Source organism: Streptomyces sp. NPDC088252 (assembly GCF_044740965.1).
Lineage (GTDB): Bacteria > Actinomycetota > Actinomycetes > Streptomycetales > Streptomycetaceae > Streptomyces.
Genome location: NZ_JBIURS010000015.1, coordinates 1 through 57,671, shown reverse-complemented (window position 1 = coordinate 57,671; position 57,671 = coordinate 1). Strand labels below are relative to the sequence as shown.

The window sequence follows — 57,671 nt, the reverse complement described above, 5'->3', positions numbered from 1 at the left end:
GACTTGTCCACCAAGATCCACCGGCCGGGACCGAACACGCCAGAGTCGGTCCCGGAGGTGGTGCCGATATGAACGCACGGGGGGCACTCGGGCGGTACGGCGAGGATCTGGCGGCGCGGCTGCTGACCGACGCGGGCCTGTCCGTCCTGGAACGGAACTGGCGCTGTCGCGCCGGTGAGATCGACATCGTCGCGATGGACGGCGACACACTCGTGGTCTGCGAGGTGAAGACCCGGAGGGCGGGCGCCTTCGAGCATCCGATGGCGGCCGTCACACCGGTCAAGGCGGAGCGGCTGCGCAGGCTGGCCGGGATCTGGCTCCACGGGCACGGCGGCCCGCCACCCGGCGGGGTGCGGATCGATCTGGTCGGCGTGCTGCTGCCCAGGCGAGGAGCGCCCGTCGCCGAGCATGCGCGCGGGGTGGCCTGATGGGGTTCGCGCGGGCGTGTTCGGTGGCGCTCGTCGGCGTCGAGGGCGTGGTGGTGGAGGTCCAGGCGGACCTGGAGGCGGGCGTGGCCGCGTTCACCCTGGTGGGGCTGCCGGACAAGAGCCTGGTGGAGAGCCGGGACCGGGTCAGGGCCGCGGTCGTGAACTCCGGGGCCGAGTGGCCGCAGAAGAAGCTCACGGTGGGGCTGTCGCCCGCCTCCGTACCGAAGAGCGGTTCCGGTTTCGATCTCGCGGTCGCCTGCGCGGTGCTGGGTGCCGCCGAGCGGATCGATCCGGCGGCCATCGCCGATGTGGTGATGATCGGTGAGCTCGGGCTCGACGGCCGGGTGCGGCCGGTGCGCGGCGTGCTGCCCGCTGTGCTGGCCGCGGCGGAGGCCGGGTACCGCCAGGTCGTCGTGGCCGAGCAGACCGCGGAGGAGGCGGCGCTGGTGCCCGGGGTCTCGGTGCTCGGGGTGCGGAGCCTGCGGCAACTGATCGCGGTCCTGTGCGACGAGCCGGTGCCGGACGAGCGGGTGTCCTGCGACGAGGGGCGGCCCGACGCCATGCTGGCCGGGCTCATGGTGCCCGGTGCGGGTATGGGCACCGGGCTCGCCCGGGGGGCCGGCCCCGGTGCCGGCAGCCCACCGGACCTGGCGGACGTGGCGGGGCAGGAAGGGCCGCGCAAGGCACTGGAGGTCGCCGCGGCGGGCGGTCACCACCTGCTGCTCTCCGGACCGCCCGGCGCCGGCAAGACCATGCTGGCCGAGCGGTTGTCGGCGATCCTGCCGGCGCTGACCAGGAAGGAGTCGCTGGAGGTCACCGCGGTGCACTCGGTGGCGGGCATCCTGCCGCCCGGGGAACCATTGGTCACCCGGGCGCCGTACTGCGCACCGCACCACTCGGCGACGATGCAGTCCCTGGTCGGCGGGGGCAACGGGCTGCCGCGACCCGGTGCGGTCTCCCTGGCGCACCGGGGGATTCTCTTTCTGGACGAGGCGCCGGAGTTCTCCGTGCGGGCGCTCGACGCGCTGCGCCAGCCGTTGGAGTCGGGGCACGTGGTGGTGGCCCGCAGCGCCGGGGTGGTGCGGCTGCCCGCCAGGTTCCTGATGGTCCTCGCCGCCAATCCCTGCCCGTGCGGACGGCACACCCGCAGCGGCGCCGGTTGCGATTGCCCGCCCTCGACGGTCAGGCGTTACCAGGCGAGGCTCTCCGGGCCGTTGCTCGACCGGGTGGATCTCCGGGTGGGCGTCGATCCGGTCGGGCGTCGTGACCTGATGGGGCAGGGCGGCAGGGGAGAGTCGACGGCCACGGTGGCGGCCCGGGTCCGGGAGGCCAGGGCGCGGGCCGCGGACCGGCTGGCCGGCACCGCGTGGACGACCAACAGCGAGGTGCCCGGCCATGAGCTGCGCACCAGGCTGGCCGCGGCACCGGGCGCGCTCATGGAGGCCGAGCGGGACATGGAGCGGGGCCTGCTCACCGCGCGCGGCCTGGACCGGGTGCTCAGGGTCGCGTGGACGGTCGCCGATCTGCGCGGCGCCGACCGTCCGGAAGCCTCCGACATCGCGGTGGCACTGGAACTGCGGACCGGGATTCCACGGGGCGCAGCGGAGAAGGCCGGGGTGTCATGACGCCCCGCCCCGACAGCGGCCGGGAGCAGGAACCGGGAGACCTTCCTGGGCGGCCCTCGGAGCATGGCACGGTGCCGGGACCCCCGAGCCGGCCGGGAGCGGCGGTGAGCGATCGGGAACGGGTGGCACGGGCCGCACTGACCCGCGTCATGGAACCGGGGGACGAGCGGGGCGGACGCTGGCTGCGCGAGTGCGGCGCCGTCGAACTGATGCGGCGGATCACCACCAGGGACGGGACCGCGGAGCAACTGAGCCGGATGACGCCGAAACGTCTCGACGGATACCGGTTGCGGGCCGAGAAGGTCGATCCCGAACGGGACCTGGCGACGGTCGCCGCGCTCGGCGGTCGGTTCGTCTGTCCCGGCGAGCTGGAGTGGCCCAGTCAGCTCGACGACCTGGGGGACAGCAGGCCGATCGGCCTCTGGGTGCGGGGGCCGCGTGATCTGCGGCTCTGGGCGCTGCGCTCGGTCGCCGTGGTCGGCGCCCGCGCCTGCACACCGTACGGCTCGCACATGGCGGCGAGTCTCGGCTCCGGGCTCGCCGAGCTGGGGTGGGTCGTCGTGTCGGGGGCGGCGTTCGGGGTGGACGGGGCCGCGCATCGTGGGGCGCTCGCGGTCAAAGGGGCGACGATGGCGGTCCTCGCCTGCGGGGTGGACGTCGCCTATCCGCGGGGACACGCCGAGCTGATCGGGCGGATGGCGGAACAGGGGCTCGTCATCGGTGAATTGCCACCATCCGATCATCCGACCCGCAGTAGATTCGTTCTTCGGAACCGGGTCATCGCCGCGTTGACGCGCGGGACGGTCGTGGTCGAGGCCCAGTACCGCAGCGGTTCTCTGGTCACCGCACGCTGCGCGCAGCGGCTCGGCCGGTTCACCATGGGGGTGCCGGGCCCTGCCACCAGCGGTCTGTCGGCAGGGGTCCATGAGCTCCTCCGAGGGGAGGGCGTCCTGGTGACGGATGCCGCGGAAGTCGCCGAGCTGGTGGGGGACATCGGTGAGTTGGCTCCGCCCAGACACGGTCCCGTCCACCCCAGGGATCTGCTGGACGCGGTCTCCGCCAGGGTCCTCGACGCGCTGCCGTCCCGCGGCGCCGCCAGCGGGCGGGACGTGGCCCGCGCCGCGGGAACCGGCGCCGATGAAGCGCTCGGCAGGCTGTACGAACTGCACTCACTGGGGTTCGTCGAACGCGATGGCGACGGATGGCGGTTGACGCCGCGACCGACATGCAATGGCGACGCGCGGCGAGGCGGTACTTGACCTGGAGCATTCGGGTGAAAAGGTGATGCCGATGACCTCGGCGGATCCTTCAGCGACGCCTCCGGGGCCGACGCGCGAGGCGGCGGTCCCGGACCCCAGTCATGGCCGACCGGCCGGGATCGCACAGCGCCGATCCGCCGTCCTGCGCGGACCGCGACGCCTCAGTCACGCTACGCTCACAAGGATTCCGACTCACACACAAGTCCTCCAGCACTTCACGGCAGAACGGCTCAAGGCACCACATGCCCCAGCACACCTCCGGGTCTGACCGCGCGGCAGTACCACCGGCTGCGCGTGGCACTGTGCGCCCCGCCGCCCCCTCCTCGCTCGACGAGTTGTGGCGTTCATACAAGTCCACGGGCGACGAGCGGCTGCGGGAGCAGTTGATCCTGCACTACTCGCCGTTGGTGAAGTACGTCGCGGGCCGGGTGAGCGTGGGCCTGCCCTCCAACGTCGAGCAGGCGGACTTCGTCTCCTCGGGGGTGTTCGGACTGATCGACGCGATCGAGAAGTTCGACATCGAGCGCGCGATCAAGTTCGAGACGTACGCGATCACCCGTATCCGGGGCGCGATGATCGACGAACTCCGTGCGCTGGACTGGATCCCGCGCTCGGTGCGCCAGAAGGCGCGGGCGGTGGAGCGTGCCTACGCCACGCTGGAGGCCCAGCTGCGGCGCACCCCTTCCGAGCCGGAGGTGGCTGCGGAGATGGGCATCGCGCTGGAGGAACTGCACGCGGTTTTCAGCCAGTTGTCGCTGGCGAACGTGGTGGCGCTGGAGGAACTGCTGCACGTCGGCGGCGAGGGCGGCGACCGGCTGAGCCTGATGGACACGCTGGAGGACACCGCCGCCGACGATCCGGTGGAGGTCGCCGAGGACCGTGAGCTCAGACGGCTGCTCGCCCGAGCGATCAACACGCTTCCGGAACGCGAGAAGACGGTCGTCACCCTCTACTACTACGAGGGCCTCACTCTCGCCGAGATCGGCAATGTCCTCGGCGTCACCGAGAGCCGCGTGAGCCAGATCCACACCAAATCGGTGCTGCAACTGCGCGCGAAACTGGCCGACGCGGGGCGCTGAGACCACGGACGCCCGACGCGGGCGCGGTCCGCTTCGGCCGTCGATCGGAGCCGTACGCCCCCTCTCGAACACGGGTCGCCGTAGAGTGGACGCGTGCCCAGGATTCGAGCGGCCTCCGTGGCCGAGCACCGGACCATGCAGCGCGGCGCCCTCCTGGACGCCGCCCGCTCCCTGCTGTCCGAGGGCGGTACGGAGGCGTTGACCTTCCCCGCCCTTGCCGAACGCACGGGCCTCGCCCGGTCCTCCGTCTACGAGTACTTCCGCTCCCGGGCGGCCGTCGTCGAAGAGCTCTGCGCCGTCGACTTCCCCGTCTGGGCGGCCGAGGTCGAGAACGCGATGGAGCAGGCCACCACGCCCGAGGGCAAGATCGAGGCCTATGTGCGCCGACAGCTGGACCTCGTCGGGGACCGCCGCCATCGAGCGGTCGTCGCGATCTCGGCGAGCGAACTGGACGCGGGCGCACGCGAGAAGATCAGGGCCGCACACGGCGGGCTGATCGCGATGATCGTCGAGGCGCTCGGCGATCTCGGCCATGAACAGCCGAGGCTGGCGGCGATGCTGCTGCAGGGCTCGGTGGACGCCGCGGTCCGGCGCATCGAACTCGGCGTGGCGGAGGGGCCGGCCGTGATCGCGGACACCGCCGTGGCCATGGTCCTGCGAGGCGTGCGAGGCGTGCGGGACTGACGGCGGCGCCCTGCCGCGGCGATGACGGGCAGAGCGCCGGAGACGGCGAGTCCGTTCCCGGCCCCGTCGGCGGAGGGCCGGGGTTCCGGTACGCCGAACACCGGCAGCAGCCGGGACGGACCGCGCCGCAGCAGTGCGGGCGGCAGCAGCGAGAGCGGATCCAGATACGTGTCACCGCGCCGCAGCCCCCAGTGCAGACAGCCCGACGTGCAGTGGAAGGGGCCCGGCTCCACGATCGCCACGACCTGCCCCGCCGTCACCCGCTCATCCTTCGTGACCAGCGCGCGTACCGGCTCGTACGTGGTCCGCAGCGGTGGTTCGCCGGTCCCGGCCACTTCGACCGCGATCACCCCGCGCCCCGCCACACGTCCTGCGAAAGAGACCCGCCCCGAGGCCGCGGCGAGCACCCGCGTGCCCGGCCCCGCGGCGAGATCGACCCCGCGGTGGCCCCGCCCGTAAGTGTCGGCGGGCGGCTCCCACCCGCTCACGACCACGGGTCGCCCGGCGAGCGGCCACGACCGCGCACCGTCCGGCCGGGGCACCGGTACGGGTGCGGGCACGGGTGAGGGAGGCGGCGTCGGTGGAGGCGCTTCGGCTGCCACGGCCCGCGTGCCGCACAGCACCGCGAGAAGGGCGACCACCACGAGCGCGGCCGCCGCGGCCGTAGAGCGCAGTCCGTGCCCGAGGCGGGGCACGGTCGGATCGGTTGTGCATCGCATGGCAGAACCGTCCCGCGCCGCGCGGAATCGCGGGGATCATGAACCGGATCTGTGGACTACCGACCGGTTGTGGACAGCGCCGTCACCCGGCACCCGACCCGTCCCGTACACTTCCTATGGCGATCCGGGTCACCGGGTCGACTTCGCACGCCCCGCCACCTCCCTCTCTGCGGACGGTGGCCGCGCTCCTCGGTCCCTCGTGGCACGGCGCGTCGGGGCGTCAGGCGCGACAGCAATCCTGCGGTCGCGACAACCGAGCACCTCAAGGAGTACGGCCATGGCCGTCGTCACGATGCGGGAGCTGCTGGAAAGCGGCGTCCACTTCGGTCACCAGACCCGTCGCTGGAACCCGAAGATGAAGCGCTTCATCTTCACCGAGCGCAACGGCATCTACATCATCGACCTGCTCCAGTCGCTGTCGTACATCGACCGCGCCTACGAGTTCGTCAAGGAGACCGTCGCCCACGGCGGCTCCATCATGTTCGTCGGTACCAAGAAGCAGGCCCAGGAGGCCATCGCCGAGCAGGCGACGCGCGTCGGCATGCCGTACGTCAACCAGCGTTGGCTCGGTGGCATGCTCACCAACTTCTCCACCGTCTACAAGCGCCTTCAGCGTCTGAAGGAGCTCGAGCTCATCGACTTCGAGGACGTGGCCGCCTCCGGCCTCACCAAGAAGGAGCTCCTGGTCCTCTCCCGCGAGAAGGCCAAGCTGGAGAAGACCCTCGGTGGTATCCGCGAGATGCAGAAGGTGCCGAGCGCCGTCTGGATCGTCGACACCAAGAAGGAGCACATCGCCGTCGGTGAGGCGCGCAAGCTCCACATCCCGGTCGTCGCGATCCTCGACACCAACTGCGACCCCGACGAGGTCGACTACAAGATTCCGGGCAACGACGACGCGATCCGCTCCGTCACCCTGCTCACCCGCGTGATCGCCGACGCCGTCGCCGAGGGCCTCATCGCCCGTTCCGGTGCCGCCACCGGTGACTCGAAGCCGGGCGAGAAGGCCGCCGGTGAGCCGCTCGCCGAGTGGGAGCGCGACCTGCTCGAGGGCGACAAGAAGGCCGACACCGAGGTGCAGACCTCTGCCGAGACCGAGAAGGTCGCGGACGCCGCCGAGACGCCGGCCGAGGCCGCTGCCGAGGCCCCCGCCGCCGAGGCCCCGGCCGCGGACGCCGAGCAGGCCTGACAACCTCCGTCACGGCTGAATGACGGCGGGGCCGGTGCCACGGGCACCGCCCCCGCCGTTCACCCGTAGATCTTTCAGACTTCGAGAGAGAAACACAGACTCATGGCGAACTACACCGCCGCTGACGTCAAGAAGCTCCGCGAGCTGACCGGCGCCGGCATGATGGACTGCAAGAAGGCGCTCGACGAGGCCGACGGCAACGTCGACAAGGCCGTCGAGGAGCTCCGTATCAAGGGTCAGAAGGGCGTCGCCAAGCGCGAGGGCCGTTCTGCCGAGAACGGTGCCGTCGTCTCCCTCATCTCCGAGGACAAGACCTCCGGCGTCCTGCTCGAGCTGAAGTGCGAGACGGACTTCGTCGCCAAGGGCGAGAAGTTCCAGACCGTCGCCAACACGCTCGCCGCCCACGTCGCCGCGACCTCGCCGGCCGACCTGGCCGCGCTGCTCGCCTCCGAGATCGAGGCCGGCAAGACCGTCCAGGCGTACGTCGACGAGGCCAACGCCAACCTCGGTGAGAAGATCGTTCTGGACCGCTTCGCGCAGTTCACCGGTGGTTACGTGGCTGCGTACATGCACCGCACGATGCCCGACCTCCCGCCGCAGGTCGGTGTCCTGGTCGAGCTCGACAAGGAGAACGCCGAGGTCGCCAAGGACGTCGCGCAGCACATCGCCGCCTTCGCCCCGAAGTACCTCAACCGTGACGAGGTCCCGGCCGAGACGGTCGAGAACGAGCGTCGTGTCGCCGAGGCCACCTCTCGCGAGGAGGGCAAGCCCGAGGCCGCCCTTCCGAAGATCGTCGAGGGTCGCGTCAACGGCTTCTTCAAGGAGGTCGTCGTCCTGGAGCAGGCGTTCGCCAAGGACAACAAGAAGTCCGTCCAGAAGGTTCTGGACGAGGCCGGTGTCACCCTGAAGCGCTTCTCGCGCATCAAGGTCGGCATCTGAGTCCGTCCGCGAACAACGGTGGACCCCGATAGGGTCTAGTGCAGTCGTCGGCCGCACACATGCCGTACGACCGCAGATCTGACGAGGAGGCCATTGCCGCAGGGGAACACCAGACCCACCGGCAATGGCCTTCTTCGTATGTGCACGAGGAGAATCTCCATGAACAAGGGCGCGGACGCCGCAAAAGGTGACCACAAGCGCGACGACGGCAAGGTGCCCGGACGCTTCATGCTGAAGCTGTCCGGAGAGGCGTTCGCCGGCGGCGGGGGTCTCGGTGTCGACCCCGACGTCGTGCACGCCATCGCCCGGGAAATCGCGGCAGTCGTCCGCGACGGTGCGGAAATCGCGGTCGTCATCGGCGGCGGCAACTTCTTCCGCGGTGCCGAGCTCCAGCAGCGCGGCATGGACCGGGCCCGGTCCGACTACATGGGCATGCTCGGCACGGTCATGAACTGCCTGGCTCTCCAGGACTTCCTGGAGAAGGAAGGCATCGACTCACGCGTGCAGACCGCCATCACCATGGGGCAGGTCGCGGAGCCGTACATCCCGCTGCGCGCCGTGCGCCACCTGGAGAAGGGCCGCGTCGTCATCTTCGGCGCCGGTATGGGGATGCCGTACTTCTCCACCGACACCACTGCCGCCCAGCGCGCCCTGGAGATCGACGCCCAGGGGCTGCTGATGGGCAAGAACGGGGTGGACGGGGTCTACGACTCCGACCCGAAGACCAACCCCGACGCGGTGAAGTTCGACGCGCTCGAGTACAGCGAGGTGCTCGCCCGCGATCTCAAGATCGCCGACGCCACCGCCATCACGCTCTGCCGCGACAACCAGCTGCCGATCCTCGTGTTCGAGCTGACCGCGACGGGCAATATCGCCCGTGCGGTCAAGGGTGAGAAGATCGGCACGCTCGTGAGTGACCAGGGCACCCGGACCTGAGAACCGGGGGACCTTCCCGGGAAGCGACGGGAGGGTCCGGGGCCTGCCGGGAACACACCGGTACAGGTCCCGAAGGATGGACAACGGCCTGCCGGTCGGACACCGTGCAGGTGAGGACGCGACGCAGGACCCGCCGGGCCCGAGCAGCCGGGCCCACTCAAGACACGCAGGAGCACGTGGTGATCGAAGAAACCCTCCTTGAGGCCGAGGAGAAGATGGAGAAGGCCGTCGTCGTCGCGAAGGAAGACTTCGCCGCGATCCGTACCGGCCGTGCGCACCCGGCGATGTTCAACAAGATCGTCGCCGACTACTACGGCGCGCTGACCCCGATCAACCAGCTCGCCTCGTTCTCGGTGCCCGAGCCGCGCATGGCCGTCGTGACGCCGTTCGACAAGAGCGCGCTGCGCAACATCGAGCAGGCCATCCGTGACTCGGACCTGGGCGTCAACCCGAGCAACGACGGCAATATCATCCGGGTCACCTTCCCGGAGCTCACCGAGGAGCGTCGTCGCGACTACATCAAGGTCGCGAAGTCGAAGGCCGAGGACTCGAAGATCTCCATCCGGGCCGTGCGCCGCAAGGCCAAGGAGACCCTCGACAAGCTGGTCAAGGACAAGGAGTCCGGCGAGGACGAGGTGCGTCGCGCGGAGAAGGAGCTCGACGACACCACCGCGAAGTACGTCGCACAGGTCGACGAGCTGCTCAAGCACAAGGAAGCCGAGCTGCTCGAAGTCTGATGAACGACTCTTCCCGGGGCGCCCCACAGGGAGCCGGTCGCTGGGGTGCGCCCGAGATGCAGGCCGCCCCGGCGGGTCCTGCATACGATGTGCATGACGCCCAGCAGACTCGGCCCATGCCCGTCGTGCCGGACGTTCCCGACGCAGGTAGAGACGCTGACGACCCTGATGACCGGGGCCAGGGGGCCGCACGCCTGAGCGGTGGCCCCCTGTTCCGTGACGAGAAGCCGCAGGAGCCCATGTCCACCGCGCCACCGCCCCCGCAGAAGAAACGTGCGGGCCGTGATCTGCGAGCCGCCATAGGGGTCGGTGTGGGGCTCGGCGCCGTCATCGTCGCCTCGCTGTTCATCGTGAAGGCCGTCTTCGTCGGTGTGATCGCCGTCGCCGTCGTCGTGGGGCTCTGGGAGCTCACCTCGCGGCTGGAGGAGCGCAAGGGCATCAAGGCGCCGCTCGTTCCGCTTGCGGTCGGTGGCGCGGCGATGGTGGTGGCCGGGTACGCCCGGGGCGCCGAGGGTGCCTGGGTGGCGATGGCGCTGACCGCGCTCGCGGTGCTCGTCTGGCGGATGACCGAGCCGCCGGAGGGCTACCTCAAGGACGTCACGGCCGGTGTGTTCGCCGCGTTCTACGTGCCGTTCCTGGCGACCTTCGTCGCGATGCTCCTGACCGCGGACGACGGGCCGCAGCGGGTGCTCACCTTCCTGCTGCTGACCGTGGTCAGCGACACGGGCGCGTACGCCGTCGGCTGGCGCTTCGGGAAGCACAAGCTCGCGCCGCGCATCAGCCCCGGAAAGACCCGCGAGGGGCTGTTCGGGGCCATCGCCTTCGCGATGGTCGCCGGGGCGCTGTGCATGCAGTTCCTGATCGACGGCGGTTCCTGGTGGCAGGGGCTGGTGCTGGGGCTCGCGGTCGCGGTCAGCGCCACCCTCGGCGACCTGGGCGAGTCGATGATCAAGCGGGACCTCGGCATCAAGGACATGGGCACGCTGCTGCCGGGGCACGGCGGCATCATGGACCGGCTGGACTCGCTCCTGCCGACCGCCCCGGTGGTCTGGCTGCTGCTGGTGCTGTTCGTGGGTTCCGGCTGATCTGCGAGATCCACCGTCCTGACCTGGGCATTCATGCGTGAGGGTCCGTCGTCCACAGGGCGGCGGGCCCTCATCGTTGCGTCTGCGACACTGGATGGACCATGCCTAAGCCCGGAGAACTCACTTTCGTCGCGCCCCGCGGAGCCAAGAAGCCGCCGCGGCACCTCGCCGACCTCACGCCCGCCGAGCGCAAGGAAGCGGTCGCCGCGATCGGCGAGAAGCCGTTCCGCGCCCAGCAGCTCTCGCAGCACTACTTCGCGCGGTACGCGCGCGACCCGGCCGAGTGGACCAACATCCCGGCCGGTTCGAGGGACAAGCTCGCCGAGGCGATGTTCCCCGACCTGATGTCCGTGGTCCGCCACATCAGCTGTGACGACGACACCACCCGTAAGACGCTGTGGAAGCTGCACGACGGGACGCTCGTCGAGTCCGTCCTGATGCGCTACCCGGAGCGGGTGACGATGTGCATCTCGTCCCAGGCGGGATGCGGGATGAACTGTCCGTTCTGCGCGACGGGACAGGCCGGTCTCGACCGCAATCTGTCGACCGCCGAGATCGTTCACCAGATCGTGGACGGCATGCGGGCCCTGCGCGACGGGGAGGTCCCCGGAGGCCCGGCACGGCTCTCCAACATCGTCTTCATGGGCATGGGTGAACCGCTCGCCAACTACAACCGGGTGGTCGGCGCGATCCGTCGCCTGACCGACCCGGAGCCGGACGGCCTGGGGCTCTCGCAGCGCGGGATCACCGTCTCCACCGTGGGTCTGGTGCCCGCGATGCTGCGCTTCGCCGACGAGGGTTTCAAGTGCCGTCTCGCCGTGTCCCTGCACGCGCCGGACGACGAACTGCGCGACACGCTCGTCCCCGTGAACACGCGGTGGAAGGTGCGCGAGGTGCTGGACGCGGCGTGGGAGTACGCGGAGAAGTCCGGTCGCCGGGTCTCCATCGAGTACGCGTTGATCCGGGACATCAACGACCAGGCGTGGCGCGGTGATCTGCTCGGCCGGCTCCTCAAGGGCAAGCGGGTGCACGTCAATCTGATCCCGCTGAACCCGACGCCCGGCTCCAAGTGGACCGCCTCGCGGCCCGAGGACGAGAAGGCCTTCGTCGAGGCGATCGCGGCCCACGGGGTGCCGGTGACGGTGCGGGACACCCGCGGCCAGGAGATCGACGGAGCCTGTGGACAGCTGGCGGCGGCCGAGCGCTGAGGCCGGGACGGCCCGTGTAACCTGGGCCTGAAATCAACTTCATATTCCGACAGGGGAGCGCCACAGCGCTGAGAGTGCGGCACCGAGGACAGGTCGTCCGCAGACCCTCTGAACCTCGCCCGGGTCATTCCGGGTAGGAAGTTCGGTCATCAACTCATGCTGTTGCGCCCTGCCCGCATTGCGCGGGCGGGGCCGCGTCTCTTCCTGGCCAAAACCCAGGAGGAATCCACAATGAGCACCACACGCAGAACCAAGCAGCTCGCGGCGACTGCTGCCGCTGCCGCGCTCGGCGTCACGGCGCTGGCCGGATGCGGGAGTTCCGACAAGTCCGCCTCCGGTTCCGGCGGCACGAAGGGCTCCGGCTCGAAGACCGTGACGCTCGTCAGCCACGACTCCTTCAACGCCTCCCCGGACGTGCTGAAGGAGTTCACCAAGGAGACCGGCTACACCGTCAAGGTGCTGAAGAGCGGCGACGCCGGTGTCGCGCTCAACCAGGAGATCCTGACCAAGGGTTCCCCGCGCGGCGACGTGTTCTTCGGCGTCGACAACACCTTGCTCTCCCGTGCCCTGGACAGCGGGCTCTTCACGCCGTACGAGGCGAAGGGCATCGACCGGGTGGCGGCCGACACGCGGCTGGACGGCGCCGGGCACCGGGTCACCCCGATCGACACCGGCGACATCTGCGTCAACTACGACAAGAAGTACTTCGCCGACAAGAAGCTGGCACCGCCGCGTTCCTTCGACGACCTGGCGAAGCCCGCGTACAAGAACCTCCTCGTCACCGAGAACGCCGCGACCTCATCGCCCGGCCTCGGCTTTCTCCTCGGCACCGTCGCCACTTACGGCGACAAGGGCTACCAGGACTACTGGAAGAAGCTGAAGAGCAACGGCGTCAAGGTCGTCGACGGCTGGGAGCAGGCCTACAACGAGGAGTTCTCCGGCTCCGCGGGCGGCCGGAAGGCGAAGGCCGACCGGCCGCTGGTCGTCTCGTACGCCTCCAGCCCGCCCGTCGAGGTGCTCTACGCGAAGCCGCAGCCGGCCGAGGCCCCCACCGGCGTCGCCACCGGGACCTGCTTCCGCCAGATAGAGTTCGCCGGTCTGCTGAACGGTGCGAAGAACGAGGCGGGCGGCAAGGCCCTGCTGGACTTCCTGATCAGCAAGCGGTTCCAGGAGGACATGCCGCTCAACATGTTCGTGAACCCGGTCACCGAGGGTGCGAAACTGCCCGAGCTCTTCACGAAGTTCGGTGCGAGGGTCGACAGGCCGACGACTCTTGCCCCTGATCGGATCTCCAAGAACCGTGAGCAGTGGGTCCAGTCGTGGTCCTCGCTCGTAGTGAAGTAGCGAAGACTCCCGTACGCGGATCGGACGCGGGCGGGAAGGGCGCGCCCGAGGGGGACGAGCAGCGGACGCGTGGCGAGGAGCCGCGCGGCCGCTTCGGGCGCGTGGACCCGGTGCGCGCGAAGGCGTGGCGCGGGAACGCGGTGCGGCTCGGTCTGATGGCCGTGCCCGTCGCGTTCTTCGCGCTGTTCTTCGCCTACCCCGTCACCGCCATCGTCGGCCGCGGGCTGAAGGCCGACGGCGTCTGGCAGTTCGGCCGGATCGGCGAAGTGCTGACCCGGCCGGACATCCGTGACGTCCTCTGGTTCACCACCTGGCAGGCGCTCGCCTCGACCGCGCTGACCCTGCTGATCGCGTTGCCCGGCGCCTATGTCTTCGCCCGTCTCGACTTCCCCGGCAAACAACTGCTGCGGGCGGTCGTCACCATTCCGTTCGTCCTGCCCACCGTCGTCGTCGGGACGGCCTTCCTGGCGCTGCTCGGGCGCGGCGGGTTCCTCGACCAGCTCTGGGGCGTACGGCTCGACACCACGGTCTGGGCGATTCTGCTCGCCCATGTCTTCTTCAACTACGCGGTGGTCGTACGGACCGTGGGCGGGCTGTGGTCACAGCTCGACCCGCGGCAGGAGGAGGCCGCCCGGGTACTGGGCGCCGGACGGTTCGCCGCCTGGCGACGGGTCACCCTGCCCGCCCTGGCACCCGCCGTGGCCGCCGCCGGGCTGATGGTCTTCCTCTTCACCTTCACCTCCTTCGGGGTCGTGCAGATCCTCGGCGGTCCGGGGTACGCCACGCTGGAGGTGGAGATCTACCGGCAGACCGCCCAACTGCTCGCCCTGCCGACGGCCGCCGTACTGACGCTGGTGCAGTTCGCCGCCGTCGGAGCGATCCTCGCCGTGCACGCGTGGACCGTACGGCGCAGGGAGACCGCGCTGAAGCTGGTCGACCCGGCACAGACCGCCCGCAGGCCGCGCGGCGCCGGGCAGTGGTCGCTCCTCGGCGGGGTGCTGCTGACCGTGCTGCTGCTGATACTGCTGCCGCTCGGGGTACTGGTGGAACGCTCGCTGGACACTCCCGGGGGCCATGGCCTGGACTTCTACCGTGCCCTGCAGTCCGTGGACGCGGGCGGCGGTACGTTCCTGGTCGCACCGCTTCAAGCGATCTGGAACTCGATCCAGTACGCACTGGTCGCGACGGTCATCGCGCTGTTCGTCGGCGGGCTCGCCGCCGCGGCGCTGACCCGGCGCGCCGGGCGGCTCGTCCGCGGCTTCGACGCGTTGCTGATGCTGCCGCTCGGGGTCTCCGCGGTCACCGTGGGCTTCGGCTTTCTGATCACGCTGGACAAGCCGCCGCTGGACCTGCGGACTTCATGGATCCTGGTGCCGCTGGCCCAGGCGCTGGTCGGTGTGCCCTTCGTCGTACGGACGATGCTGCCGGTCCTGCGGGCGGTGGACGGCCGGCTGCGGGAGGCGGCGGCGGTGCTCGGGGCGTCCCCGCTGCGGGCCTGGCGGGAGGTCGATCTGCCCTTGGTACGGCGGGCGTTGCTGGTCGCGGCCGGCTTCGCGTTCGCCGTGTCGCTGGGTGAGTTCGGCGCGACGGTGTTCATCGCGCGGCCCGACCGCCCGACGCTGCCGGTCGCCGTGGCCCGCCTGCTGGGGCGGCCCGGGGAGCTCAACTACGGCCAGGCGATGGCGCTGAGCACCATTCTGATGGTGGTCTGCGCCGTCTCGCTGCTGCTGCTCGAACGTATCCGTACCGACCGATCCGGGGAGTTCTAGGGATGCTGACACTGGAATCGGCCACGGTTCGCTTCGGTGAGCGGGCGGCGCTCGACAGGGTGGACCTCGACGTCGCCGAGCACGAGATCGTGTGCGTGCTGGGGCCGAGCGGCAGCGGCAAGTCGACCCTGCTGCGGGTGGTCGCCGGGCTGCGTCCGCCGGACGGCGGCCGGGTGCTGCTGGACGGCGCGGACCAGGCCGGGGTGCCGGTGCACCGGCGTGGTCTCGGCCTGATGTTCCAGGACCACCAGCTGTTCCCGCACCGGGACGTCGGTGCGAATGTCGCCTTCGGGCTGCGGATGCGCGGGGTCTCGCGACGGGACCAGGAGCTCAGGGTCGCGGAACTCCTGGGCCTGGTGGGCCTGCCCGGCGCGGAACGCCGGGCCGTCGCCGCGCTGTCCGGCGGTGAGCAGCAGCGAGTGGCCCTCGCGCGGGCCCTCGCCCCGCGACCGAAACTGCTGATGCTGGACGAGCCGCTCGGCCAGCTCGACCGCGGCCTGCGCGAGCGGCTCGTCGTCGAACTGCGGACGCTCTTCGGGCGGTTGGGCACGACGGTGCTCGCCGTCACCCATGACCAGGGCGAGGCGTTCGCCCTGGCCGACCGGGTGGTGGTGATGCGCGAAGGGCGGATCGCGCAGGTGGGGACCCCGCTGGAGGTCTGGCAGCGGCCGGCGTCCGCCTTCGTCGCCCGGTTCCTCGGTTTCGACAACGTGGTGGAGGCGACGGTGTCCGGTACGGCCGCCGACACGGTGTGGGGCAGGGTCCCGGTGGCCGAGGGCTCGCCGCAGGGGGCGTGCGACCTGCTGGTGCGCCCCGCCGGGGTCCGGATCGGCGCCCCGGACGAGGGGCTGCGCTGCACGGTCGGGACGCGTACGTTCCGGGGCAACCATGTCGCCGTACGGCTGACGCCGCCGGGCGGTCCGGTCCTGGAGGCGGAGTGCGCGTTGCGGAACGCGCCGGAGGAGGGCGCGACGGTGGGGGTCGGCTTCGACGCGGCGGAGACCGTCGTCCTGCCCGCCGTTCTCTGACCGGTCGTGCGGCAGGCGCCGGCCGCACCGCGTTCACTGGACCGGCCGAGGCGCATCCGGCGCTCCGGCCCGCCCTTTCCCGGCGCCCGGAACTGCCGGAGCGCGCCGGGGGACGGTACGCGCCGGGTCGGCGCAGTGATCTGCGTGCAAGCTGGGGGAGGAGACGCGCAAGGTCCGGAAGGACTCCGGGAAGGACGGGAACAATGACCGAGTCAGCACGCGAGGGCATCGACATCACCCGCGTCCTCGACGCCCCGCGGGAACTGGTCTTCGAGGCCTGGACGACACCCGAGCACTTCGCCGCCTGGTACGGCGGGGACGCCGAGGTTCCGCTCGACCGGGTGTCGATGGACGTCCGGCCGGGCGGTACCTGGAGCCTGGTCATCGTGGTGCCGGGTACCGAGATGCCCTTCCACGGGGTCTACCGAGAGGTGGTCGCCCCCGAGCGGCTGGTCTTCACGCTGAAGGACGCCACCGCGCCCGCCGACGTCGAGGGCGAGACCGTCACCGTCACTTTCACCGACCGCGGCGACAAGTCCACCGAAATGGTCTTCACGCAGCGCGGCGGCAACCTCACGGCCGAGCAGTACGCGGCGGCCGAGGACGGCTGGGACGCCTTCTTCGACGCGCTCGTGACCCGGTTGGCCTCGCTCTGAACCGGCCCCGGCCGCCGGTCCGCCGGGCGAGCGGTCACGGGGCCGGGCGGCCGTCGTCCACCCGGTGACCGGCGGGGTGAACGAGGGCCCGGCGGCCCGGTCCCGGCCGGACGACGGCGGTGCGAGGACACGACCTCGCCGAACGTGGCGAGCGACTCGGTCCCCGGGCAGGGCGGTGCCGGTGTCCACGTCTCCCGGCCGACGTGCCGGGAGACGTGGACTCAGGCCGTCAGCGGCAGCGCCGCCAGCTCGGCGATCAGCCAGGTCAGCGGGGCGAAGACTACCAGCAGGGCGGCGGCGCGCAGCGCCGTCGCGAACCGCAGGGCCGAGATCGGGGCGCCGAGCCGCAGCACCGCCCGCGTCGTCAGGGTGCGGTCCTGCCTCGCCTCCAGCGCCGAGGTCAGCAGCGTCGCCGTCGTACAGCCGAGGACGAGCACCGCGCCGAGCGCCGTGAGCGGGCCGAAGGGGCGCGGCCCCGTTCCGTACAGCGCGTAGGCGGCGATCACCGCGGAGAGCACCGCAGAGACCACCCCGAGCGGCCCGCCGATCCGGCGCGCCTCGTCCATCAGCACCCGTCCCGCCAGCAGGCGCACGGCACCGGGGCGCACCGCCTGCAGCAACCGCCCGCAGTGATACGCCAGGCCGGGGCCGGCCATGGCCAGACCGATCGCCGTCAGCGTCCAACCCGCCAGCACTCCGGCCGGGGTGGCGTCCAGCCTGCCGGGGAGCGGGAGCAGGCTCCGGCCCTCGCCGCCGCTCATGTACGCCTCGACGGCGAGACCGGCCGCGGTCAGCGCCACCCCCCAGGGCAGCCCGGTCGGGGGAGCGGCCGGAGCGGGCGGCTCGGCCTCCGGTGAGGTCTCCGCAAACGCGTCGTCGTCCCCGGCCGCCGTCGCGAACGGCCGGCCGCGCAGCGCCAGCCCGCTCGCCGTCGCCGCGGCCACCGGGACCAGGGCCAGCAGCACGAGCACGCCCGCGAGTGGCAGCGGGGCGCCCGCGTCGAGCATCCCGGCCGCCGCGCCGTCGAACGGCAGCCCGGACAGATCACCGCGCAGATGCAGGAAGAGAAGCAGCGCCACCATGGACCCGAGAGTGCAGGAGACGGCGGTGGAGACCGCGGCGAGCACGGTGAGCCTCACCGGTCCGAGGCCCACGGCGGACAGTCCGGTGCGCGGCCGGGTACTGGGGTCCGTACGGGCCACGGCGACCGCGAACTGCACGGTGGCGGCCAGCGGGACGAAGCACCACAGCAGCCGCAGCACGGCCCCGGTGGAGTGCGCGGGGTGCCCCGACGCGTAGCCCAGGGCGCACAGCAGCAGGAAGCCGACTCCGGCGGAGGCGGCCGCGACCAGCAGCCGCCGCATCAGGACCAGTGGGTGGGAACCCCGGGCTAGACGGAGAGCGAGCACGCCGCGTGGCCCTCCGCATCGGATACGGCGGGCAGGGCGACGGTGGCGACGCGGCGGCCGTCCAGCATCGGGACGGTGCGGTCGGCGAGGGCGGCGACCTCCGCGTCGTGGGTGGCCAGCACGATGGTGATGCCGTGCGAACGGGCCGCGCTGGTGAGGGTGCGCAGCACATGGGTCCGGTCGGTGCGGTGCAGGGTCGCGGTCGGCTCGTCGGCGAAGATCACGGCGGGTGAGGCGGCCAGCGCGCGGGCCACGGCGATCCGCTGGCGCTGTCCCTGGGGCAGGGTGTGCGGTCGCTGTTTGGCGCACCCGCCGATGTCCAGCCGCTCCAGCCACTCCAGGCCCGTCCGCTTCGCCTCCCGGTGCGAGGCGCCGCGCAGCAGCAGCGGAAGAGCGACGTTCTCCCAGGTGTTCAGCTCCGGCACCAGCTGGGGCTCGGGGGCGATCCAGCCGAACCTGTCGCGGCGCAGCCGCTCGCGCAGCCGGGGGCCCATGGTGTGGACGGGGACGCTGTTGAACCACACCTCGCCCTGCTGGGGCACCAGTTGACCCGAGAGGCAGTGCAGCAGGGTCGTCTTGCCGCTGCCCCGGGGGCCGGTCACGGCGAGGATCTCGCCGTCCCGGACACCCACGGAGACTCCGCCGAGCGCGGGTGAGCCGTTGTGGGAGTGCTGCAGGGAACGTGCCCAGATCACGTCGTTGTCCGGCGGGGCCACCATGGCGTACACCTCGGTTCAGATCGTAATTCCCGTCCCCCGTACGGGGGAACGAAGAGGGGGCCGATCGGTCACTCGGCACCGTAGGGATTCGAACCGCGGTGTGGGCACAGCACACGGCCCGGATGCGCCCCTTCCCACTCGAATGGGCTCATCCGGGCCGTGTGGACCGTATGAAACGACCGGCGGAGGCCGGTCATGTGGTGGTCAAGCGAGGGTCAAGCCCCGGGGGCCGTCCGGCCCGTCGACCGGATGCCCGATCCGTGGTCGGACAGCCGGTCGAGGCGTTGGTCAGAGCTTGGTCCACGCCTCGGTGAGGACGGTCCGCAGAATGCCCTCGATCTCGTCGAACGTCGACTGGTCCGAGACCAGCGGCGGCGCGAGCTGGACGACCGGGTCGCCGCGGTCGTCGGCCCGGCAGTACAGGCCGTTGTCGTAGAGCGCCTTGGAGAGGAAGCCGTACAGGACGCGCTCGGTCTCCTCGTCGGTGAAGGTCTCCTTGGTGGCCTTGTCCTTCACCAGCTCGATGCCGTAGAAGAAGCCGTTGCCGCGGACGTCGCCGACGATGGGCAGGTCGAGCAGCTTCTGCAGCGTCGTGAAGAAGGCGTTCTCGTTGTCCAGGACGTGCTGGTTGAGGCCCTCGCGCTCGAAGATGTCGAGGTTGGCGAGGCCCACCGCCGCGGAGACCGGGTGGCCACCGAAGGTGTAGCCGTGCAGGAAGGTGTTGTCGCCCTCGTAGAACGGCGCGGCGATGCGGTCCGAGACGATGCAGGCACCGATCGGGGAGTAGCCCGAGGTCATGCCCTTGGCGCAGGTGATCATGTCCGGCACGTAGCCGAACTTGTCGCAGGCGAACATCGTGCCCAGACGGCCGAAGGCGCAGATGACCTCGTCGGAGACGAGCAGCACGTCGTACTTGTCGCAGATCTCGCGCACGCGCTGGAAGTATCCGGGCGGCGGCGGGAAGCAGCCACCGGCGTTCTGCACCGGCTCCAGGAAGACCGCGGCGACGGTGTCCGGGCCCTCGAAGAGGATCTCCTGCTCGATCTGGTCGGCGGCCCAGCGGCCGAAGGCCTCCGGGTCGTCGCCGTGGATCGGCGCGCGGTAGATGTTGGTGTTCGGCACCTTGTGCGCGCCGGGGACCAGCGGCTCGAAGGGGGCCTTCAGGGCCGGCAGGCCGGTGATGGACAGGGCGCCCTGCGGGGTGCCGTGGTAGGCGACCGCACGCGAGATGACCTTGTACTTGGTCGGCTTGCCCTGGAGCTTGAAGTACTGCTTGGCCAGCTTCCAGGCGGTCTCGACGGCCTCGCCGCCACCGGTGGTGAAGAAGACCTTGTTGAGGTCGCCCGGCGCGTAGTCGGCGAGGCGCTCGGCCAGCTCCACGGCCTTCGGGTGGGCGTAGGACCAGACCGGGAAGAAGCCCAGCTCCTGGCCCTGCTTGTACGCCGCCTCGGCGAGCTCGTGACGGCCGTGACCGGCGTTGACCACGAACAGGCCCGACAGGCCGTCGAGGTAGCGCTTGCCTGCGTCGTCGTAGATGTAGGTGCCCTCGCCACGCACGATGGTGGGAACGGGCGCGGTCTCGTAGTCCGACATGCGGGTGAAATGCATCCACAGGTGGTCGTACGCGGTGCGGCTGAGGTCCTTGCTCACGGCTATCGGGTTCCCCACATATAGGTCTGCTTCTTGAGCTTCAGGTACACAAAGCTCTCGGTGGAGCGCACACCGGGGATGGCCCGGATGCGTTTGTTGATCGTTTCCAGCAGGTGGTCGTCGTCCTCGCAGACGATCTCCACCATCAGGTCGAAGGAGCCCGCGGTCATCACCACGTACTCGCATTCGGCCATGGCCGACAGCGCCTCGGCGACGGGATCGAGGTCGCCGTCGACATTGATGCCCACCATCGCCTGCCGCCGGAATCCCACGGTGAGCGGGTCCGTGACGGCGACGATCTGCATCACGCCCTGGTCGAGCAGCTTCTGAACGCGCTGCCGCACGGCCGCCTCGGAGAGGCCGACGGCCTTGCCGATCGCGGCGTACGGGCGACGCCCGTCCTCCTGGAGCTGCTCGATGATTGCGAGGGACACGGCATCGACCGCTGGGGACGATCCGTTCCCTGTCCTGGAGTCTGCGCTGCGACTGGCCACGCATCCACTCTGCACCGGGACTCGTCTGTCTGGCAACCCCAGATCGATGAAATTCGTTGTTTGAGGGTCCTGATCTCACTGAATCCGAAGTTCACGGCGGGTAGGCATGTCGAAAGCGACACCCGAGCGACTACGCTGGTCATCTCATCCACTGGACGTGTCGACAGGAGGGGTGGTTGTGACCACCGAGGTGCGCCGTCTGCGCAACTACATCAACGGAGAATTCCGGGACGCCGCTGACGGGCGGACCATCGACGTGGTCAACCCGGTGACGGAAGAGGTCTACGCGACCTCGCCGCTCTCCGGCCAGGCCGATGTCGATGCCGCGATGGACGCCGCCGCGGCCGCCTTCCCTGCCTGGCGGGACGCCACGCCCGCCGAGCGCCAGAAGGCCCTGCTGAAGATCGCGGACGCCTTCGAGGAGCGCGCCGAGGATCTCATCGCGGCCGAGTCGGAGAACACGGGCAAGCCGATCGAGCTGACCCGCACCGAAGAGATCCCGCCGATGGTGGACCAGATCCGCTTCTTCGCGGGCGCCGCGCGCATGCTCGAAGGCCGCTCGGCCGGTGAGTACATGGAGGGTCTCACCTCCATCATCCGCCGCGAGCCGGTCGGCGTCTGCGCGCAGGTCGCGCCGTGGAACTACCCGATGATGATGGCCGTCTGGAAGTTCGCCCCGGCGCTCGCCGCGGGCAACACCGTCGTCATCAAGCCGTCCGACACCACCCCGGCGTCGACCGTGCTGATCGCCGAGATCATCGGCCAGATCCTTCCCAAGGGCGTCTTCAACGTCATCTGCGGCGACCGCGACACCGGCCGTGCGATGGTCGAGCACGCGACCCCGGCGATGGCCTCCATCACCGGTTCGGTACGGGCCGGCATGCAGGTCGCCGAGTCCGCCGCCAAGGACGTCAAGCGGGTCCACCTGGAGCTCGGCGGCAAGGCCCCGGTCGTCGTGTTCGAGGACACCGACATCGCCAAGGCCGTCGAGGGCATCTCCGTCGCGGGCTACTTCAACGCGGGCCAGGACTGCACGGCCGCGACCCGGGTCCTGGTCCACGAATCCATCCACGACGAGTTCGTCACCGCCCTCGCCAAGGCCGCGGCCGACACGAAGACGGGGCAGCCGGACGACGAGGACGTGCTGTACGGCCCCCTCAACAACGCCAACCAGCTGAAGCAGGTCAGCGGCTTCATCGAGCGGCTCCCCGCCCACGCCAAGGTCGAGGCGGGTGGCCACCGGGTCGGCGAGAAGGGCTACTTCTACGCGCCGACCGTCGTCTCCGGCCTCAAGCAGGACGACGAGATCATCCAGAACGAGGTCTTCGGCCCGGTCATCACCGTCCAGAAGTTCACGGACGAGGCCCAGGCCCTGGAGTACGCCAACGGCGTCGAGTACGCCCTGGCCTCCTCGGTGTGGACCAAGGACCACGCACGGGCGATGCGGATGTCCAAGAACCTCGACTTCGGCTGCGTGTGGATCAACACCCACATCCCGCTCGTCGCCGAGATGCCGCACGGCGGATTCAAGAAGTCCGGCTACGGCAAGGACCTCTCGGCGTACGGCTTCGAGGACTACACCCGCGTCAAGCACGTCATGACCTCGATCGAGGACTGACCCTCGGTCCGCTGTCGCGTACGGCCCCGGGCTCGTTCCCGGGGCCGTTCCCGTGTCCCGGAACCCGCGGCGGCATCGACAGGGTGTGCGGACGGAGCGGTTGCCGCTGGACGGTTGGTCCATTGCCCGCAACGTCGTCCGACCGGCATCCTGCGCAGGTGCGAGCAACCCCGAAGAACCCCATGTCCCGCCGGTCCCTGCTGCGCGCCTTCGGGGCCACGGCAGCCGGTGTCACGCTGGCCGGCTGCGGAGTGCCCGCCGCCTACGTGGCGCCCGGCGACCGCGCCGGACGCGACACCTCCGCGAGCGACCACTCCCTGCACTTCGCGAACTGGCCCCTCTACATCGACACCGATGACAAGAACGCGTCGAAGCGGCCCACCCTCGACGCGTTCGGCAAGCGCACCGGGATCTCCGTCACCTATACCGAGGAGATCAACGACAACGACGAGTTCTTCGGGAAGATCAGCCCGGCGCTGATGAACCACCAGGAGACCGGCCGGGACCTGATCGTCATCAGCGACTGGATGGCCGCCCGGTTCGTACGGCTCGGCTGGGTGCAGGAGATGGACCGGGCCGAGCAGCCCAACGTGGCCAAGTACCTGGATCCGCAGCTTCGTTCGCCCGCCTTCGACAAGGGCCGGACGCACAGCGTGCCCTGGCAGTCCGGGATCACCGGCATCGCGTACAACCGCAAGAAGCTCGGCCGCGAGATCAAGCACCTGAGCGACCTGTGGGCGAACGACCTGCGCGGCAAGGTGACGCTGCTGTCCGGGCTCGACGAGTCCTTCGCCCTCCTGATGCAGGGCAACGGCGTCGACATCACCCGCTGGAAGCGGGACGACTTCTACCAGGTGTGCGACCAGGTGGAGAAGCTGGTGAGGACGAAGCACATCCGCCGCTTCACCGGCAACGACTACATCAAGGACCTGTCGACCGGTGATGTGCTCGCCTGCCAGGCCTACTCCGGCGACGTCATCCAGCTCCAGGCCGACAATCCGGAGATCGAGTTCGTGGTGCCCGAGGAGGGTGCAGAGCTCTGGGCGGAATCGCTCATGATTCCCAACCTCGCCCGCCACAAGCGCAATGCCGAGAAGCTGGTCGACTACTACTACGAGCCGGAGGTGGCGGCGGAGCTGGCGACCTGGGTCAACTACGTCTGCCCCGTCCCGGCCGCCCGCGAGGTGCTGGCCTCCTCCAAGGACGAGGAGACCGCCGCGCTCGCCGAGGACCCGTTGACCTTCCCCGACGACGCGATGCGGCGACGGCTGGCGATCGCCCGTGACATCACGTCCGACGAGCGCACCGAGTTCGCCAAGAAATGGAACGCCGTCGTCGGGCTGTGAGCCGACCGGGGCGGCGAGAACCGCCGGTGAACACGGGCGTACGCTGCGGACATGAGCGAGCGAAGAGCCCTGCTGAGGCGCATACGCGTGTGGTTGGCCGTCTTTGTCGTGTGTCTGGCGCTGAGCGGGCTGACCGCCTTCCCGCTCGTCCATGAACTCCACTGGGCCGAGGACCTGTTGAGGTCCTCGGCCTCTCCGGTTCCCGAGCACTTCCCGGCGCTGATGGAGTGGATCACCCGGGTCCGCACCGGTCTCGACGAGGCCGACGCGAAGTATCCCTTCGTGCTGTACGGCACCGACTGGCTGGCCTTCGCGCACCTCGTCATCGCGGTCGCCTTCTACGGCCCCTACCGCGACCCGGTCCGCAACATCTGGGTCATCGAGTTCGGCATGATCGCCTGCGCGGGGATCATCCCGCTCGCCCTGATCTGCGGGCCGATCCGCGGCATCCCCTTCTGGTGGTCCGTCATCGACATGTCGTTCGGGGTCTTCGGGGTGATCCCGCTGCTCCTCCTGCGACGCCTGATCAAGCGGCTGGAGGCACTGCCGCGGACGCCGGACCCGGTCGTCGGACCCGCGGCCGCGGCAGGGGTCTGAGTCACCCGGCCTACGGGGCGCCGAAGGCGGCCACCACGATGTTCATCGCCGTGGCGTTCATGCCCTCGCCCTTCGCGTCCGTCGCATTGACGCTGTAGACGAGGGTCCGGGAGAGATCACGGGTGGCCGCGACGGCCGTGTTGTAGCCCCACCGGCCACCCGTCTTGCCCCACACCTCGCGCCCGCCCAGCCTCATCACCGACAGACCCGCGCTGTACGCGGCCGGGCCGCCCGTGCCGTACTCGCGCACCGATGCCCCGGGCAGCGTGAACATCTCCTCCAACAACGCTCCGCGCACCACCTGCCCGCGGAACAGGGCCCGGATGAAACGCTCCAGATCGGCGGTGGTGGAGATCAGGTCGCCCGCCGCCCAGGCGTCCGTCGCACCCCACACCGACACATCGCGCAGTTCGCCGCTCCCGTCGGCCCCGGTGAAGACCTGGTAACCGTGGTTGTGCGGGCCGCGGATCGTCGGGTCGGTGCCGGGGAAGCCGGTGTCCCGGAGCCCCAGGGGCTCCAGGATGCGGCGGGAGACCTCCGACGCGTACCGGTGGTCCGTGACCTTCTCGATCAGCAGGCCCGCCACGGTGTAGCCGATGTTGTCGTAGTGCTGCTGCGTACCGGGAGCGAAGTCCGGCCGCAGGGAGGTGGCTTCGCGGACCGTGTCGGCCGCGTCGTGCAGATCGAAGCGGTGCGCGTACCACTCGTCGAGGTTGTCACCGCCGGAGCCGACGGACGGTATGCCGCTGGTGTGGTTCAACAGCTCGCGCACCGTGACCTTCCAGTACGCCGCCGGGATCAGCTCCGGCAGATAGTGCCGGACCGGCCGGTCCAGGTCGAGCTTCCCCTCGCCTGCCAGCTGCAGCACGACGGCCGCCGTGAAGACCTTGGTGACCGAACCGGCCCGGAAGCGGCCGTCGGGGTTCGCCGGACGGCCCGACGTCAGATCGTGCACACCGGAGCTTCCCCACCAGCTTCCCGCGGAGCCTGCGACCCGCACCAGCGCGGCCGTGGCATCGGCCCTCGGGAGCCCGGCGATCGCCCCCCGCAGAGCCTCGGCGTCCGGGGCCTGCCGGGTGGTCGCGGCGGCGGCCTTCGGGGCATGGCCCGCCGCGAGCGCGGGTCCGGCCGGGCCGGCGGCCACACCGAGGACCAGAGCGGCTGCGACGACGGTGCGGGAAGTGCGGGCGTTCATGTCGGTTCCTCCTGGGCATGGAATCCGTGACTGCTGCCGGAATCCATCCTGTTGAAAGGCGGGACCCGGCGGATCACCCGGCCGAGCGGTCCTCGCCGGGCGCTCTTCTCACCCGCGCGGGGGAGGCGGCGGGAGACCGTCCCTCCGGCGAGGGAGTGACGACACCGCACTCGTACGCGCAGATGACCGCCTGGATCCGGTCGCGCAGCCCCAGCTTGGACAGCACATTGCCGACATGGGTCTTCACCGTGTGCTCGCTGACGACCAGCGCGGCCGCGATCTCCGCGTTCGACAGACCGTGGGCCAGGTGCAGCAGGGTTTCGCGTTCGCGTGCCGTCAGCACGTCGAGGCGCGCCGACGGAGGTGCGGCCGGGGCCGCCGGACGCGAGGTGTAGTCGGCGATCAGCCGGCGGGCCACCGAGGGCGCCAGCAACGAGTCCCCGGCGGCCACCACCCGTACCGCATGCACCAGATCGTCACGGCGGACGTCCTTGAGGAGGAACCCGCTCGCCCCCGCGTGCAGCGCCTCGTAGACGTACTCGTCCGAGTCGAAGGTGGTGAGCATGACCGTCCGGCAGCCGGTCTCCGTGCAGATGGTCCGGCACGCCTCGATGCCGTCCGTGCCGGGCATCCGGATGTCGAGCAGTGCCACGTCGGGCGCCAGTCGGCGAACCGCGTCGACCGCCGCGGCGCCGTCGCCCGCCTCGGCCACCACCTCGATGTCCGGCTGCGAGTCCAGGATCATCGCGAAGCCGCTGCGCACCAGCTCCTGGTCGTCGGCCACCACCACACGGATCGTCAATGTGCCGCCACTCCCGTATGCGTGTCCGACTGCGGAATCGTGACTCTGACCCGGAACCCCCGGCCCTTCGGTCCGGGGCCGGTGGCGGCGGTACCTCCGTGTGCTGCCGCGCGTTCCCGGATGCCGATCAGCCCCATGCCGGTGCCGGTGCCGGTGCCGGAACCGCGGCCGTCATCGGTGATGGTGAGGGTGAGCTCCTCCGCTCCGTACGCCAGTTGCACGGAGACCGTTTCGGCGGCCGCGTGTCTGACGACGTTCGTCAGCGCCTCCTGCACGATCCGGTGGACGGTGGTCTCGACGGCCGGGCCGAGCGGCCGGGCCGCGCCGGTGACTTCGTACCGGATCTCCAGACCGCTGCCGCGCACCCGCTCGATGAGTACCGGCAGTTCGGCCAACGAGGGCTGAGGCCGGCGCGGCGCATCCGGCGGGCTCTCGTTCTCACGCAGCACGCCCAGCATCCGGCGCAGCTGCGCCATGGCGTCGCGGCCGGCCTCCGAGACCGCGTCGAACGCCGCCTCGGCGCGTTCCGGCGCGGTACGGACCGCCACCGGTCCTGCCTCCGCCTGCACGATCATCAGGCTCACCGCGTGCGACAGGATGTCGTGCATCTCCCGGGCGATCCTGGCCCGTTCGCGGGCCGCCGCCTGCTCGGCCTCGATCCGGTGCGTCAGCTCCAGCTGCCGGGCCCGGTCCTCCACCGCGTCGAGATAGGCCTCGCGCGTCACGGTGAACCGGCCGAACGCGTAGGCGGCGGAGAACACGAAGAGGGAGAAGAGCAGCTCCCGGGCCTCACTGCTTCTCAGTCCGACCGAGAACACCACCGACACGGTCGTGAGCACCACGATCGCCAGCCGTTTCAGCGGCGAGGAGAGTTCGGCCACCGTGTAGAAGGCCACCAGGCCGGAGTACGGAAGCGGCTGGCCCGGACCGTCGACGGCGAACTGGTACAGGCCACCGGCTGCGAGCACGGCGAGCAGGACCGCGACCGGCGCCCGCCGCCGGGCCACCAGCGGCAGCACGGTCAGCGTGGTCAGTCCGTACGCCGCCCACGTCGCTTCCGGCAGCTCCGGGGCGCGTGGGACGACGAACGGCATGGTCACCGCGGCCTGCACCAGCAGCGCGACGGTGAGGTCGACGGCCCGGGGACCGACGCTGCGCGGCCCCCGGGCGCGGGCCCACATCCCCCGTATGCCCACTAGGGCTTCCGCGCCACCGCGCCGAACTGGGCGACCTCCGCCGCGCCGGGCTCCGCGCGCCAGCGCGCGCAGGACACGATGCCCGGCTCCACGAGTTCGAGCCCGGTCAGGAACGAGGTGAACTCGGACCGGCTGCGCGCGGTGATCGCAGGGGTGGCGTTCTCGTTCCAGAAACGCATCGCGGCCTCGTTGCCCTCGCCGCCCAGTTCCAGCGTGGGATGGGTCAGCACCAGATAGCTGCCGGACGGCATCGCGTCCATCAGCTTCCGCACGATGTCCCGCGCCTCGCCGGTGTCGAGGACGAAGTTGAGGATGCCGAGCAGCATGACCGCGACCGGCTTCCCCAGGTCCAGCGTCGGCTCGACGGCCCGCAGGATCTCCTCCGGGCGGTGGGCGTCCGCGTCGATGTACTCGGTCGCGCCCTCGGGCGAGCTGGTGAGCAGCGCGCGGGCGTGTGCCAGCACGATCGGGTCGTTGTCGACGTACACGACGCGGGAGTCGGGCGCGGTGTGCTGGGCGACCTCGTGCGTGTTGTCGGCGGTCGGCAGGCCGGTGCCGATGTCCAGGAACTGGCCGATCCCGGCCTCCCCGGCCAGATACCGGACGGCCCGCCCCAGGAACGCCCGGTCGGCGCGCGCCACTTCGCCGATGCTCGGATACATGCCGGTGACCTGGTCGCCGACCGCACGGTCCACGGGGTAGTTGTCCTTGCCGCCGAGCCAGTGGTTCCAGACCCGCGCGTTGTGGGCGATGTCGGAACGGATCCGGTCGGGGACGGGGGTGGTGCTCTCTTCGGTCACGTCTCTGCTCCTCTGGCTCCGGGCGCCTGGCACCACGCAGGATGCGGCGCGGTCCATGATGCCGGACCGATCAAGAGGGGCCGGTGGCACCGGAGTTGCCGAGGAGCGCGCGCAGGGCGTCGATCCGGTTGGTGGTGATCGAGTCGACGCCCTGGCGGACGAGGCGGCGCATGGTGCGCCTGGTGTCGACGGTCCAGGCCGAGACCAGCAGTCCGTCCGTGTGGAGGCGGTCCGTCAGCTCCCGGTCCACCAGGCCGAACCGGTAGTTCAGCCATCGGGGCCTCACCGCGTCGAGCAGCACGGCGCGCGGCGGCGCGAGCGTCGTCCAGGTCAGCGCGATCTCGGCGGAAGGATCGGCGGAGCGCACCCGCAGCATGGCATCGGCGCCCGCGCAGTAGTACGCCCGCTCGTCGGCCCCGCACTCGCGCACCACACCGACGGCCTTGCGCACGGAGTCGTCGGTGGAGTCGGGCAGATCGACCATGACGCGGTGCGCCCCGGCGGCGAGCAACGCCTCGCGCAGTGTGGGCACACCGCCCCCGGTCAGCTCGTCGAGCTCCTTGTGGGTCAGCCCGTCGAGCCGCAGGTCATGGCCCCACAGCCGCTTCAGCGTGGCGTCGTGCAACAGCACCGGCACGCCGTCGCGGGTGACCCGGACATCGACCTCGACCGCGTCCGCCCCCCGTTCGAGGGCGGAGTGGATCGAGGGGAGCGTGTTCTCGCGGACACGGTAGGGATCCCCGCGGTGGGCTACGGCGGTGACAGTGGTGGCCATGGGGCCATTGTCGCCACCGGGGTCAGCGGCCCGCGCGTTCCAGCCAGTTCGCCGTGTACGTGTCGATCTCGGCGGCCAGCGTCCGCTTGCCGGCCGCATCGAGGTACGACGCCTCGACCGCGTTTTTCGCCAGCGCCGCGAGACCCCGCTCGTCCAGACCGAGGAGGCGGGCGGCCACGCCGTACTCGTTGTTGAGGTCCGTGCCGAACATCGGCGGGTCGTCGCTGTTGATGGTGACCAGGACGTCGGCTTCCACCATCTCCTTGACGGGGTGCCGCTCGATGTCGGTCACCGCGCGGGTCGCGATGTTCGAGGTCGGGCAGACCTCCAGCGGGATGCGGTGCTCGGCGAGGTGGGCCAACAGCTTCGGGTCCTGGACGGAGTTGGTGCCGTGGCCGATGCGCTCGGCGCGCAGATGGGTCAGCGCGTCCCAGACGGTCTGCGGCCCGGTCGTCTCCCCGGCGTGCGGCACGGAGTGCAGGCCCTCGGCGATGGCCCGGTCGAAGTAGGGCTTGAACTGCGGGCGCTCCACGCCGACCTCCGGACCGCCGAGCCCGAACGAGACGAGCCCCTCGGGCCGCAGGTTCACGGCGAGCCGGGTGGTCTCCTCGGCCGCTTCGAGCCCGGCCTCGCCGGGAATGTCGAAGCACCAGCGCAGGACGACCCCGAGCTCGGCCTCGGCGGCCTTGCGGGCGTCCTCTATCGCCTCCATGAACCCCTGCTCAGGAATGCCGCGCCGGGTCGAGCTGAACGGGGTGACGGTCAGCTCCGCGTAACGGATGTTCTGCCGGGCCATGTCACGGGCGACCTCGAAGGTCAGCAGCCGGACGTCCTCCGGGGTGCGGATCAGGTCCACGACGGAGAGATACACGTCGATGAAGTGACCGAAGTCGGTGAAGGTGAAGTAGTCGGCCAGCGCCTCGGGGTCGGTGGGCACCTTGGAGTCGGGGTGGTGCGCGGCCAGCTCGGCGACGATACGCGGCGAGGCCGAGCCGACATGGTGGACGTGCAGTTCGGCCTTGGGCAGCCCCGCGATGAACGGGTGCAGATCGGGCATCGGATTCTCCGGAGGCGTGGGCGGTGCGGGTGCCGGCACGGTCGGCCGGGCAGCGGACGGGGATCATCGTAGGCCGGGTCCGGCGGCGGGGGGACGGGCCGTAGCATGACGGGACCACGATGGGGGAGGCCCATGTCAGACAACACAGAGCAGCCCGCGGGCGGGGCCGCGCCGCGCGATCCGTGGGCTCCGCCGGACAGCAGGGTGCCACTGGAGAAGCCGGCCGGTGATCCCCGGCCGCCCGCTGTGCACGATCAGCAGACGGTGACGTCGATGCCGGGCGTCGGGGACGGCCCCGCACCGGCCGCGGCACCGGGATTCGGCGCACCGGAGCAGACCAGGCCGGTGCCCGGACCGGGCCCCGCGTTCGGCCCCGGAGAAGTGCCGCCACCGCCCGTCGCACCGAACGGACCGGGCCAGCCGGTCCCGCCGGCCGCGGGGCAGTACGGCTACCCGGCCGCACCGGCCGCGCAGTACGGCGGCTACCCGGGATACCCCGGCTACGGCCAGACGTCATGGGGCGGGCCGGCGCCCGCGAACGGTCTCGGCATCGCCGCGATGGTGCTCGGCATCATCGCTGTCGTGGGGTTCTGCATGTGGGGCCTGGGGGTCGTTCTCGGTGTCCTCGCGCTGATCTTCGGCATCATCGGCCGCGGCCGGGTCAGGCGGAACGAGGCGACCAACGGCGGCATGGCGCTCGCCGGAATCATCCTCGGATCGATCGGCATCGTCATCAGCGGGGCGTTCCTCGCACTCATGATCTGGGGCATGGCGAGCGGCAACTTCGAGGAGGGCGGCACGACCGGCGACCAGACCGTCTACGAGGAGCCCTTCGCGTCGTAGCCCGTCGGTGTCCCGCACCGAACCCTGCAGTGACGACAGCAGTTCCCACCCGAGGGCCGGGTGGTCCGGACTCCGGACCACCCGGCCCTCGGGCATCCGGCCGTCTCATGCGGCGCGCAGTTGTGCCCGCGCGTCCATCAACGCGAAGCCCAGCAGATTCAGCCCCCGCCAGGTCGCCGGATTCTCCGCACGCGGGTCGTCCGCCGCCAGCCCTATGCCCCAGATCCGGTCCATGGGGCTCGCCTCGACCAGGACCCGGTCCCCGGTGTTCAGCAGGAACTCCCGCAGCTGAGGGTGGTGGCCGAACTTGTGGACGCTGCCGGCCACCACCAGGGCGTACCGCTCGCGTACCCACACCGCCTCGTCGAAACCCCGGACCAGCCGCCCCACCTTCTTCGCCTGGGCCGGGCTCTTCGCCGACACCGCCCGCTCCTGTGACTCCGCGTCGCCGAAGAGCCGTGCCTTGGCGGCCATCATCCAGTGCTCGGCCGATGCGTACGTCACGCCGTCGACCGTGAAGGGCGACGGCCACCACTGACTGAGACAGCTCGCACCGATGCGGCCGTCGGGCCGCGGGCGGTGCCCCCAGAAGCGCAGGTACTTCACCTTCTCGCCGCGCCGGGTCCGTGCCAGGAGATCGTCCATGTGTTCCATGACACGCGAGTCTGGCATCCGCCACGGACACTCCGTACGGGGAATTCCGCGCCGACGCGACACATGGTCGAAGGATTCCGTCGCGTAACCAAAAGGCAACAACGGAATCACTTGTTGGGGTCGATCCCCTCTGTCAGGATCGGCACTCAAATCGAGCAGAGACTACGCCGCCCCGCACTCCGGGGAACGCGGCGGAGGAGAACGTCATGGGCAACGGCATCCAGGTGCGGGACCGCTTCGCGGACGGCGCACAGTACATCGGCGGAAAGCTGCGGTCCGGAACATCGGGACGTCACCACGACGTGGTGGACCCGGCCACGGGCGAGACCGTCTACACCTACGAACTGGCGGGCACCGCCGACGTCGACGCGGCCGTCGCCGCCGCACGGGCGGCGTTCCCCGGCTGGTCGGGCGCGACTCCCGCCGAGCGGGCCGAGGCGATGCACCGCTTCGCCGCCGTCCTCGCCGAGCAGGCCGACGACTTCGCGTACGTCGAGTCCCTCCAGTGCGGCAAGCCGATCAAGCTCTCCACCGAGTTCGACGTGCCCGGCACCGTCGACAACACCTCCTTCTTCGCGGGCGCCGCCCGTCATCTGGAGGGCAAGTCGGCCGCCGAGTACGACGGCGACCACACCTCGTACGTACGCCGTGAGGCGATCGGCGTCATCGGCTCCATCGCGCCCTGGAACTACCCGCTCCAGATGGCCGCCTGGAAGGTCCTCCCGGCCATCGCCGCAGGCAACACGATCGTGCTGAAGCCCGCCGAGATCACCCCGCTCACCTCGCTGATGTTCGCCCAGGCGGCCACCGAGGCAGGCATCCCGGACGGTGTGATCAACATCGTCACCGGGGCGGGCAAGGACGCCGGCGAGCACCTCGTCGGCCACCCGGACGTCGTCATGACCTCGTTCACCGGCTCCACCGCCGTCGGCAAGCGTGTCGCGGAGATCGCCACCTCCACCGTCAAGCGCCTCCACCTCGAACTCGGCGGCAAGGCCCCCTTCGTGGTCTTCGACGACGCCGACCTCGAATCCGCCGTCCACGGCGCGGTCGCCGGAGCGCTCATCAACAACGGCCAGGACTGCACCGCCGCCACCCGCGCCTACGTCCAGCGCCCGCTGTACGACGCCTTCGTGCAGGGCGTCGCCGAGTTGATGGAGACCGTCCGGCTCGGCGACCCGTTCGACCCGTCGACCGACCTCGGCCCGCTGATCAGCCACGCCCAGCGGGACCGGGTCGCCGGATTCGTCGAGCGAGCCCGCGCCTACGCCACCGTCGTGACCGGCGGCGAGGCCCCCGGCGACGAACTGGCGAACGGTGCCTACTACCGGCCGACCCTGGTCGCGGGAGCCGCCCAGGACAGTGAGATCGTCCAGTCGGAGATCTTCGGCCCGGTCCTGGTCGTGCTGCCCTTCGACACCGACGACGAAGGCATCCGCCTCGCCAACGACACTCCGTACGGACTCGCCGCCTCCGCCTGGAGCCGCGATCTGTACCGGGCGAACCGCGCCACGCGGGAGATCAAGGCCGGCTGCGTCTGGGTCAACGACCACATTCCGATCATCAGCGAGATGCCGCACGGCGGATACAAGGCCAGCGGCTTCGGCAAGGACATGTCGTCGTACTCCTTCGAGGAGTACACGCAGATCAAGCACGTCATGTACGACAACACCGCGGTCGCCCGCAAGGACTGGCACCGCACGATCTTCGGGGACCGATAACCCGGCCGCCCCCCGGCCACACCCACCCGAAAGGGCAACGCGCATGGAGCAGTACGAGCCCGAGCGCCTCTCCGCGGCCCAGCTGGCCGCGATGCGGCGCAGCCTGACCAGTGGCAGGGGCGCCCTGACCCGTCGATCGCTGCTTCGCGCCTCCGGCCTGGGGGCGCTCGCGATCGGCGGGCTGGGCACGCTGAGCGCCTGCGGCATCCCGCCCGCCAAGCGGGAGGAGGACGCCGCGGCGGCCTCGGACGACCACTCGGCCCGCGAGAAGCAGATCAACTTCTCCAACTGGACCGAGTACATGGACGTCACCGACGACGGCAAGCACCGGCCCACCCTGGAGGCGTTCACCGAGCGCACCGGGATCCAGGTCAAGTACACCGAGGACATCAACGACAACGTCGAGTTCTTCGGCAAGATCAAGCCGCAGCTCGCGGCCGGCCAGGACACCGGCCGCGACCTCATCTGCGTCACCGACTGGCTGGCCGCCCGCATCGTCCGCCTCGGCTGGGCGCAGAAGCTCGACCCCTCGAACCTGCCGCACGCCTACGCCAACCTCTCGGGCCAGTTCCGCTCCCCGGACTGGGACCCCGGCCGCGCCCACTCGTACCCCTGGGCGGGCATCCCCACCGTCATCGCCTACAACTCCAAGGCGACCGGAGGCCGCAAGGTCGATTCCGTCAGCCAACTGCTCGACGATCCGAAGCTCAAGGGGCGGGTCAGCTTCCTCTCGGAGATGCGCGACTCCATCGGGATGACCCTGCTCGACATGGGCAAGGACCCCGGCTCCTTCACCGATGCCGACTACGACGCCGCGATCGGCCGGCTCCAGAAGGGCGTCGACAGGAACCAGATCCGGCGCTTCACCGGCAACGACTACACGGCCGACCTCGACAAGGGCGACATCGCCGCCTGTGTCGCCTGGGCGGGCGACATCATCCAGCTCCAGGCCGGCAACCCGGACATCAAGTACGCCATCCCGGCCGCCGGTTACGTCATATCCAGCGACAACCTGCTCGTCCCGGTGAAGGCCCGGCACAAGACCAACGCCGAGAGGCTCATCGACTACTACTACGAACCGCCGGTCGCCGCCAAGCTCGCCGCGTACATCAACTTCGTCTGTCCGGTCGACGGGGTCCGCGACGAACTGGCAAGGATCGACCAGGCGATGGCCGACAACGTCCTGATCCTTCCGGACAAGCAGATGGCGGCCAAGTCGCGAGCCTTCCGGTCCCTGACCGCCGAGGAGGAGACGGCGTACGAAGAGAAGTTCGCCAAGCTCATCGGCGCCTGACCACCTCGCCCTTCCTCCACGACCTCCCCTGACACCACTGGGACTGCGACCCATGACACAGCAGCAGACAGGCGGCGACGTCCGCCTCACCGGGATCAGCAAGACGTACGGCTCCTTCACCGCCGTCCAGCCGCTCGATCTGACCGTTCCGCAGGGCTCCTTCTTCGCGCTGCTCGGCGCGTCGGGCTGCGGCAAGACCACCACCCTGCGGATGATCGCGGGCCTGGAGGAGGCGACCACCGGAACCGTCTCGCTCGGCGGCCAGGACATCACCGACCTGCCCCCGTACAAGCGGCCCGTCAACACGGTCTTCCAGAGCTATGCGCTCTTCCCGCACCTCGACATCACCGAGAACGTCGCCTTCGGCCTGCGCCGGCGCGGCATCAAGTCGGTGAAGAAGCAGGTCGACGAGATGCTGGAGCTCGTCCAGCTCGGTGACTTCGCCAAGCGCAAACCGCACCAGCTCTCCGGCGGCCAGCAGCAGCGCGTCGCCGTCGCCCGCGCCCTGATCAACCACCCGCAGGTGCTCCTGCTCGACGAGCCGCTCGGCGCCCTCGACCTCAAGCTGCGCCGCCAGATGCAGTTGGAGCTCAAGCGCATCCAGACCGAGGTCGGCATCACGTTCATCCATGTCACCCACGACCAGGAGGAGGCCATGACCATGGCCGACACCGTCGCGGTGATGAACGGGGGCCGGGTCGAGCAGCTGGGCGCCCCCGCCGATCTGTACGAGAACCCGAAGACGACCTTCGTCGCCAACTTCCTCGGCACGTCGAACCTGATCGAGGGCGAGATCGTCTCCACGGACACGGACGTCGTCGTGACGGTCGGCGGCGGAAAGCTGCGGCTGCCCACCGGGCGATGTACGGCCCCCACCGCGAACGGCGGCAAGCTGCTGCTCGGCGTACGCCCCGAGAAGATCTCGCTCGCGCACGCCGACGAGGCGGACGCGATAGCCGACGGCCGCAACCGGGTCACCGGCCGGATCGTGGATTCCAGCTTCATCGGCGTGTCCACGCAGTACGTGGTGGAGAGCCCGGCCGGCAAGGCGCTCCAGGTCTATGAGCAGAACATCGAGAGGGATGCCCGGCTCGCCCCCGGTGCCGAGGTCGTCCTGCACTGGAACCCGGCGCATACCTTCGGCCTGGACGCCGCCCAGGACATCGACGCCGGTGTGGAGACGGTGGAGGACGCGGCGTGACCGTCACCGAGGCGCCTCCCGCCGCGCCCCCCGCCGAGCCGAAGGTTCGCAAGGCCTCCACCCGTAAGCGCCTCGTCCCGTACTGGTTGCTGCTCCCCGGCATTCTGTGGCTCGTCGTCTTCTTCGCGCTGCCGCTGGTCTACCAGGCGTCGACCTCCGTGCAGACCGGATCCCTGGAGAAGGGATTCGAGGTCACCTGGCACTTCCAGACGTACTGGGACGCGCTGAAGGACTACTACCCGCAGTTCATCCGGTCCCTGATGTACGCGGGCACCGCCACGATCCTCTGTCTGCTGCTGGGCTACCCGCTCGCGTACCTCATCGCCTTCAAGGCCGGGCGCTGGCGCAATGTCGTCCTCGTGCTGGTCATCGCGCCGTTCTTCACCAGCTTCCTGATCCGTACGCTCGCCTGGAAGACGATCCTCGCGGACGGCGGCGCGGTCGTCGACGTACTGAACACCCTGCACATCCTGGACGTCACCAGTTGGCTGGGCTGGACCGAGTCGAACCGCGTCCTGGCCACGCCGATGGCGGTGGTCTGCGGTCTCACGTACAACTTCCTGCCGTTCATGATCCTGCCGCTCTACACCTCGCTGGAGCGGATCGACGGCAGACTGCACGAGGCGGCCGGCGATCTGTACGCCACACCCGCCACCACCTTCCGCAAGGTGACCTTCCCGCTCTCGATGCCGGGCGTCGTCTCCGGAACGCTGCTGACGTTCATTCCGGCCAGCGGCGACTACGTCAACGCGGAACTGCTGGGCTCCACCGACACCAAGATGGTCGGCAGCGTCATCCAGACCCAGTTCCTGCGCGTGCTCGACTATCCGACGGCGGCCGCGCTCTCCTTCATCCTCATGGCGGTCGTCCTGATCATGGTCACCGTCTACATCCGCCGCTCCGGGACGGAGGACCTGGTCTGATGCCCGTACTGCGCTGGATCCGCCGGAATCTGATCGTCATCGCGGGTCTGCTGACCCTCGCCTACATGATCCTTCCGAACATCGTCGTGATGGTGTTCTCGTTCAACAAGCCGAAGGGGCGCTTCAACTACGCCTGGCAGCACTTCTCGCTGGACGCCTGGAAGGACCCCTGCGGCGTCGCCGACATGTGCGGCTCGCTCTCCCTGTCCCTGCAGATCGCCACCTGGGCCACCGTCGGCGCGACCGTCCTCGGCACGATGATCTCCTTCGCGCTGGTCCGCTACCGCTTCCGGGCGCGCGGCGCGATCAACTCGCTGATCTTCCTGCCGATGGCGATGCCCGAGGTCGTCATGGCGGCCTCGCTGCTCACGCTCTTCCTCAACATGGGCGCACAGCTGGGCTTCTGGACGATCCTCATCGCGCACATCATGTTCTGCCTGAGCTTCGTCGTGACGGCCGTCAAGGCACGGGTGATGTCGATGGACCCGCGACTGGAGGAGGCGGCCCGCGATCTGTACGCGGGCCCCGTGCAGACCTTCCTGCGGGTGACGCTGCCGATCGCCGCCCCCGGAATCGCGGCGGGAGCGCTGTTGGCCTTCGCGCTCTCCTTCGACGATTTCATCATCACCAATTTCAACGCGGGCTCCACTGTGACCTTCCCCATGTTCGTCTGGGGATCGGCACAGCGCGGCACGCCCGTGCAGATCAACGTCATCGGTACGGCGATGTTCATCATTGCGGTACTGGTGGTTGTCGTCGGCCAGCTCATCGCGAACCGGCGGAAGAACACCGCACGATAGAAAGCCCTGAAGGAGTTGGAAACCATGGCCCCAGCTGCCATGCGTACTGCTGCACGATCACTCTCCGACGCCAAGCCGGTCTCGTTCTGGCTGGACGACCCCGGCAAGCCCGACGCGCTCCCCGCGCTCACCGGCGACGAGCACTGCGATCTCCTCGTCGTCGGCGGCGGCTACAGCGGGCTGTGGACCGCGCTGATCGCCAAGGAACGCGACCCGGAGCGGGACGTCGTGCTGATCGAGGGGCACGAGGTGGGCTGGGCCGCCTCGGGCCGCAACGGCGGATTCTGTGCCGCTTCCCTCACCCATGGTCTGCCCAACGGTCTGGAGCGCTGGCCGGACGAGATCGCGAAGCTGGAGGAGCTGGGCGAGCGGAATCTCGACGCCATCGAGGCCGCCGTCGCCCGCTATTCCATCGACTGCGAATTCGAGCGGACCGGCGAAATCGATGTCGCCACCCAGCCGCATCAGCTCGAAGAGCTTCAGGAATGGCACCAGGAGGCAGAAAAGCTCGGCTTCACCGGGCTGGAATTCCTGGACCGGGACGCGCTGCGCGCCGAGGTCGACTCGCCCACATTCCTGGGCGGTCTCTGGGACCGGCGCGGGGTCGCCATGCTGCATCCCGCCAAGCTGGCCTGGGGCCTGAAGCGGGCCTGTCTCGACCTCGGGGTGCGGATGTACGAGCACACCCGGGGCCTCGAACTGGCCAGGTCCACTGCCTCGATGGCGGTCCGCACGCCGTACGGGAGGGTCTTCGCGCGCCGTGTCGCGCTCGGCACGAACATCTTTCCGTCCCTGGTCAAGCGGGTACGCCCGTACACCGTGCCGGTCTACGACTACGCGCTGATGACCGAACCGCTCACCGCCGACCAGCTGGCCTCGATCGGCTGGAAGAACCGGCAGGGGCTGGGCGACAGCGCCAATCAGTTCCACTACTTCCGGATGTCGGCCGACAATCGGATCCTGTGGGGCGGCTATGACGCGATCTATCCGTACGGGGGCCGGCTGAGCGCCGATCTCGATCAGCGTCCGGAGACCTTCCTCAAGCTCGCGGGCCAGTTCTTCGATTGCTTCCCGCAGCTTGCCGAGGTTCGTTTCAGTCACGCCTGGGGCGGGGCGATCGACACCTGTTCCCGCTTTTCCGCATTCTTCGGTACGGCCCATCAGGGCCGGGTCGCCTATGCCGCCGGATACACCGGGCTCGGTGTCGGAGCCACCCGTTTCGGGGCCGATGTGATGCTCGATCTGCTGGCGGGCGAAAAGAATGAGCGGACCACTCTGGAAATGGTCCGCAGCAAGCCGATGCCCTTCCCGCCGGAGCCCTTCGCCTGGGCCGGGATCGAACTCACCAAGAGGTCCCTCGCCAGGGCGGACGACAACGGCGGGCACCGCAACCTGTGGCTGCGGACGATGGACCGGCTGGGGCTCGGCTTCGACAGCTGAGCACGGACCGGCGCGACGTGACCAGGGTCACCCCGGACAGGCGGCCCGAAGTCGCGTAATAGATCACCGCCACCCCTCTCTCCCGTGTGAACGCACCGGCAACGCATGGCCGGTGCACACGGGATTGGAGGCCGGTCATGGCTTGCGCGGGGGCCGAAGCAGCAGTCGAGTGGCTCGCATCGGTGGCACCGGACCCTGACGCCTGCCGGAAGGAGTGGGAGCGCGATCCCCGGGGGATCGCGCTCCTTCCCGCCGGCAGGCGCTGGGACGTACTGATTCTCCCGGGGGAGCTGGGCCATCCCACGTTCGATGTGCTCACCCGGCTCGTCGACCGGCCCGGACCGGTCCTCTCCGATCTGAGCGAAGCCCGCATGGGCTTCCTCGTGCCCCCGGGCACCGCCGCTCGCTGGGTCGGCACGGGCGTACGGGGAGCGGGACAGGGGACCTGGATCGTGGTGCCGTACCCCGGGCGGGAGGCCGCCGGCGCGGTGCGCTGGCTGATTCCGCCCGACGGCTCGGGCACGCTCAACGACGCCATGCTCCTGGAGCTCGCGATGCATGAGGCGGCGGCCGCACGGGCCGAGATCCGCGGGGACTGACGGGGCCGGGAACGGGGGGATGCCGAGCGCGAGGGCGGCCGGCTCCGGCGGTGGGCGGACGCCGACGGCCGGAACCGCCGCGGCCAGGGAGCGGCGACGCGGACCGGGACCCGGGTGCGGCCGGGCCACTGACAGAGGTCTTGACAACCTGATTGGTCTGGACCATGTTGTGGCCGCCGCACTCAATTCCCCCATGCACGGAGGCCGTTGTGGAACGCACGGGACCCCCCGCCCGATTTGCCGGATTTCTGGCCGCCTTCTCGGCCGTCCTGCTCGCCGCAGGCGGCCTCGCCGCCACCGCGCCGTCCGCCGCCGCCGCGGACTCCGATCTGGCGCGCAACGGCGGCTTCGAGGCGGGCCTGGATGGCTGGAGCTGTAGCGGCGGCAGCGGAGCCGTCGTCAACTCTCCCGTCCACAGCGGAACTTCGGCGCTGAAGGCGACCCCGGTCGGCGGCGACAACGCCAAGTGCGCCCAGTCCGTGACGGTCAAGCCGGACTCCACGTACACGCTGAGCGCCTGGGTGCAGGGCAGTTACGTCTACCTCGGCGCCGACGGCACCGGCACGACCGACGTGTCCACCTGGACGCAGTCGGCGGCCGACTGGAAGCAGCTGACCACCACGTTCAGGACCGGCCCGGCCACCACCTCCGTCACCGTCCACACCCACGGCTGGTACGGCACCCCTGCCTATTACGCCGACGACGTCAGCCTGGTCGGACCGGGCGGCGACCCGGTCGCGCTCCCCGCCGTCCCCACCGGGCTGAAGGCCGGCACGGCCACCTCCTCCTCGGTCGACCTCTCGTGGACCGGTTCCTCGGGGGCCACCGGCTACAACGTCTACCGGGGCGGCACGAAGGTCCTCTCGGTCACCGGCACCTCCGCGACCGTCACGGGGCTGGCCGCCTCGACCGCGTACAGCTTCCAGGTCGCCGCGACCAACTCCGCCGGTGAGTCCGCCAAGTCCGCCGCGGTCTCCGTCACCACCACGGCGGGCGGGGGCGGCGGCACCGGCGGCGGCCTGCCCGCGCACGCACTCGTCGGCTACCTGCACTCCAGCTTCGCCAACGGCTCCGGCTACACGCGCATGGCGGACGTGCCCGACTCCTGGGACGTCATCGACCTCGCCTTCGGCGAACCGACCTCGGTCACCTCGGGCGACATCCGCTTCTCGCTCTGCCCGGTCACGGAGTGCCCGAACGTCGAGTCCGTGGCCGAGTTCAAGGCGGCCATCAAGGCCAAGCAGGCCGCGGGCAAGAAGGTGCTGATCTCCATCGGCGGCCAGAACGGCCAGGTACAGCTCTCCACCACCACCGCCCGTGACACCTTCGTCTCCTCGGTCAGCAAGATCATCGACGAGTACGGTCTCGACGGCCTCGACATCGACTTCGAGGGTCACTCGCTCTCGCTGAACACCGGCGACACCGACTTCCGGAACCCCACCACTCCGGTCATCGTCAACCTGATCTCCGCGGTGAAGACCCTCAAGGCGAAGTACGGCGACAAGTTCGTCCTCACCATGGCCCCCGAGACCTTCTTCGTACAGCTCGGTCACCAGTACTACGGCTCGGGTCCCTGGGGCGGCCAGGACCCCCGTGCCGGCGCCTACCTCCCGGTCATCCACGCACTGCGCGACGACCTGACCCTGCTGCACGTCCAGGACTACAACTCGGGCTCCATCATGGGTCTGGACAACCAGTACCACTCGATGGGCGGCGCGGACTTCCACATCGCCATGACCGACATGCTGCTCGCCGGATTCCCGGTGGCCGGGGACCAGACCAGGATCTTCCCCGGGCTCCGTCCCGACCAGGTCTCCATCGGCCTGCCGGCCTCCCCCCAGGCGGGCAACGGCTACACCACCCCCGCCGAGGTGACCAAGGCGCTGAACTGCCTGACGAAGAAGACCGACTGCGGTTCGTACGCCACCCACGGGACATGGCCCGGGCTGCGCGGACTCATGACGTGGTCGATCAACTGGGACCGCTTCAACAACGGGGAGTTCGCGAAGAGCTTCGACGCCTACTTCGGCAGCTGAGGGCCCACGGCAGGAGCAGCGGGCCGCACAGGAACCAGCTGCCCAGCACGTCCAGCGGCCAGTGGTAGCCGCGCAGCACCAGACCGACGCCCGTCGCAGCCGTCAGCGAGACGGCGGCGACGGGCATCATCCACGACCGGCGCACATACGGCGCGACCAGCAGCGCCGCCGTCCCGTACGCCACCGCGGCCGTCGCCGCGTGGCCGGACGGGTAGTAGCCGGTGGCGTCGGTCAGCGGTCCCGGACGGGCGATCCATGCCTTCAGCGGGACGACCAGCACGGGCACCATCGCCATGGTGAGCGCCGCGTACAACGGCTCACGGCGTGCGCCGCGCACCAGGGCCCAGACGATCGCGCAGCCCAGCACCGGGAGCGCGAGCTGCATATTGCCGAGATCGGCGAGGAGTTCGGTCAGCCGGCCGGGGCCGTGTCCGACGACGGCACGTCCGGTCCGCTCGTCCAGGCCGCGCAGCGGACCGGCGGCCGCGACCTGCCAGGTGGTGAGCGCGAAGAGAGCGAGGAAGGACATCACCGGAGAAACGAGAAGAGCCGGCCGCCCGAGAACAGGGGGGGTGGTTCCGGGGCGGCCGGTCGGATCGGTTTGCCGCGCGCCCCGGGGGGTTTGGGGCGAGCGGCCATCCGATCGGTGAGGAGTTCCGGAGCCGAAGGCCCCAGTGGTGTGCGCGAAGGCACGGCCGGGAAGGTGCTGGGGAAGCTCCGACCCGGTGTCGCCGGCAGTCCCCTGCGGGCGGGGTGTTTCTCTCATCTGCAGAAACCGTACGTCAGCCGATGGGGGACCGACAGACGGAAACGGATCCCGCCATCGGCCCCCCACACACTCTTCACAGGCCCACACTCGGCCCCCCTGCAACCCCGACGGAACGGCTTCTGCCACCGCCGGGGGTTCGCACAGATCAGATCTGGCCGAAAGCCTGCTCGATGACGTCGAGGGCCTCGTTCAGCAGGTCCTCGCCGATCACCAGCGGCGGGAGGAAGCGCAGGACGTTGCCGTACGTGCCGCAGGTGAGGACCAGCACGCCCTCCGCGTGGCAGGCCTTGGCGAGCTTGGCGGTGGCCTCCGGGTTCGGGTCCTTCGTGCCGGACTTCACCAGCTCGATCGCGATCATCGCGCCGCGGCCGCGGATGTCACCGATGACATCGCCGTTCGGCAGCTTCGCCTGCATCTCGGCGAGGCGGCCCTTCATGACCTCCTCGATGCGCTTCGCCTTCCCGTTCAGGTCCAGCTCGCGCATCGTCTCGATGGCACCGAGCGCGCCCGCGCAGGCCACCGGGTTCCCGCCGTAGGTGCCACCGAGGCCACCGGAGTGCGCGGCGTCCATGATCTCGGCGCGGCCGGTCACGGCGGAGAGCGGGAGACCGCCCGCGATGCCCTTGGCGGTGGTGATCAGGTCCGGGACGATGCCCTCGTCCTCGCAGGCGAACCACTGGCCGGTACGGCAGAAGCCGGACTGGATCTCGTCGGCGACGAAGACGATGCCGTTGTCCTTGGCGAACTGGGCGATCGCCGGGAGGAAGCCCTTGGCCGGCTCGATGAAGCCGCCCTCGCCGAGCACCGGCTCGATGATGATCGCGGCGACGTTGTCCGCGCCGATCTGCTTGGTGATCTGGTCGATGGCCTGGGCGGACGCCTCCGCACCGGCGTTCTCGGCACCGGTCGGCCAGCGGTAGCCGTACGCCACCGGCACGCGGTAGACCTCGGGCGCGAACGGCCCGAAGCCCTGCTTGTACGGCATGTTCTTGGCGGTCAGCGCCATCGTGAGGTTGGTGCGGCCGTGGTAGCCGTGGTCGAAGACGACGACCGCGGAGCGCTTGGTGTAGATGCGGGCGATCTTCACCGCGTTCTCGACGGCCTCGGCGCCCGAGTTGAACAGCGCGGACTTCTTGGCGTGGTCGCCCGGCGTCAGCTCGGCGAGCTGCTCACAGACCTCGACGTACCCCTCGTACGGCGTGACCATGAAGCAGGTGTGGGTGAAGTCGGCGAGCTGCGCGGACGCACGGCGTACGACGGCCTCGGCGGAGGCGCCGACCGAGGTCACGGCGATGCCGGAACCGAGGTCGATCAGACGGTTGCCGTCCACGTCCTCGATGATCCCGCCACCGGCGCGGGCGGTGAACACCGGCAGGGTGGAGCCCACACCTGCGGCCACCGTCGAGAGGCGGCGGGCCTGCAGCTCCACCGACTTCGGGCCGGGAATGGCAGTGACGACGCGGCGCTCCTGCGGAATTGCGGTCATGAGGGGCTCCTGTGGGGTGTTTCGGACGCTTCTCTGTCTGCAGGCTATGGGCGGGGCCCGGGGTCCGGCATGTTCCGTTCGGGAGTGGTGGCCGGACGCGGTTGTCCGTCACGGACATAGCGAGGGGATTCGGGGCCGGGCCGCGGCGGTGCGCGGACGGGACGAGGGCTCCCCGGGCGCGCCGAAGACATCCCGCCGGACCGCGTCCGACGGGGTGGCACGGGGCACTAGATTGATGACTTCGGGCGCATGCGCCCGGAGTTACCGGTCGGCGCTGGTCAGGGGACGAGGGACAGCACATGGACACCGAGGGCACGTACGACTCGCGCGGCACCCGCTCCGGTCCACCGGTGCCGCGTCCGGCCGGCCCGCCACCGCCCGAACTGCCCCCGAGGCCGGGATACGCCCCCGCGTCCGGCCCCTCCCTGGGGGACTGGCTCCGCACCCCGAGGCCCGCCGCGGAACCCGGTGTCTGGCGGCTCGGCCACAGCCCACGGCCCGCCGAGGAGAAGGAGCGCCCCCCGGACCGCGCGCTGGTGAGCGGCGCGGTGATCTCGCTGCTGGCCTGCGTCCTCGTCTGGTCGCTCCTGCGCAACAACTACATCCCGTACTGGCGGGTTCCACTGAAGCTCTTCACCCCCGGCGACTGGTGGGGGCCGTTCGACGACCGGCCGCAGACCCGCGGAGCGGTCCGCGCGCTCGACATCTACCGCCTGCTGATCATCGGGGGCCTCGTCTACGGATTCGGCCGCCTGGGCAACTGGCCGACCGCCTTCGAACGGTGCGTCGCGGCCAGGGGAGCCGCGGCGCGGGCGGGTGGCGCGGCGATCGGCGCGCTGCTGGTCTGGATCCTCGTCTGGAACGGGACGGTGCCCGGGATGGGGCTGGCCTTCGGCCTGGTTCCCGGCTCCTGGCTGGGACCCGACCGGCCGCTGTCCCCGGTGATCAGCTACGGACTGTACGTCCTGCTCACCCTGGTGATCGTGTGGCCGTTCGCCAGGCTCGGAGGCTGGGCCGAGGCATGGCGCGCCCGCAGGCCCGCGCCGCCGGCGCCGGGCCGGGAACAGCGCGACCCGTCGAAGCCGACCGCGCCCGGCGGAACGGACGTCGTCGAGGTGGGCGGCGAGGACGACCCGGCCGAATGGCCCGACCTGCGCGCCGCCGGACAGCAGCGGGTCGCCGCCGAGCTCGCCAAGGAGACCCGGTCCGGGCGGATGAACGACGTCGACTACGTCCGCATCCGCCGCGCCTGGACCTCCGTGCGCGCCGACCACTCCCGGCTCTCCGCCTTCGCCGACACCGTGCTGCGCAACGGCTCCGCCGCCTGCGCCCACCCCTCCGGCGCACGCGACCTCCCGGTCCGCGCCGCCCGGCACGATCTTTTGGTCCAGCAGGTCAGGCTCGGCGCCGTCGAGGACGGCGAACGCAATCCGTACGCCCGCCGCGGCAGCGGCATCGCCCTCGACCCCGGACTGCTGGGCACCTCCCTGCTCGCCGTGGGGCCGCCCGGAGCGGGCAAGAGCCGGGCACTGGTCCGGCCCGTCGTCGAGGCCCTCGCACTGCAGGCGCTCGCCGGGCAGGCCGCTGTCGTCGCCGTGTGTGCGGCCGGTACCCGGCTCGGCGGCGACCAGGGCTTCGACGTCGTCATCAAGATCGGCGACGCGTCCTCCGTCCACGACCTCGACCTGTACGGCGGCACCAGCGACCCCGACGAGGCCGCGACCGTCCTCGCCGAGGGTCTGGTCGGCGACCTCCCCGAGGTGGACAGCAGGCGTGCCGCCACGGCCCTCGCCCAGCTCCTCGGCCCGTTCCGGGCAGCCCACGGACGCTTCCCCTCCGTGCCGGAACTGCGGGAACTCCTGGACGGGGTGCACGAGGCCCTCACCGCTCTGCGGGAGGCGCTCGACGTGAGCGGACACCCCGGCATGCTGCGCGAGCTGGATGCCCGCGCACGCCAGTCCGGGTCGACCGGCGACCCGGGCCCCGCCCTGGCCGACCGGGTGGCGCTGCTCGACCGGCCGGCCTTCGCGGAGTTCTTCGACACCACGGGCAAGTCCCGCCCCTTCTCGCCGCGGGCCCTGGAACACCCGCTCCGGGTCCGTATCGATCTGCCCGAACGCGGTCATGCCGAGGCGTCCCGGGTGCTGGCACGCCTCGTCCTCGCCCAGTTCACGGCGAGCGCCGCGGCCCGTACCGACCGTTCCCTGTTCGCCTGTCTGGTCCTCGACGACGCGACCCACACCCTGACGCCCGACACCGTCCGCGGAATCCAGCGGCTGCGCTCCGCCCACGCCGGGGCCGTACTCACCCTGCGCACCCTCGACGACGTGCCGGAGCAGTTGCACACGGCGCTGCTCGGCGCGGTCGGCTGCCGGATGGCGTTCTCCGGGATCACGACGTGGGACGGGAAGAAGTTCGCCGAGGCCTGGGGGACGGAGTGGGTCGAGACCCGCGACGTCACCCAGCGCACGGTCTTCGCCGACCAGCCCATGACGCGGGCCATCCACGCCTTCCGCAAACTGGTCACCGGCAAGGCGGTCACCACCGACGCGGTGACCGTGCGGCAGGTCGAACGGGAACGCTGGTCGGCCTCCGAGCTCGCCCACCGGGTACCGGCCGGACACGCGGTGCTGTCCCTGACGACCGTACGGGGGGAGCACGCGCCGCCCCTGCTGGTGGACCTGAACGGCTGAGCGGTGCGGGGGCGGGGCCCGCGGTGTGAGAGCGGTTACCCCGGACCCTGCCGCCCTGGCAGAATCGAGAGGAGTCGTTCATACGGGACGGCGAAAATCGATTTCTGAGGTCCCACGGTCCCCATGCCCCCCACTCTCGCCTCGCTCGTCCAGCATTCGGCGCTCAAACTCACGGTGCGTGCGGGGGCGGACCGGCTCGACGCGCCCGTGCGCTGGGCCCACGCCAGCGAGCTGGCCGACCCCGTGCCGTACATGGAGGGCGGTGAGCTCCTGCTGGTCACCGCCACCAACCTCGACGCCGAGAATCCCGAGGCGATGCGGCGGTACGTGCGGCGGCTGGCCGGGGCCGGAGTCGTCGGGCTGGGGTTCGCCGTCGGCGTCAACTACGACGACGTGCCGCAGGCGCTGATCGACGCCGCCGAGGAAGGGGGACTGCCGCTCCTCGAAGTGCCGCGTCGCACGCCGTTCCTCGCGATCGCCAAGGCCGTGTCGTCGGCGATCGCCGCCGATCAGTACCGGGCGGTGACAGCGGGGTTCGAGGCCCAGCGGGAGCTGACGAAGGCCGCGCTCGCGGGCGACGGCCCCGGCGAACTCCTGTGCCGGCTCGCCACGCACGTCGACGGCTGGGCGGCGCTGTACGACGCCTCCGGCGCGGTCGTCGCCGTGGCCCCTGAGTGGGCCGCGCGCCGGGCCGCCCGGCTCACCCCCGACGTGGAGCGGCTGCGGGAGCGTCCCGCCCCGGCCAGCGTGGTCGTCGGCGACACCGACGACCGGGTCGAGCTCCAGTCCCTGGGCACCGGCCGCCGCGTCCGGGGCGCGCTGGCCGTCGGCACCGGCGCGGCACTGGGTACCGCCGAGCGGTACGCCGTGCACTCGGCGGTCGCCCTGCTGACCCTGACCACCGCCCGTTCCCGGTCCCTCCAGGGCGCGGAGCAGCGGCTGGGCGCGGCGGTGCTGCGCATGCTGCTCGCCGGCCAGCCCGACCACGCGCGGGCCGTCGCCGGGGATCTGTACGGGGGGCTGCTCGACGCCCCGTTCCGGCTGCTCATCGCGGAGGCGTCGACCCCCTCGGCGACCGCGTCGCTGGGCGAGGCGATGGAAGCGGCGGCCTTCCGGACCGGAGAGGCACTGCTGAGCGTGGACGAGGGCGAGCGGCTCGTCGTCCTGGCCGCGGACGGCGGAGCGGCGGTCGCCGCGTGCGCGGCGTACGCGCAGGCGCAGGAGGCCCGGGAGGCACGGCCCGCGCGCGAACCGGCGACGGCGGAGGAGGAGGCACAGGTGGTCGTGGGCCTGTCGGCACCGGTGGGCCCCATCGCCGTCTCCGCCGCGTACAAGCAGGCCGAGCAGGCCTTGTCGGTGGCCCGCCGCCGGGGCAGGGCGCTGGTCGAGCACGAGGAACTGGCGGCGGGTTCGGTGCTCCCGCTGCTCGCGGACGACGCCGTGCGGGCCTTCGCCGACGGAATGCTCCGCGCCCTGCACGAGCACGACGCCAAGGGCCGCGGCGACCTGGTGGCCTCGCTACGGGCCTGGCTCGCCCACCACGGCCAGTGGGACGCGGCCGCGGCGGACCTGGGCGTCCACCGCCACACCCTGCGCTACCGGATGCGTCGCGTGGAGGAGATCCTGGGCCGCTCACTGGACGATCCGGACGTCCGGATGGAGCTGTGGCTGGCCCTGAAGGCCACGGGCTCCCCCGCGACGCCGGAGCCGTAGCGACCGCCCGGAGGGGCGGGCACCGCCCGTCGGCTCCGGATCCGTACCCGCTGCCCGCTCGGCCCCGCCCCCCGCGATCCCGTCGGCGCATCCGACAAAGCGGCGTGTCCCGGTCGTGCTCTGCTCCACCTCGGACAAACGCCAGGTCGGCCGCGCGGCCCTACGGTGGGGGGCAGCACACCCCACGACTTCGAAGGGCCGGACCCGCCATGACTTCCACCCACGCCTTCTGGCTCGCCGGCCGCCAGGCCACCGGTGAGGACAGCTTCGACGTCACCAACCCCTGGGACGGCCGTCTCGTCGGCACCGTCAGCGTGCCGACCGACGCGCAGATCGAGGAGGCCGTCGCGGCCGCGCACGCCGTGCGCGAGGAGTTCGCCGCGACCCCGGCGCACGTCCGGGCCGCCGCACTCGATCACGTCGTACGGCGTCTGGTGGAGCGCACCGAGGAGATCGCCCAGCTGATCTCCGCCGAGAACGGCAAGCCCATCAAGTGGGCCCGTGGCGAGGTCGGCCGTGCCGTCTCCGTGTTCCGGTTCGCCTCCGAGGAGGCCCGTCGCTTCAACGGCGGCGACGCCCAGCGCCTCGACACCGACGCCGGCGGCACCGGCCGTCTCGGTCTGACCCGACGCTTCCCGCGCGGCACGGTCCTCGGCATCGCGCCGTTCAACTTCCCGCTGAACCTGAGCGCCCACAAGGTGGCCCCGGCCATCGCCGTCGGTGCCCCGATCATCCTGAAGCCCGCCCCGGCCACCCCGATCTCGTCGCTGATCCTGGGTGAGCTGCTGGCCGAGACCGACCTGCCGGCCGGTTCGTGGTCCGTGCTGACGGTCCCGAACGACCGGATGCCCGCCCTGGTCCAGGACGAGCGCCTGCCGGTCATCTCCTTCACCGGTTCCGGCCCGGTCGGCTACTCGATCATGGAGTCGGTGCCGCGCAAGCACTGCACCCTGGAGCTCGGGGGCAACGGCGCCGCGGTCGTCCTCGGCGACTACGCCTCCGACGAGGACCTGGACTGGGCCGCGAACCGCATCGCGACCTTCTCCAACTACCAGGGCGGCCAGTCCTGCATCTCCGTGCAGCGCGTCATCGCGGACGCCTCGGTCTACGACCGGCTCGTCCCGAAGATCGTCGCGGCCGTCGAGGCCCAGGTCACCGGCGACCCGTCCGACGCCGCCACCGATGTCGGCCCGCTGGTCAGCGAGGACGCCGCCAAGCGCGTCGAGTCGTGGGTCGACGAGGCCGTGCAGGCCGGCGCCCAGCTCCTCACCGGCGGCAAGCGGGACGGTGCCACGTACGCCCCGACCGTGCTCGCGGAGCTCCCGGACGGCGTCACCCTCTCCTGCGAGGAGGTCTTCGGACCGGTGCTCTCCGTGCAGAAGGTGGACGGCGAGGCCGAGGCGTTCGCGGCGGTCAACTCCTCCAAGTACGGCCTGCAGGCCGGTGTGTTCACGCACGACCTGCAGACCGCCTTCCGCGCCCACCGCGCCCTTGAGGTCGGCGGCGTGATCATCGGCGACGTCCCCTCCTACCGTGCGGACCAGATGCCGTACGGCGGCGCCAAGCAGTCCGGCGTCGGCCGCGAGGGCGTCCGCTACGCGATGGACGACTACACCTACGAGCGCGTGCTGGTCCTCACCGGCCTCGCCCTGTAGGACCGCGAACCGGATCGGACCGATCCACCAGCGTCGCCTGTGATCCGCCTTGGACAGCACGACAGCAGGCGGCAGAGAGACGGCCGGTGCCCACTGTGCGGGGGCACCGGCCGTCTCTGCGTTCCTCCGCGTCGGCCTGCCGGAGCTGCCGCCACGGGGTCCCGCACATGGATGCGGACCAGGACGGGGGGACGAACACCGACCCCCCGTCAGGTGCCGTTCTCCGGGTGGAGAAGATGGAGGAGACCGACGGGGGCCGAACGGCTTCGAGAGGAAGTTCCGTGACGTCGTGTACAACGCGGGCCGAAGGGGAACACCATGGCCGCGGACGGATGCCGGTACGGGCCGATGAAGGACGGGACCGCCGGCACGCGTCCGTGTCTCATTCCGGCGCCGTACTCGCGTCCGATCAGCAACGGAAGGACGCCTCTGTTCCAGGCCCCCGTGTCCGCCCTCAGTGACCAGGAGGTTTGAATGGCCACTCCCTTGACGGCCACCGCCGTCCTCACCGCCCTCCGCGCCGAAGGTGTGCGCGTGGTGGAGGTCGGCAACTGGACCACCCACAACCGTAATTCGAAGGGGGCTTGGGGACCGGTCAACGGGTCGATCGTGCACCACACGGTCACCAAGGGCACCGCTGCCACGGTCGCGACCGTGCGGGACGGCTACGCAGCCCTGCCGGGACCGCTGTGCCACGGGATGATCGCGAAGGACGGCCGTGTGCACATGGTCGGCTGGGGCCGCGCCAATCACGCGGGCGGTGGCGACCCGCGCGTGCTGGAGCAGGTCGTGTCCGAGTCCTACGGCACCCGCCCGACCCCACCGACCCGCGGCAACAGCAACGGTGTCGACGGCAACAGCAGGTTCTACGGGTGGGAGTGCGAGAACCTCGGCGACGGCAAGGACCCCTGGCCCAAGGCCCAGTACGACGCGATCGTCCGTGTCCAGGCCGCGCTCTGCCGGAAGCACGGCTGGTCCGCGAAGTCCGTGATCGGCCACCTGGAATGGTCCAGCGACAAGATCGACCCCCGCGGCTTCACCATGGCCGGGCTCCGCGCCGATGTGGCCGAACGGCTGAAGCACCCCGCGAGCTGGAACCCCGGCTCCGACCACGAGGAGGACCCCATGGCAGGCATCACCAAGAAGGACATCTTCGACGCCGTGTGGAAGACCGATGCGATCGGCGGCCCGGCAGACGCCGCGGACCACAGCACGAATCCGACCTGGCAGGCGCAGTCGATCCTGAAGGACGTCCAGGCCCGCATCCGCCGCATGGACAAGACCCTGGCCGCCCAGTCCGCCGCGATCACCGCACTCGCGGGGCAGGTCGGTACCGGCGCCGACACCGAGACCATCGTCGCCGCGGTCGAGACGGCCATCAAGAACGCGGTCATCGACGTAACATCAACACCAACGGGGCCTGACCGCCTCGATGTTCGCGGCCGCGTTCGGGGCTGCTGCGGCGGAGCGCCCCGTACGGACGCCACGCAGACCCTGAACGCGAGGTCGGGCCCCGGCACCACCGGTGCGCCGGTGGCGCCGGGGCCGGGGACGCCTCGGACCGCGCGGTCGGGGAGCTGCAGGACGGATCTCCGGCGGTCCCTGATCCGGCCGGAAATTCCGACTCGGGCCACCAGGGCTCGGCCGGCCGCTCACGAGGTTGCCGGGAAGCGCGTGGGCGCGCGGCACGGCGGGTGCCATGATCACGCGGGCGTTCCGGCGCGGGTCCGGCGTGCAGGGAGGGACCATGAAGCTCTGCATCGCCATATTTCTCGCGCTGTCGGCGTTGCTCATTGCCGCCTCCGGCGCGGCGGCGGTCACCCGTGGCTGGGTGCTTCCCGTGTACCGGCGACCGGTCCACCGCCCTCGCGTCCTCGGCTGGGGCCAGTTGGTGGCTGCCGCCGCCCTGTGCTGGCAGGTGCTCTTCTTGCTGGTGCTCGACGACCCCGACATCCTCGGCCCGGACATCCGGGGGTGGGGGAGCCTGCCCGGCGGCGCGCTTCTGCTGACCGGTCCCGTCCTGATGATGCTGAGCCGGCGCCCGGGCGGCGACCGACAGGGCAACGGCACGCCCTGAGCCCGTGGCGTCCGACCACGGTCCGGCCGCCGTGTCACCGCGGGGCTGGCCAGTGGAGTGGCTGTCGACCCGATCGGCGTTCCGGGGATGGTGGGCGTGCCGGGAATCGGGTACATCAGGACAAGTAGCACCGGTTGGTACGGCTCGGCAGGCGCGCATGCCTCCGTGCGTTCCGGCCGTGTCCGCCCATCCCACGACGCGGCGAGGTGAGCTCCTCATGTCCGCACCATCCGCCCCGAAGAACACGCCCAAGGTCACCGAGCGTGAAGCGCGCCAAGTGGCCGAGGCCGCGCGCGAACAGGACTGGCACAAGCCGAGTTTCGCCAAGGAACTCTTCCTCGGCCGCTTCCGGCTCGACCTGATCCATCCGCATCCGCTGCCGCCCGCGGACGACGTCCGGCGCGGCGAGGCCTTCCTCGCCCGGCTGCGCGCCTTCTGCGAGACCAGGATCGACAGCGCCCTGATCGAGCGTGAGGCCAGGATCCCCGACGAGGTGATCAACGGCCTCAAGGAGCTCGGCGCGCTCGGGATGAAGATCGAGCCGAAGTACGGCGGGCTGGGCCTGACCCAGGTCTACTACAACAAGGCCCTCGCCCTGGTCGGCTCCGCCAGCCCCGCCATCGGTGCGCTGCTCTCCGCCCACCAGTCCATCGGCGTGCCGCAGCCGCTGAAGCTCTTCGGCAGCCAGGAGCAGAAGGACGCCTTCCTGCCCCGGCTGGCCAGTACCGACATCTCGGCGTTCCTGCTCACCGAACCGGACGTCGGATCCGACCCGGCCCGGCTCGCCACCTCGGCCGTTCCGGAGGGATCGGACTACATCCTCGACGGTGTGAAGCTGTGGACGACCAACGGCGTCGTCGCCGACCTGCTCGTCGTGATGGCCCGTGTTCCGAAGTCGGACGGTCACAAGGGCGGCATCACGGCCTTCGTCGTCGAGGCGGACTCCCCGGGCATCACCGTCGAGAACCGCAACGCCTTCATGGGCCTGCGCGGCCTCGAGAACGGCGTCACCCGCTTCCACCGTGTCCGGGTCCCCGCCGCCAACCGCATCGGCCCCGAGGGCGCGGGGCTCAAGATCGCCCTCACCACGCTCAACACGGGACGGCTCTCGCTGCCCGCCATGTGCGTCGGCGCCGGGAAATGGTGTCTGAAGATCGCCCGCGAGTGGTCGGCGGTGCGCGAGCAGTGGGGCAGGCCGGTCGCCCGGCACGAGGCCGTCGGCGCCAAGATCTCCTTCATCGCCGCGACCACCTTCGCGCTGGAAGCGGTGGTCGACCTCTCCTCCCAGATGGCGGACGAGAACCGCAACGACATCCGTATCGAAGCCGCTCTCGCCAAGCTGTACGGCTCCGAGATGGGCTGTCTGATGGCCGACGAACTGGTCCAGATCCGGGGCGGCCGGGGCTTCGAGACCGCCGCGTCCCTCGCCGCCCGCGGCGAACGGGCCGTACCCGCCGAACAACTCCTGCGCGACCTGCGGATCAACCGGATCTTCGAAGGCTCCACCGAGATCATGCACCTGCTGATCGCGCGTGAGGCCGTCGACGCCCATCTGAAGGTCGCCGGAGACATCATCGACCCCGACAAGCCCCTCTCCGCCAAGGCGCGAGCGGGCGCCAACGCGGCCGGCTTCTACGCCCGCTGGCTGCCCAAGCTCGTCGCGGGGCCGGGACAACTCCCGCGTACCTACGGGGAGTTCAACCCGGCCGGGCACCCGGACCTGTCCACCCACCTGCGATATGTCGAACGTTGTGCCCGCAAGCTCGCGCGCTCCACCTTCTACGCCATGTCGCGCTGGCAGGGCCGGATGGAGACCAAGCAGGGCTTCCTCGGCAGGATCGTCGACATCGGCGCGGAACTCTTCGCGATGAGCGCGGCCTGTGTCCGCGCCGAGCTGCTGCGCTCCTCCAGCGACCACGGCCGCGAGGCGTACCGGCTCGCCGACGTCTTCTGCCACCAGTCCCGTGTCCGGGTCGAGGAGCTCTTCACCCGCCTGTGGTCCAACACCGACGACCTGGACCGGCGCATGGTCGACGGCGTGCTGTCCGGTGCGTACACCTGGCTGGAGGACGGCATCATCGACCCGAGCGGCGAAGGACCGTGGATCGCCGATGCCACACCGGGGCCGTCCAGCCGGGACGATGTCCACCGCCCCATTCGCTGACCCGTTGTCCACCGGGCGTGCGCACGCCCCCTCGTCGGCCGTACCCCGCCCCACCGGGCGCGGAGTACGGCCGACGGGCGTGCGGGTACCGCGCCTCGCCGCGTTGTCGCCGGTCGCGTACCGCCGGCTCGGGCCGTACGGACGGGGACGGCGAACCGTCGGGTGACGGCCCGGGGACGGAGGCGTTCGGCGAGGCACGGCTCCCGGCCGCCGCCTTCGCCGGTGTGCCGCGGGAGGTCCCGGCCGCCCGGCGGACAGGGGTTTGCGCCACGGGCCGAGCACGGCTTCGCCGGGCCGCGTCGGCCGGGCGCGGGGACGCACTGTCCACACCCACAGCCGATGCGGCAACAATGGGGGCATGAGCGACAGCCCTGCCCCCCTCGCCGACCCGCACCTCGTCTTCGACGCCGCGGAAGGCCGCCGGGATCTCGTCATCCTCGGCTCCACCGGTTCCATCGGCACCCAGGCGATCGACCTGGTGCTGCGCAACCCCGACCGCTTCCGCGTCACCGGACTCTCCGCCGCGGGCGGACGGGTCGCCCTCCTCGCCGAGCAGGCGCGGCAACTGCGGGTGCGCACCGTGGCCGTCGCCGCACCGGACGCCGTCCCCGCGCTCCGGGAGGCGCTGCGCGAGCAGTACGGGACGGGCGAGCCGCTCCCCGAGATCCTGGCCGGGCCGGACGCCGCCGCGCAGCTGGCGGCGAGCGACTGCCACACCGTGCTCAACGGAATCACCGGCTCGATCGGACTCGCCCCCACGCTCGCCGCGCTGGAGGCGGGCCGCACGCTCGCCCTGGCCAACAAGGAGTCGCTGATCGTCGGCGGCCCGCTGGTCAAGGCGCTGGCGAAGCCCGGCCAGATCATCCCGGTCGACTCCGAGCACGCCGCGCTCTTCCAGGCACTGGGCGCCGGCACCCGCGCCGACGTACGCAAGCTCGTCGTCACCGCCTCCGGCGGCCCCTTCCGGGGACGGACGAAGAGCGAGCTGGCGGACGTCACACGCGAGCAGGCCCTCGCCCACCCGACCTGGGCCATGGGACCGGTCATCACGATCAACTCGGCCACCCTGGTCAACAAGGGACTGGAGGTCATCGAGGCGCATCTCCTCTACGACATCCCGTTCGACCGGATCGAGGTCGTGGTCCACCCCCAGTCGTACGTCCATTCCATGGTGGAATTCACCGACGGCTCCACCCTGGCCCAGGCCACGCCCCCCGACATGCGGGGCCCGATCGCCATCGGCCTCGGCTGGCCCCAGCGCGTCCCGGACGCGGCACCCGCCTTCGACTGGTCGAAGGCGTCCAGCTGGGAGTTCTTCCCCCTGGACGACGAGGCCTTTCCGTCCGTGGGGCTCGCCCGGCACGTGGGCACGCTCGGTGCCACCGCCCCGGCCGTGTTCAACGCCGCGAACGAGGAATGTGTCGACGCATTCCTGGCAGGACTGCTGCCGTTCAACGGAATCATGGATACGGTCACGGCGGTGGTCGCCGAACACGGCACCCCCGCCACGGGAACTTCGCTCACGGTCGCAGACGTCCTCGAAGCGGAGACCTGGGCACGCGCCCGGGCCCGTGAACTCTCGGCGAAAGCGACAGCGGAGGCGCGCGCATGAGTATTACGACGGTCCTGTTGACGATTCTGGGCATCGTCGTCTTCGTCATCGGCCTGCTGTTCTCCATCGCCTGGCACGAGCTCGGACACCTCTCGACCGCGAAGCTCTTCGGCATCCGCGTTCCCCAGTACATGGTCGGCTTCGGGCCGACGATCTGGTCGCGGAAGAAGGGCGACACCGAGTACGGGATCAAGGCCATCCCGGCCGGCGGCTACATCCGCATGATCGGCATGTTCCCGCCGGGACCGGACGGGCGCCTGGAGGCGCGGTCCACTTCCCCGTGGCGCGGCATGATCGAGGACGCCAGATCGGCCGCCTTCGAAGAGCTCGAACCCGGTGACGAGAAGCGGCTCTTCTACACGCGCAAGCCGTGGAAGCGCGTCATCGTGATGTTCGCCGGACCGTTCATGAATCTGGTCCTCGCCGTCGCGATCTTCCTCGGCGTGGCGATGACCTTCGGGTTCCAGACCCAGACCACCGAGGTGGCGGGGGTCCAGAAGTGCGTGATCGCCCAGAGCGAGAACCGCGACACCTGCAAGAAGTCCGACCCGGTCTCGCCCGCGCAGGCCGCGGGACTGAAGAAGGGCGACAGGATCGTCGCCTTCGACGGCCGGAAGGTCGACGACTGGGCCACGCTTTCCGACAAGATCCGCGACACCATCGGCCCCGCCACCATCACCGTCCTGCGCGACGGCCAGGAGAAGACCCTCCACGCCGTGCTCCAGGAGAACTCGGTGGCCGAGAAGGACTCCAAGGGCGAGGTGGTCCCCGGGAAGTTCGTCCCGGCCGGCTACCTCGGCTTCGCCGCCCAGACCGAGATCGTCCCGCTCTCCTTCGGCGACTCGGTCGTCCGCATGGGAGACATGATCGAGAACGGTGTCGACTCGATCATCGCCCTCCCGTCCAAGATCCCGGACCTGTGGAACGCCGCCTTCGGCGACGGCCCGCGAGCGGCCGACTCCCCGGTGGGCGTCGTCGGCGCGGCCAGGATCGGCGGCGAGGTGATGACGCTGGACGTACCGGCGCAGAACCAGATCGCGATGATGCTGTTCCTGCTGGCCGGCTTCAACCTCTCGCTGTTCCTCTTCAACATGCTGCCCCTGCTGCCGCTCGACGGCGGGCACATCGCCGGAGCGCTCTGGGAGGCCCTGCGCCGCAATGTGGCCCGGGTCTTCAAGCGCCCCGACCCGGGCCCCTTCGACGTGGCCAAGCTGATGCCGGTCGCCTATGTCGTCGCGGGCGTCTTCATCTGCTTCACACTGCTCGTGCTGGTCGCCGACATCGTCAATCCGGTCAAGATCTCCTGATCTCCCGACCGGTCCGGTGAACCAAGGGTGACGGCCCGGCACACAGCGTGTGTCCGGGCCCGCCCTCCGTGCGGCGCTCCCGGACGCGGTGTGCGCCGGGCCGCCGCCGGTGACGTAACCTCGAAGCCCGGAGCCCGCCGATCTCGGGACCTCGATCCACACCTTGGGGATGCTCAGCGCATGACTGCGATTTCTCTCGGAATTCCGTCCGTTCCGACCAAGCTCGCCGACCGGAGGGTCAGTCGAAAGATCCAGGTCGGGTCGGTGGCGGTGGGCGGGGATGCGCCGGTGTCGGTGCAGTCGATGACCACGACGCGTACGTCGGACGTGGGTGCGACGTTGCA

Annotated in this window: 47 protein-coding genes, 2 pseudogenes and 1 riboswitch; of the genes and pseudogenes, 35 read left to right on the top strand and 14 right to left on the bottom strand. The window is 70.6% G+C overall.

Translation table 11 applies throughout. The features are described 5' to 3' along the window. The first annotated feature begins 68 nt into the window (after nt 1-68). The 5 genes from ACIOHC_RS27550 (at nt 69) to ACIOHC_RS27530 (ending at nt 5,075) form a co-directional block, all read left to right on the top strand. Complete coding sequence (locus ACIOHC_RS27550; protein WP_365691389.1) at nt 69-428, top strand: YraN family protein; 360 nt, start codon at nt 69-71, stop codon at nt 426-428. Continuing rightward, the gene (locus ACIOHC_RS27545; RefSeq protein WP_351083125.1) at nt 428-2,053 is read left to right on the top strand and encodes a YifB family Mg chelatase-like AAA ATPase; all 1,626 of its coding nucleotides are present in this window, start codon (nt 428-430) and stop codon (nt 2,051-2,053) included. Before ACIOHC_RS27550 ends, ACIOHC_RS27545 begins: the two co-directional genes overlap by 1 nt. Nucleotides 2,054-2,202: 149 nt before the next feature. After that, nucleotides 2,203-3,312 (top strand): DNA-processing protein DprA, encoded by a 1,110-nt coding sequence (dprA, locus tag ACIOHC_RS27540; protein ID WP_351083156.1) that lies wholly within the window; start codon nt 2,203-2,205, stop codon nt 3,310-3,312. A gap of 242 nt (nt 3,313-3,554) precedes the next feature. Beyond that, on the top strand, nt 3,555-4,391 hold the full coding sequence (gene whiG, locus ACIOHC_RS27535; protein ID WP_351083127.1) for an RNA polymerase sigma factor WhiG: 837 nt from the start codon (nt 3,555-3,557) through the stop codon (nt 4,389-4,391). A 117-nt stretch (nt 4,392-4,508) separates the two neighbouring features. After that, complete coding sequence (locus ACIOHC_RS27530; protein WP_351083158.1) at nt 4,509-5,075, top strand: helix-turn-helix domain-containing protein; 567 nt, start codon at nt 4,509-4,511, stop codon at nt 5,073-5,075. An 80-nt stretch (nt 5,076-5,155) separates the two neighbouring features. On the opposite strand, the pseudogene ACIOHC_RS27525 reads toward ACIOHC_RS27530, so the two are convergent. After that, nucleotides 5,156-5,794, bottom strand: a pseudogene (locus tag ACIOHC_RS27525) (M23 family metallopeptidase); the annotation flags it as partial. A gap of 277 nt (nt 5,795-6,071) precedes the next feature. On the opposite strand from ACIOHC_RS27525, the gene rpsB reads away from it, so the two are divergent. The 10 genes from rpsB to ACIOHC_RS27475 all read left to right on the top strand — a co-directional run bounded on the left by rpsB (nt 6,072) and on the right by ACIOHC_RS27475 (nt 16,682). Beyond that, nucleotides 6,072-6,980: a 30S ribosomal protein S2 gene (gene rpsB, locus ACIOHC_RS27520; protein ID WP_114246922.1), complete on the top strand. Its 909-nt coding sequence runs from the start codon at nt 6,072-6,074 to the stop codon at nt 6,978-6,980. Nucleotides 6,981-7,082: 102 nt separating this feature from the next. Beyond that, a complete protein-coding gene (tsf, locus tag ACIOHC_RS27515; protein WP_351083129.1) occupies nt 7,083-7,919 on the top strand; it encodes a translation elongation factor Ts in 837 nt (278 codons plus the stop codon). 159 nt (nt 7,920-8,078) lie between these two features. Beyond that, nucleotides 8,079-8,855 carry a UMP kinase gene (gene pyrH, locus ACIOHC_RS27510; RefSeq protein ID WP_351083131.1) on the top strand — a complete coding sequence of 259 codons (777 nt, stop codon included), beginning with the start codon at nt 8,079-8,081 and terminating at the stop codon, nt 8,853-8,855. A 179-nt stretch (nt 8,856-9,034) separates the two neighbouring features. After that, nucleotides 9,035-9,592: a ribosome recycling factor gene (frr, locus tag ACIOHC_RS27505; protein WP_351083133.1), complete on the top strand. Its 558-nt coding sequence runs from the start codon at nt 9,035-9,037 to the stop codon at nt 9,590-9,592. Beyond that, nucleotides 9,592-10,677, top strand: a complete 1,086-nt coding sequence (locus ACIOHC_RS27500; protein WP_351083135.1) for a phosphatidate cytidylyltransferase — start codon at nt 9,592-9,594, stop codon at nt 10,675-10,677. Before frr ends, ACIOHC_RS27500 begins: the two co-directional genes overlap by 1 nt. Before the next feature lie 101 nt (nt 10,678-10,778). Beyond that, a complete protein-coding gene (gene rlmN, locus ACIOHC_RS27495; protein ID WP_401844345.1) occupies nt 10,779-11,885 on the top strand; it encodes a 23S rRNA (adenine(2503)-C(2))-methyltransferase RlmN in 1,107 nt (368 codons plus the stop codon). Nucleotides 11,886-11,926: 41 nt separating this feature from the next. Continuing rightward, nucleotides 11,927-12,043: riboswitch (TPP riboswitch) on the top strand. Between the two features lie 73 nt (nt 12,044-12,116). Further along, on the top strand, nt 12,117-13,229 hold the full coding sequence (locus ACIOHC_RS27490) for a thiamine ABC transporter substrate-binding protein (protein WP_351083140.1): 1,113 nt from the start codon (nt 12,117-12,119) through the stop codon (nt 13,227-13,229). A 155-nt stretch (nt 13,230-13,384) separates the two neighbouring features. Beyond that, entirely contained in the window at nt 13,385-14,998 is a 1,614-nt protein-coding gene (locus tag ACIOHC_RS27485; RefSeq protein WP_401844438.1) for an ABC transporter permease, read from the top strand. 2 nt (nt 14,999-15,000) lie between these two features. After that, a complete protein-coding gene (locus tag ACIOHC_RS27480) occupies nt 15,001-16,026 on the top strand; it encodes an ABC transporter ATP-binding protein (protein ID WP_401844342.1) in 1,026 nt (341 codons plus the stop codon). A gap of 203 nt (nt 16,027-16,229) precedes the next feature. Further along, entirely contained in the window at nt 16,230-16,682 is a 453-nt protein-coding gene (locus ACIOHC_RS27475) for an SRPBCC domain-containing protein (RefSeq protein ID WP_351083144.1), read from the top strand. A 221-nt stretch (nt 16,683-16,903) separates the two neighbouring features. On the opposite strand, the gene ACIOHC_RS27470 is transcribed toward ACIOHC_RS27475, so the two are convergent. The 4 genes from ACIOHC_RS27470 to ACIOHC_RS27455 all read right to left on the bottom strand — a co-directional run bounded on the left by ACIOHC_RS27470 (nt 16,904) and on the right by ACIOHC_RS27455 (nt 20,954). Continuing rightward, nucleotides 16,904-18,091, bottom strand: a complete 1,188-nt coding sequence (locus ACIOHC_RS27470; RefSeq protein WP_401844340.1) for a hypothetical protein — start codon at nt 18,089-18,091, stop codon at nt 16,904-16,906. Continuing rightward, nucleotides 18,073-18,810: an ATP-binding cassette domain-containing protein gene (locus ACIOHC_RS27465; RefSeq protein WP_351083148.1), complete on the bottom strand. Its 738-nt coding sequence runs from the start codon at nt 18,808-18,810 to the stop codon at nt 18,073-18,075. The genes ACIOHC_RS27470 and ACIOHC_RS27465 overlap by 19 nt, the downstream gene beginning before the upstream one ends. A 288-nt stretch (nt 18,811-19,098) precedes the next feature. Then, nucleotides 19,099-20,478 carry an aspartate aminotransferase family protein gene (locus ACIOHC_RS27460; protein ID WP_351083792.1) on the bottom strand — a complete coding sequence of 460 codons (1,380 nt, stop codon included), beginning with the start codon at nt 20,476-20,478 and terminating at the stop codon, nt 19,099-19,101. Continuing rightward, nucleotides 20,463-20,954 (bottom strand): Lrp/AsnC family transcriptional regulator, encoded by a 492-nt coding sequence (locus tag ACIOHC_RS27455; RefSeq protein ID WP_176740396.1) that lies wholly within the window; start codon nt 20,952-20,954, stop codon nt 20,463-20,465. Before ACIOHC_RS27455 ends, ACIOHC_RS27460 begins: the two co-directional genes overlap by 16 nt. Before the next feature lie 178 nt (nt 20,955-21,132). On the opposite strand from ACIOHC_RS27455, the gene ACIOHC_RS27450 reads away from it, so the two are divergent. The 3 genes from ACIOHC_RS27450 (at nt 21,133) to ACIOHC_RS27440 (ending at nt 24,515) form a co-directional block, all read left to right on the top strand. Then, complete coding sequence (locus ACIOHC_RS27450) at nt 21,133-22,572, top strand: gamma-aminobutyraldehyde dehydrogenase (RefSeq protein ID WP_351083796.1); 1,440 nt, start codon at nt 21,133-21,135, stop codon at nt 22,570-22,572. A 182-nt stretch (nt 22,573-22,754) separates the two neighbouring features. After that, entirely contained in the window at nt 22,755-23,918 is a 1,164-nt protein-coding gene (locus tag ACIOHC_RS27445) for a PotD/PotF family extracellular solute-binding protein (RefSeq protein ID WP_401844436.1), read from the top strand. Nucleotides 23,919-23,969: 51 nt separating this feature from the next. Next, nucleotides 23,970-24,515: a hypothetical protein gene (locus tag ACIOHC_RS27440; protein ID WP_365693436.1), complete on the top strand. Its 546-nt coding sequence runs from the start codon at nt 23,970-23,972 to the stop codon at nt 24,513-24,515. A 10-nt stretch (nt 24,516-24,525) separates the two neighbouring features. Here the strand turns inward: ACIOHC_RS27440 and ACIOHC_RS27435 are convergent, their stop codons facing one another. The 6 genes from ACIOHC_RS27435 to ACIOHC_RS27410 form a co-directional block, all read right to left on the bottom strand. Beyond that, nucleotides 24,526-25,710, bottom strand: a complete 1,185-nt coding sequence (locus ACIOHC_RS27435) for a serine hydrolase domain-containing protein (RefSeq protein ID WP_365693438.1) — start codon at nt 25,708-25,710, stop codon at nt 24,526-24,528. Between the two features lie 73 nt (nt 25,711-25,783). Next, nucleotides 25,784-26,512, bottom strand: coding sequence for a response regulator transcription factor (locus tag ACIOHC_RS27430; RefSeq protein ID WP_365693439.1), 729 nt, complete (start codon nt 26,510-26,512; stop codon nt 25,784-25,786). After that, nucleotides 26,509-27,693, bottom strand: coding sequence for a histidine kinase (locus ACIOHC_RS27425; protein WP_365693461.1), 1,185 nt, complete (start codon nt 27,691-27,693; stop codon nt 26,509-26,511). Before ACIOHC_RS27425 ends, ACIOHC_RS27430 begins: the two co-directional genes overlap by 4 nt. Before the next feature lie 14 nt (nt 27,694-27,707). Next, complete coding sequence (locus tag ACIOHC_RS27420; protein WP_365693440.1) at nt 27,708-28,508, bottom strand: SAM-dependent methyltransferase; 801 nt, start codon at nt 28,506-28,508, stop codon at nt 27,708-27,710. A gap of 70 nt (nt 28,509-28,578) precedes the next feature. Then, on the bottom strand, nt 28,579-29,283 hold the full coding sequence (locus ACIOHC_RS27415) for a glycerophosphodiester phosphodiesterase (RefSeq protein WP_365693441.1): 705 nt from the start codon (nt 29,281-29,283) through the stop codon (nt 28,579-28,581). Nucleotides 29,284-29,305: 22 nt separating this feature from the next. Beyond that, on the bottom strand, nt 29,306-30,340 hold the full coding sequence (locus ACIOHC_RS27410; protein WP_365693442.1) for an adenosine deaminase: 1,035 nt from the start codon (nt 30,338-30,340) through the stop codon (nt 29,306-29,308). Nucleotides 30,341-30,472: 132 nt separating this feature from the next. Between ACIOHC_RS27410 and ACIOHC_RS27405 the strand changes: the two genes are divergently transcribed. Continuing rightward, complete coding sequence (locus ACIOHC_RS27405; RefSeq protein WP_365693444.1) at nt 30,473-31,183, top strand: DUF4190 domain-containing protein; 711 nt, start codon at nt 30,473-30,475, stop codon at nt 31,181-31,183. Between the two features lie 105 nt (nt 31,184-31,288). On the opposite strand, the gene ACIOHC_RS27400 is transcribed toward ACIOHC_RS27405, so the two are convergent. Continuing rightward, entirely contained in the window at nt 31,289-31,828 is a 540-nt protein-coding gene (locus ACIOHC_RS27400; protein ID WP_401844433.1) for an NADAR family protein, read from the bottom strand. Between the two features lie 215 nt (nt 31,829-32,043). On the opposite strand from ACIOHC_RS27400, the gene ACIOHC_RS27395 reads away from it, so the two are divergent. The 8 genes from ACIOHC_RS27395 to ACIOHC_RS27360 all read left to right on the top strand — a co-directional run bounded on the left by ACIOHC_RS27395 (nt 32,044) and on the right by ACIOHC_RS27360 (nt 41,851). Further along, nucleotides 32,044-33,558, top strand: coding sequence for a gamma-aminobutyraldehyde dehydrogenase (locus ACIOHC_RS27395; protein WP_365693446.1), 1,515 nt, complete (start codon nt 32,044-32,046; stop codon nt 33,556-33,558). 43 nt (nt 33,559-33,601) lie between these two features. Then, nucleotides 33,602-34,852 carry a spermidine/putrescine ABC transporter substrate-binding protein gene (locus ACIOHC_RS27390; RefSeq protein ID WP_351083815.1) on the top strand — a complete coding sequence of 417 codons (1,251 nt, stop codon included), beginning with the start codon at nt 33,602-33,604 and terminating at the stop codon, nt 34,850-34,852. A 52-nt stretch (nt 34,853-34,904) separates the two neighbouring features. After that, nucleotides 34,905-36,053 carry an ABC transporter ATP-binding protein gene (locus tag ACIOHC_RS27385; RefSeq protein ID WP_351083817.1) on the top strand — a complete coding sequence of 383 codons (1,149 nt, stop codon included), beginning with the start codon at nt 34,905-34,907 and terminating at the stop codon, nt 36,051-36,053. Next, on the top strand, nt 36,050-36,976 hold the full coding sequence (locus ACIOHC_RS27380; RefSeq protein ID WP_351083819.1) for an ABC transporter permease: 927 nt from the start codon (nt 36,050-36,052) through the stop codon (nt 36,974-36,976). The genes ACIOHC_RS27385 and ACIOHC_RS27380 overlap by 4 nt, the downstream gene beginning before the upstream one ends. Next, the gene (locus ACIOHC_RS27375; protein WP_093899058.1) at nt 36,976-37,776 is read left to right on the top strand and encodes an ABC transporter permease; all 801 of its coding nucleotides are present in this window, start codon (nt 36,976-36,978) and stop codon (nt 37,774-37,776) included. The genes ACIOHC_RS27380 and ACIOHC_RS27375 overlap by 1 nt, the downstream gene beginning before the upstream one ends. Before the next feature lie 24 nt (nt 37,777-37,800). Next, nucleotides 37,801-39,216, top strand: a complete 1,416-nt coding sequence (locus ACIOHC_RS27370) for an FAD-dependent oxidoreductase (protein ID WP_351083821.1) — start codon at nt 37,801-37,803, stop codon at nt 39,214-39,216. A 137-nt stretch (nt 39,217-39,353) separates the two neighbouring features. Next, nucleotides 39,354-39,815, top strand: a complete 462-nt coding sequence (locus ACIOHC_RS27365; RefSeq protein WP_351083823.1) for a hypothetical protein — start codon at nt 39,354-39,356, stop codon at nt 39,813-39,815. Between the two features lie 209 nt (nt 39,816-40,024). Beyond that, complete coding sequence (locus ACIOHC_RS27360; RefSeq protein WP_401844336.1) at nt 40,025-41,851, top strand: chitinase; 1,827 nt, start codon at nt 40,025-40,027, stop codon at nt 41,849-41,851. Here ACIOHC_RS27360 and ACIOHC_RS27355 read toward each other — a convergent pair. Together ACIOHC_RS27355 and gabT are read right to left on the bottom strand one after the other, a co-directional pair. Beyond that, complete coding sequence (locus ACIOHC_RS27355; RefSeq protein ID WP_365693451.1) at nt 41,802-42,617, bottom strand: phosphatase PAP2 family protein; 816 nt, start codon at nt 42,615-42,617, stop codon at nt 41,802-41,804. The two genes, ACIOHC_RS27360 and ACIOHC_RS27355, sit on opposite strands and share 50 nt — an antisense overlap. 148 nt (nt 42,618-42,765) lie before the next feature. After that, entirely contained in the window at nt 42,766-44,106 is a 1,341-nt protein-coding gene (gabT, locus tag ACIOHC_RS27350; RefSeq protein WP_351083830.1) for a 4-aminobutyrate--2-oxoglutarate transaminase, read from the bottom strand. Nucleotides 44,107-44,405: 299 nt separating this feature from the next. Here gabT and ACIOHC_RS27345 point away from each other — a divergent pair, with 299 nt between their 5' ends. The 8 genes and pseudogenes from ACIOHC_RS27345 to ACIOHC_RS27310 all read left to right on the top strand — a co-directional run. Continuing rightward, a complete protein-coding gene (locus ACIOHC_RS27345) occupies nt 44,406-46,799 on the top strand; it encodes an ATP/GTP-binding protein (protein WP_351083832.1) in 2,394 nt (797 codons plus the stop codon). Between the two features lie 123 nt (nt 46,800-46,922). Then, entirely contained in the window at nt 46,923-48,512 is a 1,590-nt protein-coding gene (locus ACIOHC_RS27340) for a PucR family transcriptional regulator (protein WP_401844334.1), read from the top strand. 209 nt (nt 48,513-48,721) lie between these two features. Next, a complete protein-coding gene (locus tag ACIOHC_RS27335; protein ID WP_351083836.1) occupies nt 48,722-50,167 on the top strand; it encodes an aldehyde dehydrogenase family protein in 1,446 nt (481 codons plus the stop codon). 474 nt (nt 50,168-50,641) lie between these two features. Then, nucleotides 50,642-51,268, top strand: a pseudogene (locus ACIOHC_RS27330) (N-acetylmuramoyl-L-alanine amidase); the annotation flags it as partial. Between the two features lie 1,193 nt (nt 51,269-52,461). Continuing rightward, the gene (locus ACIOHC_RS27325) at nt 52,462-54,408 is read left to right on the top strand and encodes an acyl-CoA dehydrogenase family protein (RefSeq protein ID WP_351083842.1); all 1,947 of its coding nucleotides are present in this window, start codon (nt 52,462-52,464) and stop codon (nt 54,406-54,408) included. Nucleotides 54,409-54,766: 358 nt separating this feature from the next. Then, nucleotides 54,767-56,020 carry a 1-deoxy-D-xylulose-5-phosphate reductoisomerase gene (gene dxr, locus ACIOHC_RS27320; RefSeq protein WP_351083844.1) on the top strand — a complete coding sequence of 418 codons (1,254 nt, stop codon included), beginning with the start codon at nt 54,767-54,769 and terminating at the stop codon, nt 56,018-56,020. Next, entirely contained in the window at nt 56,017-57,327 is a 1,311-nt protein-coding gene (locus ACIOHC_RS27315) for a site-2 protease family protein (RefSeq protein WP_351083846.1), read from the top strand. The genes dxr and ACIOHC_RS27315 overlap by 4 nt, the downstream gene beginning before the upstream one ends. 180 nt (nt 57,328-57,507) lie before the next feature. Beyond that, nucleotides 57,508-57,671: flavodoxin-dependent (E)-4-hydroxy-3-methylbut-2-enyl-diphosphate synthase (locus ACIOHC_RS27310; protein ID WP_362209164.1), on the top strand; the 164-nt coding region annotated here is incomplete at its 3' end.

What these genes read in the sequence shown, in the direction of transcription:
- ACIOHC_RS27550 (WP_365691389.1), top strand. Translation starts at nt 69, where the DNA reads ATGAACGCACGGGGGGCACTCGGGCGGTACGGCGAGGATCTGGCGGCG.
- ACIOHC_RS27545 (WP_351083125.1), top strand. Translation starts at nt 428, where the DNA reads ATGGGGTTCGCGCGGGCGTGTTCGGTGGCGCTCGTCGGCGTCGAGGGC.
- dprA (WP_351083156.1), top strand. Translation starts at nt 2,203, where the DNA reads ATGGAACCGGGGGACGAGCGGGGCGGACGCTGGCTGCGCGAGTGCGGC.
- whiG (WP_351083127.1), top strand. Translation starts at nt 3,555, where the DNA reads ATGCCCCAGCACACCTCCGGGTCTGACCGCGCGGCAGTACCACCGGCT.
- rpsB (WP_114246922.1), top strand. Translation starts at nt 6,072, where the DNA reads ATGGCCGTCGTCACGATGCGGGAGCTGCTGGAAAGCGGCGTCCACTTC.
- tsf (WP_351083129.1), top strand. Translation starts at nt 7,083, where the DNA reads ATGGCGAACTACACCGCCGCTGACGTCAAGAAGCTCCGCGAGCTGACC.
- pyrH (WP_351083131.1), top strand. Translation starts at nt 8,079, where the DNA reads ATGAACAAGGGCGCGGACGCCGCAAAAGGTGACCACAAGCGCGACGAC.
- ACIOHC_RS27500 (WP_351083135.1), top strand. Translation starts at nt 9,592, where the DNA reads ATGAACGACTCTTCCCGGGGCGCCCCACAGGGAGCCGGTCGCTGGGGT.
- rlmN (WP_401844345.1), top strand. Translation starts at nt 10,779, where the DNA reads ATGCCTAAGCCCGGAGAACTCACTTTCGTCGCGCCCCGCGGAGCCAAG.
- ACIOHC_RS27490 (WP_351083140.1), top strand. Translation starts at nt 12,117, where the DNA reads ATGAGCACCACACGCAGAACCAAGCAGCTCGCGGCGACTGCTGCCGCT.
- ACIOHC_RS27485 (WP_401844438.1), top strand. Translation starts at nt 13,385, where the DNA reads ATGGCCGTGCCCGTCGCGTTCTTCGCGCTGTTCTTCGCCTACCCCGTC.
- ACIOHC_RS27480 (WP_401844342.1), top strand. Translation starts at nt 15,001, where the DNA reads ATGCTGACACTGGAATCGGCCACGGTTCGCTTCGGTGAGCGGGCGGCG.
- ACIOHC_RS27475 (WP_351083144.1), top strand. Translation starts at nt 16,230, where the DNA reads ATGACCGAGTCAGCACGCGAGGGCATCGACATCACCCGCGTCCTCGAC.
- ACIOHC_RS27465 (WP_351083148.1), bottom strand. Translation starts at nt 18,810, where the DNA reads ATGGTGGCCCCGCCGGACAACGACGTGATCTGGGCACGTTCCCTGCAG.
- ACIOHC_RS27445 (WP_401844436.1), top strand. Translation starts at nt 22,755, where the DNA reads ATGTCCCGCCGGTCCCTGCTGCGCGCCTTCGGGGCCACGGCAGCCGGT.
- ACIOHC_RS27440 (WP_365693436.1), top strand. Translation starts at nt 23,970, where the DNA reads ATGAGCGAGCGAAGAGCCCTGCTGAGGCGCATACGCGTGTGGTTGGCC.
- ACIOHC_RS27435 (WP_365693438.1), bottom strand. Translation starts at nt 25,710, where the DNA reads ATGAACGCCCGCACTTCCCGCACCGTCGTCGCAGCCGCTCTGGTCCTC.
- ACIOHC_RS27425 (WP_365693461.1), bottom strand. Translation starts at nt 27,693, where the DNA reads ATGTGGGCCCGCGCCCGGGGGCCGCGCAGCGTCGGTCCCCGGGCCGTC.
- ACIOHC_RS27415 (WP_365693441.1), bottom strand. Translation starts at nt 29,283, where the DNA reads ATGGCCACCACTGTCACCGCCGTAGCCCACCGCGGGGATCCCTACCGT.
- ACIOHC_RS27410 (WP_365693442.1), bottom strand. Translation starts at nt 30,340, where the DNA reads ATGCCCGATCTGCACCCGTTCATCGCGGGGCTGCCCAAGGCCGAACTG.
- ACIOHC_RS27405 (WP_365693444.1), top strand. Translation starts at nt 30,473, where the DNA reads ATGTCAGACAACACAGAGCAGCCCGCGGGCGGGGCCGCGCCGCGCGAT.
- ACIOHC_RS27400 (WP_401844433.1), bottom strand. Translation starts at nt 31,828, where the DNA reads ATGGACGATCTCCTGGCACGGACCCGGCGCGGCGAGAAGGTGAAGTAC.
- ACIOHC_RS27395 (WP_365693446.1), top strand. Translation starts at nt 32,044, where the DNA reads ATGGGCAACGGCATCCAGGTGCGGGACCGCTTCGCGGACGGCGCACAG.
- ACIOHC_RS27390 (WP_351083815.1), top strand. Translation starts at nt 33,602, where the DNA reads ATGGAGCAGTACGAGCCCGAGCGCCTCTCCGCGGCCCAGCTGGCCGCG.
- ACIOHC_RS27385 (WP_351083817.1), top strand. Translation starts at nt 34,905, where the DNA reads ATGACACAGCAGCAGACAGGCGGCGACGTCCGCCTCACCGGGATCAGC.
- ACIOHC_RS27375 (WP_093899058.1), top strand. Translation starts at nt 36,976, where the DNA reads ATGCCCGTACTGCGCTGGATCCGCCGGAATCTGATCGTCATCGCGGGT.
- ACIOHC_RS27370 (WP_351083821.1), top strand. Translation starts at nt 37,801, where the DNA reads ATGGCCCCAGCTGCCATGCGTACTGCTGCACGATCACTCTCCGACGCC.
- ACIOHC_RS27365 (WP_351083823.1), top strand. Translation starts at nt 39,354, where the DNA reads ATGGCTTGCGCGGGGGCCGAAGCAGCAGTCGAGTGGCTCGCATCGGTG.
- ACIOHC_RS27355 (WP_365693451.1), bottom strand. Translation starts at nt 42,617, where the DNA reads ATGAGAGAAACACCCCGCCCGCAGGGGACTGCCGGCGACACCGGGTCG.
- gabT (WP_351083830.1), bottom strand. Translation starts at nt 44,106, where the DNA reads ATGACCGCAATTCCGCAGGAGCGCCGCGTCGTCACTGCCATTCCCGGC.
- ACIOHC_RS27345 (WP_351083832.1), top strand. Translation starts at nt 44,406, where the DNA reads ATGGACACCGAGGGCACGTACGACTCGCGCGGCACCCGCTCCGGTCCA.
- ACIOHC_RS27340 (WP_401844334.1), top strand. Translation starts at nt 46,923, where the DNA reads ATGCCCCCCACTCTCGCCTCGCTCGTCCAGCATTCGGCGCTCAAACTC.
- ACIOHC_RS27335 (WP_351083836.1), top strand. Translation starts at nt 48,722, where the DNA reads ATGACTTCCACCCACGCCTTCTGGCTCGCCGGCCGCCAGGCCACCGGT.
- ACIOHC_RS27325 (WP_351083842.1), top strand. Translation starts at nt 52,462, where the DNA reads ATGTCCGCACCATCCGCCCCGAAGAACACGCCCAAGGTCACCGAGCGT.
- dxr (WP_351083844.1), top strand. Translation starts at nt 54,767, where the DNA reads ATGAGCGACAGCCCTGCCCCCCTCGCCGACCCGCACCTCGTCTTCGAC.
- ACIOHC_RS27315 (WP_351083846.1), top strand. Translation starts at nt 56,017, where the DNA reads ATGAGTATTACGACGGTCCTGTTGACGATTCTGGGCATCGTCGTCTTC.